The organism is Streptomyces sp. NPDC059989 (assembly GCF_042736975.1).
In the GTDB taxonomy this organism is placed as follows: Bacteria; Actinomycetota; Actinomycetes; order Streptomycetales; family Streptomycetaceae; genus Streptomyces.
This window is the reverse complement of sequence record NZ_JBHWUO010000023.1, coordinates 88,328-134,812: the sequence shown is the minus strand read 5'-3', so window position 1 is coordinate 134,812 and position 46,485 is coordinate 88,328. Positions and strand designations below refer to the sequence as shown.

Annotated in this window: 47 protein-coding genes and 7 tRNA genes; 19 read left to right on the top strand and 35 right to left on the bottom strand. The window is 72.8% G+C overall.

Annotated elements, in window-relative coordinates:
• Positions 1-43: 43 nt before the first annotated feature.
• The 6 genes from ruvA to ACFWBN_RS21940 form a co-directional block, all read right to left on the bottom strand.
• Positions 44-676: a Holliday junction branch migration protein RuvA gene (gene ruvA / locus ACFWBN_RS21965; RefSeq protein WP_385178567.1), complete on the bottom strand. Its 633-nt coding sequence runs from the start codon at positions 674-676 to the stop codon at positions 44-46.
• The gene (gene ruvC / locus ACFWBN_RS21960) at positions 673-1,209 is read right to left on the bottom strand and encodes a crossover junction endodeoxyribonuclease RuvC (RefSeq protein ID WP_385178566.1); all 537 of its coding nucleotides are present in this window, start codon (positions 1,207-1,209) and stop codon (positions 673-675) included. The genes ruvA and ruvC overlap by 4 nt, the downstream gene beginning before the upstream one ends.
• A 135-nt stretch (positions 1,210-1,344) precedes the next feature.
• Positions 1,345-2,097, bottom strand: coding sequence for a YebC/PmpR family DNA-binding transcriptional regulator (locus tag ACFWBN_RS21955; RefSeq protein WP_008740481.1), 753 nt, complete (start codon positions 2,095-2,097; stop codon positions 1,345-1,347).
• Positions 2,098-2,154: 57 nt separating this feature from the next.
• Entirely contained in the window at positions 2,155-2,748 is a 594-nt protein-coding gene (gene pdxT, locus ACFWBN_RS21950) for a pyridoxal 5'-phosphate synthase glutaminase subunit PdxT (protein WP_385178565.1), read from the bottom strand.
• Positions 2,749-2,756: 8 nt separating this feature from the next.
• The gene (pdxS, locus tag ACFWBN_RS21945) at positions 2,757-3,674 is read right to left on the bottom strand and encodes a pyridoxal 5'-phosphate synthase lyase subunit PdxS (RefSeq protein ID WP_215018835.1); all 918 of its coding nucleotides are present in this window, start codon (positions 3,672-3,674) and stop codon (positions 2,757-2,759) included.
• A 171-nt stretch (positions 3,675-3,845) separates the two neighbouring features.
• Entirely contained in the window at positions 3,846-4,388 is a 543-nt protein-coding gene (locus ACFWBN_RS21940) for a hypothetical protein (protein WP_385178564.1), read from the bottom strand.
• A 109-nt stretch (positions 4,389-4,497) separates the two neighbouring features.
• Here ACFWBN_RS21940 and ACFWBN_RS21935 point away from each other — a divergent pair, with 109 nt between their 5' ends.
• A complete protein-coding gene (locus ACFWBN_RS21935) occupies positions 4,498-4,866 on the top strand; it encodes a hypothetical protein (protein WP_385178563.1) in 369 nt (122 codons plus the stop codon).
• Positions 4,863-5,084 (top strand): hypothetical protein, encoded by a 222-nt coding sequence (locus tag ACFWBN_RS21930; RefSeq protein WP_385178562.1) that lies wholly within the window; start codon positions 4,863-4,865, stop codon positions 5,082-5,084. The genes ACFWBN_RS21935 and ACFWBN_RS21930 overlap by 4 nt, the downstream gene beginning before the upstream one ends.
• A gap of 10 nt (positions 5,085-5,094) precedes the next feature.
• On the opposite strand, the gene ACFWBN_RS21925 is transcribed toward ACFWBN_RS21930, so the two are convergent.
• From ACFWBN_RS21925 to pgsA, 3 genes are read right to left on the bottom strand one after another with little or no spacing between them, the layout of a single operon-like run.
• Positions 5,095-6,264, bottom strand: coding sequence for a glycosyltransferase family 4 protein (locus tag ACFWBN_RS21925; RefSeq protein WP_385178561.1), 1,170 nt, complete (start codon positions 6,262-6,264; stop codon positions 5,095-5,097).
• Positions 6,264-7,181, bottom strand: a complete 918-nt coding sequence (locus ACFWBN_RS21920) for a phosphatidylinositol mannoside acyltransferase (RefSeq protein WP_385178560.1) — start codon at positions 7,179-7,181, stop codon at positions 6,264-6,266. The genes ACFWBN_RS21925 and ACFWBN_RS21920 overlap by 1 nt, the downstream gene beginning before the upstream one ends.
• Entirely contained in the window at positions 7,181-7,846 is a 666-nt protein-coding gene (gene pgsA, locus ACFWBN_RS21915) for a phosphatidylinositol phosphate synthase (RefSeq protein ID WP_385178559.1), read from the bottom strand. Before pgsA ends, ACFWBN_RS21920 begins: the two co-directional genes overlap by 1 nt.
• A gap of 250 nt (positions 7,847-8,096) precedes the next feature.
• On the opposite strand from pgsA, the gene ACFWBN_RS21910 reads away from it, so the two are divergent.
• From ACFWBN_RS21910 to ACFWBN_RS21900, 3 genes are all read left to right on the top strand, one after another.
• Entirely contained in the window at positions 8,097-10,292 is a 2,196-nt protein-coding gene (locus ACFWBN_RS21910; RefSeq protein WP_385178558.1) for an elongation factor G-like protein EF-G2, read from the top strand.
• A gap of 151 nt (positions 10,293-10,443) precedes the next feature.
• Entirely contained in the window at positions 10,444-12,111 is a 1,668-nt protein-coding gene (locus ACFWBN_RS21905) for a hypothetical protein (RefSeq protein WP_385178557.1), read from the top strand.
• Positions 12,112-12,154: 43 nt separating this feature from the next.
• Positions 12,155-12,556 carry a DUF1992 domain-containing protein gene (locus ACFWBN_RS21900; RefSeq protein ID WP_385178556.1) on the top strand — a complete coding sequence of 134 codons (402 nt, stop codon included), beginning with the start codon at positions 12,155-12,157 and terminating at the stop codon, positions 12,554-12,556.
• A gap of 74 nt (positions 12,557-12,630) precedes the next feature.
• Here ACFWBN_RS21900 and ACFWBN_RS21895 read toward each other — a convergent pair whose 3' ends face one another.
• Positions 12,631-13,191 (bottom strand): HIT family protein, encoded by a 561-nt coding sequence (locus ACFWBN_RS21895; protein ID WP_385178555.1) that lies wholly within the window; start codon positions 13,189-13,191, stop codon positions 12,631-12,633.
• Positions 13,192-13,262: 71 nt separating this feature from the next.
• Complete coding sequence (gene thrS / locus ACFWBN_RS21890) at positions 13,263-15,239, bottom strand: threonine--tRNA ligase (RefSeq protein WP_385178554.1); 1,977 nt, start codon at positions 15,237-15,239, stop codon at positions 13,263-13,265.
• 474 nt (positions 15,240-15,713) lie between these two features.
• Between thrS and ACFWBN_RS21885 the strand changes: the two genes are divergently transcribed.
• Positions 15,714-16,208, top strand: coding sequence for a GNAT family N-acetyltransferase (locus tag ACFWBN_RS21885; RefSeq protein WP_385178553.1), 495 nt, complete (start codon positions 15,714-15,716; stop codon positions 16,206-16,208).
• 267 nt (positions 16,209-16,475) lie between these two features.
• Here ACFWBN_RS21885 and ACFWBN_RS21880 read toward each other — a convergent pair whose 3' ends face one another.
• Both ACFWBN_RS21880 and ACFWBN_RS21875 read right to left on the bottom strand, forming a co-directional pair.
• On the bottom strand, positions 16,476-17,681 hold the full coding sequence (locus ACFWBN_RS21880) for a hypothetical protein (RefSeq protein ID WP_385178552.1): 1,206 nt from the start codon (positions 17,679-17,681) through the stop codon (positions 16,476-16,478).
• Positions 17,681-18,259, bottom strand: a complete 579-nt coding sequence (locus ACFWBN_RS21875; RefSeq protein WP_385178551.1) for a DUF4365 domain-containing protein — start codon at positions 18,257-18,259, stop codon at positions 17,681-17,683. The genes ACFWBN_RS21880 and ACFWBN_RS21875 overlap by 1 nt, the downstream gene beginning before the upstream one ends.
• A gap of 222 nt (positions 18,260-18,481) precedes the next feature.
• Here ACFWBN_RS21875 and ACFWBN_RS21870 point away from each other — a divergent pair, with 222 nt between their 5' ends.
• Positions 18,482-19,210, top strand: coding sequence for a 3'-5' exonuclease (locus ACFWBN_RS21870; protein ID WP_385178550.1), 729 nt, complete (start codon positions 18,482-18,484; stop codon positions 19,208-19,210).
• Between the two features lie 70 nt (positions 19,211-19,280).
• Here the strand turns inward: ACFWBN_RS21870 and ACFWBN_RS21865 are convergent.
• Both ACFWBN_RS21865 and ACFWBN_RS21860 read right to left on the bottom strand, forming a co-directional pair.
• Positions 19,281-19,352, bottom strand: a tRNA-Val gene (locus tag ACFWBN_RS21865).
• A 38-nt stretch (positions 19,353-19,390) separates the two neighbouring features.
• Entirely contained in the window at positions 19,391-19,897 is a 507-nt protein-coding gene (locus ACFWBN_RS21860) for an SRPBCC family protein (RefSeq protein WP_385178549.1), read from the bottom strand.
• Positions 19,898-20,020: 123 nt separating this feature from the next.
• On the opposite strand from ACFWBN_RS21860, the gene ACFWBN_RS21855 reads away from it, so the two are divergent.
• Positions 20,021-22,357, top strand: a complete 2,337-nt coding sequence (locus ACFWBN_RS21855) for an SCO7613 C-terminal domain-containing membrane protein (protein WP_385178548.1) — start codon at positions 20,021-20,023, stop codon at positions 22,355-22,357.
• 75 nt (positions 22,358-22,432) lie between these two features.
• On the opposite strand, the gene ACFWBN_RS21850 is transcribed toward ACFWBN_RS21855, so the two are convergent.
• Together ACFWBN_RS21850 and ACFWBN_RS21845 are read right to left on the bottom strand one after the other, a co-directional pair.
• A tRNA-Val gene (locus tag ACFWBN_RS21850) sits at positions 22,433-22,504 on the bottom strand.
• A gap of 46 nt (positions 22,505-22,550) precedes the next feature.
• Positions 22,551-22,997 (bottom strand): TIGR02611 family protein, encoded by a 447-nt coding sequence (locus ACFWBN_RS21845; RefSeq protein WP_385178547.1) that lies wholly within the window; start codon positions 22,995-22,997, stop codon positions 22,551-22,553.
• Positions 22,998-23,174: 177 nt separating this feature from the next.
• On the opposite strand from ACFWBN_RS21845, the gene ACFWBN_RS21840 reads away from it, so the two are divergent.
• Both ACFWBN_RS21840 and ACFWBN_RS21835 read left to right on the top strand, forming a co-directional pair.
• Positions 23,175-23,588 (top strand): SsgA family sporulation/cell division regulator, encoded by a 414-nt coding sequence (locus ACFWBN_RS21840; RefSeq protein WP_030011909.1) that lies wholly within the window; start codon positions 23,175-23,177, stop codon positions 23,586-23,588.
• 222 nt (positions 23,589-23,810) lie between these two features.
• Positions 23,811-24,413 carry a CGNR zinc finger domain-containing protein gene (locus ACFWBN_RS21835; protein ID WP_385178546.1) on the top strand — a complete coding sequence of 201 codons (603 nt, stop codon included), beginning with the start codon at positions 23,811-23,813 and terminating at the stop codon, positions 24,411-24,413.
• Here ACFWBN_RS21835 and ACFWBN_RS21830 read toward each other — a convergent pair.
• Together ACFWBN_RS21830 and ACFWBN_RS21825 are read right to left on the bottom strand one after the other, a co-directional pair.
• Positions 24,354-24,533 carry a hypothetical protein gene (locus ACFWBN_RS21830; RefSeq protein WP_385178545.1) on the bottom strand — a complete coding sequence of 60 codons (180 nt, stop codon included), beginning with the start codon at positions 24,531-24,533 and terminating at the stop codon, positions 24,354-24,356. The genes ACFWBN_RS21835 and ACFWBN_RS21830 overlap by 60 nt on opposite strands.
• A gap of 109 nt (positions 24,534-24,642) precedes the next feature.
• On the bottom strand, positions 24,643-25,080 hold the full coding sequence (locus ACFWBN_RS21825) for a hypothetical protein (protein WP_385178544.1): 438 nt from the start codon (positions 25,078-25,080) through the stop codon (positions 24,643-24,645).
• A gap of 166 nt (positions 25,081-25,246) precedes the next feature.
• Between ACFWBN_RS21825 and ACFWBN_RS21820 the strand changes: the two genes are divergently transcribed.
• Positions 25,247-25,741 carry a DsbA family protein gene (locus ACFWBN_RS21820; protein ID WP_385178543.1) on the top strand — a complete coding sequence of 165 codons (495 nt, stop codon included), beginning with the start codon at positions 25,247-25,249 and terminating at the stop codon, positions 25,739-25,741.
• Here ACFWBN_RS21820 and ACFWBN_RS21815 read toward each other — a convergent pair.
• The 3 genes from ACFWBN_RS21815 to ACFWBN_RS21805 are packed head-to-tail and all read right to left on the bottom strand — an operon-like array spanning position 25,738 to position 28,509.
• Positions 25,738-26,562, bottom strand: coding sequence for a GNAT family N-acetyltransferase (locus ACFWBN_RS21815; protein ID WP_385178542.1), 825 nt, complete (start codon positions 26,560-26,562; stop codon positions 25,738-25,740). The two genes, ACFWBN_RS21820 and ACFWBN_RS21815, sit on opposite strands and share 4 nt — an antisense overlap.
• Before the next feature lie 40 nt (positions 26,563-26,602).
• On the bottom strand, positions 26,603-27,424 hold the full coding sequence (locus ACFWBN_RS21810; RefSeq protein WP_385178541.1) for an aminotransferase class IV: 822 nt from the start codon (positions 27,422-27,424) through the stop codon (positions 26,603-26,605).
• On the bottom strand, positions 27,421-28,509 hold the full coding sequence (locus tag ACFWBN_RS21805) for a chorismate-binding protein (RefSeq protein WP_385178540.1): 1,089 nt from the start codon (positions 28,507-28,509) through the stop codon (positions 27,421-27,423). The genes ACFWBN_RS21810 and ACFWBN_RS21805 overlap by 4 nt, the downstream gene beginning before the upstream one ends.
• A gap of 180 nt (positions 28,510-28,689) precedes the next feature.
• On the opposite strand from ACFWBN_RS21805, the gene ACFWBN_RS21800 reads away from it, so the two are divergent.
• The 5 genes from ACFWBN_RS21800 (at position 28,690) to ACFWBN_RS21780 (ending at position 29,167) form a co-directional block, all read left to right on the top strand.
• A tRNA-Gly gene (locus ACFWBN_RS21800) sits at positions 28,690-28,762 on the top strand.
• Between the two features lie 42 nt (positions 28,763-28,804).
• Positions 28,805-28,878: transfer RNA gene (locus ACFWBN_RS21795), tRNA-Cys, on the top strand.
• Position 28,879: 1 nt separating this feature from the next.
• Positions 28,880-28,951, top strand: a tRNA-Val gene (locus tag ACFWBN_RS21790).
• Between the two features lie 19 nt (positions 28,952-28,970).
• A tRNA-Val gene (locus ACFWBN_RS21785) sits at positions 28,971-29,042 on the top strand.
• A gap of 50 nt (positions 29,043-29,092) precedes the next feature.
• Positions 29,093-29,167, top strand: a tRNA-Val gene (locus tag ACFWBN_RS21780).
• 56 nt (positions 29,168-29,223) lie between these two features.
• Here ACFWBN_RS21780 and ACFWBN_RS21775 read toward each other — a convergent pair.
• The 3 genes from ACFWBN_RS21775 to ACFWBN_RS21765 all read right to left on the bottom strand — a co-directional run bounded on the left by ACFWBN_RS21775 (position 29,224) and on the right by ACFWBN_RS21765 (position 31,025).
• The gene (locus ACFWBN_RS21775; protein WP_385178539.1) at positions 29,224-29,529 is read right to left on the bottom strand and encodes a zf-TFIIB domain-containing protein; all 306 of its coding nucleotides are present in this window, start codon (positions 29,527-29,529) and stop codon (positions 29,224-29,226) included.
• Between the two features lie 64 nt (positions 29,530-29,593).
• Entirely contained in the window at positions 29,594-30,613 is a 1,020-nt protein-coding gene (locus ACFWBN_RS21770; RefSeq protein WP_385178538.1) for a phosphotransferase family protein, read from the bottom strand.
• A 226-nt stretch (positions 30,614-30,839) separates the two neighbouring features.
• Entirely contained in the window at positions 30,840-31,025 is a 186-nt protein-coding gene (locus ACFWBN_RS21765; protein ID WP_385178537.1) for a hypothetical protein, read from the bottom strand.
• A gap of 550 nt (positions 31,026-31,575) precedes the next feature.
• Between ACFWBN_RS21765 and ACFWBN_RS21760 the strand changes: the two genes are divergently transcribed.
• Positions 31,576-32,763 (top strand): protein kinase, encoded by a 1,188-nt coding sequence (locus ACFWBN_RS21760; protein WP_385178536.1) that lies wholly within the window; start codon positions 31,576-31,578, stop codon positions 32,761-32,763.
• Between the two features lie 9 nt (positions 32,764-32,772).
• Here the strand turns inward: ACFWBN_RS21760 and ACFWBN_RS21755 are convergent, their stop codons facing one another.
• From ACFWBN_RS21755 to ACFWBN_RS21720, 8 genes are all read right to left on the bottom strand, one after another.
• Positions 32,773-33,591: a TrmH family RNA methyltransferase gene (locus ACFWBN_RS21755; RefSeq protein ID WP_382647971.1), complete on the bottom strand. Its 819-nt coding sequence runs from the start codon at positions 33,589-33,591 to the stop codon at positions 32,773-32,775.
• A gap of 42 nt (positions 33,592-33,633) precedes the next feature.
• On the bottom strand, positions 33,634-34,857 hold the full coding sequence (gene cobA / locus ACFWBN_RS21750; protein WP_385178535.1) for a uroporphyrinogen-III C-methyltransferase: 1,224 nt from the start codon (positions 34,855-34,857) through the stop codon (positions 33,634-33,636).
• Between the two features lie 710 nt (positions 34,858-35,567).
• Positions 35,568-38,735 carry a nicotinate-nucleotide--dimethylbenzimidazole phosphoribosyltransferase gene (cobT, locus tag ACFWBN_RS21745; protein WP_385178534.1) on the bottom strand — a complete coding sequence of 1,056 codons (3,168 nt, stop codon included), beginning with the start codon at positions 38,733-38,735 and terminating at the stop codon, positions 35,568-35,570.
• Positions 38,736-39,010: 275 nt separating this feature from the next.
• Positions 39,011-40,222 (bottom strand): precorrin-6y C5,15-methyltransferase (decarboxylating) subunit CbiE, encoded by a 1,212-nt coding sequence (gene cbiE, locus ACFWBN_RS21740; protein ID WP_385178533.1) that lies wholly within the window; start codon positions 40,220-40,222, stop codon positions 39,011-39,013.
• Between the two features lie 79 nt (positions 40,223-40,301).
• Positions 40,302-40,982: a GNAT family N-acetyltransferase gene (locus tag ACFWBN_RS21735; RefSeq protein ID WP_385178532.1), complete on the bottom strand. Its 681-nt coding sequence runs from the start codon at positions 40,980-40,982 to the stop codon at positions 40,302-40,304.
• A 225-nt stretch (positions 40,983-41,207) separates the two neighbouring features.
• Positions 41,208-42,071: a MetQ/NlpA family ABC transporter substrate-binding protein gene (locus tag ACFWBN_RS21730; protein ID WP_385178531.1), complete on the bottom strand. Its 864-nt coding sequence runs from the start codon at positions 42,069-42,071 to the stop codon at positions 41,208-41,210.
• Positions 42,072-42,163: 92 nt separating this feature from the next.
• Complete coding sequence (locus tag ACFWBN_RS21725; protein ID WP_385178530.1) at positions 42,164-42,832, bottom strand: methionine ABC transporter permease; 669 nt, start codon at positions 42,830-42,832, stop codon at positions 42,164-42,166.
• Positions 42,829-43,893 (bottom strand): methionine ABC transporter ATP-binding protein, encoded by a 1,065-nt coding sequence (locus ACFWBN_RS21720; RefSeq protein ID WP_385178529.1) that lies wholly within the window; start codon positions 43,891-43,893, stop codon positions 42,829-42,831. The genes ACFWBN_RS21725 and ACFWBN_RS21720 overlap by 4 nt, the downstream gene beginning before the upstream one ends.
• A gap of 590 nt (positions 43,894-44,483) precedes the next feature.
• Between ACFWBN_RS21720 and ACFWBN_RS21715 the strand changes: the two genes are divergently transcribed.
• Positions 44,484-44,852, top strand: coding sequence for a hypothetical protein (locus ACFWBN_RS21715; protein WP_385178528.1), 369 nt, complete (start codon positions 44,484-44,486; stop codon positions 44,850-44,852).
• Complete coding sequence (locus ACFWBN_RS21710; protein WP_385178527.1) at positions 44,845-45,261, top strand: hypothetical protein; 417 nt, start codon at positions 44,845-44,847, stop codon at positions 45,259-45,261. The genes ACFWBN_RS21715 and ACFWBN_RS21710 overlap by 8 nt, the downstream gene beginning before the upstream one ends.
• Positions 45,262-45,279: 18 nt before the next feature.
• Here ACFWBN_RS21710 and ACFWBN_RS21705 read toward each other — a convergent pair whose 3' ends face one another.
• Entirely contained in the window at positions 45,280-45,786 is a 507-nt protein-coding gene (locus ACFWBN_RS21705; RefSeq protein ID WP_385178526.1) for a GNAT family N-acetyltransferase, read from the bottom strand.
• A gap of 37 nt (positions 45,787-45,823) precedes the next feature.
• Positions 45,824-46,345, bottom strand: a complete 522-nt coding sequence (locus tag ACFWBN_RS21700; protein WP_385178525.1) for an RNA polymerase sigma factor — start codon at positions 46,343-46,345, stop codon at positions 45,824-45,826.
• Positions 46,346-46,485 lie beyond the last annotated feature (140 nt).

The window sequence follows — 46,485 nt, the reverse complement described above, 5'->3', positions numbered from 1 at the left end:
GTCCGGGGGCGGAGCCCCCGGCGGCGGCGCCGCAGGGGCATCGTCAGCGGGCACGGTTCAGGGACTGGAGGGCGGCCCTGAGGAGCTGCGGGACCGGGGCCGAGCCGCCGGCGGCGATGGCGGCTTCGGCCTGCGGTGTCACCGCCGAGACGGCCTCGTCGGCTTCCCTGGCCGCGTAGCCCAGGCCGATCAGGGCCGCGGCGAGCTGCTCGGTCCACGGGGCCGGCCCGGACGCGGCGGCCCGCTGCGCCCCCACCAGTCCGCTGGACCCCAGCGGAGCGCCCAGCTTGTCCTTCAGCTCCAGCAGCAGCTTCTGCGCGCCCTTCTTCCCGATCCCCGGGACCGCCATCAGCGCCTTCTCGTCGCCCGTGGACACGGCCACGCGAAGCGCGTCCGGGCTGTGGACGCCGAGCATCGCCTGCGCCAGCCTCGGCCCGACCCCGCTCGCCGTCTGGAGCAGTTCAAAGACCTGCCGCTCGTCGTCGTCGGCGAAGCCGTACAGCGTGAGCGAGTCCTCCCGTACGACCAGGGAGGTGGCCAGCCGGGCCTGCTCCCCCATCCGCAGGCCGGCGATGGTGTTCGGCGTGCAGTGCACGGCCATGCCCACTCCCCCGACCTCGATCACGGCCAGGGTGGGGGCGAGCGCGGCGACGGGGCCGCTGACGAAGGCGATCATCGGGTACGGCCTTTCGAGCCAGAGGCGTGCAGGGCGACCGCCTGCTGGAGGCGGTTCTGGGCGGGGGCCCGCCAGATGTGGCAGATGGCGAGGGCGAGCGCGTCGGCCGCGTCGGCCGGCTTCGGCGGTGCGTCCAGCCGGAGCAGCCGGGTCACCATGGCGCCGACCTGGGCCTTGTCGGCCCGGCCGCTGCCGGTGACGGCGGCCTTGACCTCGCTCGGGGTGTGCAGGGCGACCGGTATGCCGCGCCGGGCCGCGCACAGCATGGCGACGGCGCTGGCCTGCGCGGTGCCCATCACGGTGCTGACGTTGTGCTGGCTGAACACCCGCTCCACGGCGACGACTTCGGGCCGGTGCTCATCGAGCCATTCCTCGATGCCCTGCTCGATGGCGACGAGCCGGTGGCCCAACTCGGCATCCGCGGGCGTCCGTACGACCCCCACCCCGAGCATGGTCAGGGGACGCCCGGCAACACCCTCGACGACGCCGACACCACACCGCGTCAGCCCCGGGTCCACACCGAGTACGCGCACCGCCCGCCCCCTGCCGTTCGACTGCTTGTCCGTGCAGGCTATCCGCCCCCACTGACATCGGCGCAAAGCGACGGCGGGCCGCCGGGGTGTGTCCCCGTCGGCCCGCCGTTCGAAAGGTGAGCGGTCAAGCGCCTGTTAGGCGTCGACCTTCTCCATGACCTCGTCCGAGACGTCGAAGTTGGCGAAGACGTTCTGCACGTCGTCGCTGTCCTCCAGCGCGTCGATCAGCTTGAAGATCTTGCGCGCGCCCTCTTCGTCCAGCTCGACCTGCATGGTCGGCAGGAAGTTGGAGTCGGCCGAGTCGTAGTCGATGCCCGCCTCCTGGAGCGCGGTGCGGACCGCGACCATGTCGGTGGCCTCGCTGATGATCTCGAAGCTCTCGCCGAGGTCGTTGACCTCTTCGGCACCCGCCTCGAGCACCGTCTCCAGGACGTCGTCCTCGGAAAGCTCGCCCTTGGGCAGGAGGACGACACCCTTGCGGTTGAACAGGTACGAGACCGAGCCCGGGTCGGCCATGGAGCCGCCGTTGCGGGTCATGGCGACGCGGACGTCGGAGGCGGCGCGGTTGCGGTTGTCGGTGAGGCACTCGATGAGCACCGCGACGCCGTTCGGGCCGTAGCCCTCGTACATGATCGTCTCGTAGTCGGCGCCGCCGGCCTCGAGGCCGCCGCCGCGCTTGACCGCGGAGTCGATGTTCTTGTTCGGGACCGAGCTCTTCTTCGCCTTCTGGATGGCGTCGAAGAGGGTCGGGTTGCCATCGATGTCGGCGCCGCCCATACGGGCCGCGACCTCGATGTTCTTGATCAGCTTCGCGAAGAGCTTGCCGCGCTTGGCGTCAACCACGGCCTTCTTGTGCTTCGTCGTAGCCCATTTAGAGTGGCCGGACATCTGCCTGTCTCCTTCGCGTCACCAACAATGTTCGCCTCAGATCCTACCGGGACGGCGTTACAGCCCCGCGCGCACCATGTCGACGAAGTACGCGTGGACCCGGTCGTCACCCGTCAGCTCGGGGTGGAACGAGGTGGCGAGAACGTTGCCCTGGCGCACGGCGACCGTGTGGCCGTCGTACGTGGCGAGCACCTCGGCGGAGGCGCCGACCGATTCGACCCAGGGGGCGCGGATGAAGACGCCCTCGACGGGCCCGCCCGCTATGCCCGCGAAGTCGATCTTCGCCTCGAAGGATTCGTTCTGCCGGCCGAAGGCGTTGCGGCGCACGATCATGTCGATGCCGCCCAGGGTCTCCTGGTCCTCACGGCCGTCCAGGAGCTTGTCGGCGAGCATGATCATGCCGGCGCAGGTGCCGTAGACGGGCATGCCGGCGCGCACGCGCTCGCGCAGCGGCTCCAGCATGCCGAACAGCACGGCGAGCTTCGACATCGTCGTGGACTCGCCGCCGGGGATCACCAGGGCGTCGACCTCGGCGAGCTCCTCGGGACGCCGGACCGGCCTGGCCACGGCGTCCGCCGCGGCCAGGGCGATCAGGTGCTCCCGTACGTCGCCCTGGAGGGCCAGGACACCGATCACGGGGGTGGTGGTCATGGTGGTGACTACCAGCCGCGGTTGGCGTAGCGCTCGGCCTCGGGGAGGGTGTCGCAGTTGATGCCGACCATGGCCTCGCCCAGGTTGCGGGAGGCGTCCGCGATGATCTTCGGGTCGTCGTAGAAGGTGGTGGCCTTCACGATGGCGGCGGCGCGCTTGGCCGGGTCGCCCGACTTGAAGATGCCGGAGCCGACGAAGACGCCCTCGGCGCCGAGCTGGCGCATCAGGGCGGCGTCGGCCGGGGTGGCGACGCCACCGGCGGAGAACAGCACGACCGGGAGCTTGCCGAGCTCGGCAACTTCCTTGACGAGCTCGTACGGGGCGCGCAGCTCCTTGGCGGCGGCGTACAGCTCGTTGTTGTCGAAGCCGCGCAGCTTGGCGATCTCGTTCTTGATCTGGCGCAGGTGGCGGACGGCCTCGACGACGTTGCCGGTGCCGGCCTCACCCTTGGAGCGGATCATGGCCGCGCCCTCGGCGATGCGGCGCAGGGCCTCGCCCAGGTTGGTGGCACCACAGACGAAGGGGGTGGTGAACGCCCACTTGTCGGAGTGGTTGACCTCGTCGGCCGGGGTCAGGACCTCGGACTCGTCGATGTAGTCGACGCCGAGGGACTGGAGGACCTGGGCCTCGACGAAGTGGCCGATGCGGGACTTGGCCATGACCGGGATCGAGACGGCCTCGATGATCTCTTCGATCATGTTCGGGTCCGACATGCGCGCCACGCCGCCGTCCTTGCGGATGTCGGCGGGGACCCGCTCCAGGGCCATGACGGCCACGGCGCCGGCGTCCTCGGCGATCTTCGCCTGCTCGGCGTTGACCACGTCCATGATCACGCCGCCCTTGAGCTGCTCGGCCATGCCGCGCTTGACGCGCGAGGTGCCGATGGCCGACTCAGCGGACTGGGGGGAGGTGGGAAGCGTGCTCACGGATTGACCTCACTCGAAAGGAAGACGGGTACTACCTGGCTGAGGAAACCCCACGGACCAGTCCACTACAAGGGCCAATGTGGAGCCGGTGGCCTCTTCATTTGTCCCCTGCGGCCCTAGGCAGACTCCAGCCGGGCTCCGGACGGGCCCTGTACGCCCCCTATACGGGCCCTATACGGGCCGATCCGCGAGATCCGCCGGGGGCTCGTCGTCCATCTCGAACGCCAGCGGGAAGGGTGCGTGACCGGCCAGCCGGAACCAGCGGACCTTGCGGTGCCGGCGCAGGGCCCTGGCGGCCCGTACGGCGTCGTTGTGGAACCGGCGCGCCATCGGCACCCGCCGCACCGCCGCCGCCAGCTCCTCCGTGGCCTGCGCCCCGCCCGGAGCGGCCTTGAGCACCTCGACCTGGTCCGCGTCGGCGAACACCGCCCGCAGCGCCTGGCTCAGCTCGCTCTCCGCCACCTCGCGCTGCTCCTCCTCGGCCTGCCGGGCGGCGTGCGCGGCCTCGTACAGCACGAGGGAGGACGCGGGGTCGAGCACCCCGGAGGTGGCCACCTCCAGCACGACGGAGGCCCGCCGCACCAGCTGCGCGTCGAGCGCGGCCCGAGCCGCGTCCATCCGCGAGTGCAGCCGGTCCAGCCGGCCGGCGGTCCAACTGAGGTAGACCCCGATGACACCGAGCGCGAGGGCAATCCAGACAAGGGTTTCGATCACGGGCGGCGACACTACCGCTCCGCGCGCCACCGGCGCCCATCACCCCTCGCCGGACCGCGGCCGGAGCCCTAAGGTGCGTGATCACACCTACCCCGGGGGGATCCGCAGGATGGCGCCGTACCGCAGACCACTGTCACTCGCCCTGCTCGCGGGGGCCGTCGCCCTCGTGGCCGCGGCCCTGGCCGCCCGCCGGTGGGGCGGTCCGCACGGCGGGCTCGTCCTGGCGCACCGGGTGGCCGAGCACACCGTCGTCATCGGCTGGCTCTCGCTGATCGCGCTGGGCGCGGCGATCCTCCTGGGGCTGCGTACGGTGGCGCCGCGCGTCGCCCTCGGCACCCCGCTGCTCGTCCTCGGCGCCCCCCTCATGCTCCTGTACACGGTGCTGGCCTACTGGACGGCGGACAGCAGGAGACCGAGAGCCACCCGGCCCCCGGCCGCGAGGACCGGCGCATGGTGGTGGAACGGGGTCACGCCATGATCGACCCGCTGTGGTACGTCTACGTCCACGAGGACGGCCGGCTCGGTGAGCGCCGCTGGGCCGTCGGGTACTTCAACGGCGACGACCCCGACAACGAGCTCCGCGAGGCCGTCTGGACGGGCCCCGACCGGATCCGCATGACGACGGCCGGCGGCGCGGTCCTCGAGGTGACCGTCGCCCCCGGCGGGCGGCCGGACCGCACCGTCTCCGCCGGGTGACCGGCTGCCGTCAGGAGGCGGAGTCCCGGGAGAAGCCCAGGCGGGTGCGGAGCGGAATGCGTTCGTCCTCGGCGACCGCGGCCGCGCCGTCCGTGACCGTTTCGTAGACCGCCAGGATGTCCGCGCCGACCGTGGACCAGTCGAAGCGGCGGACGTGTGCCGAGCCGCGGGCGCTGAGCTCCGCGCGGCGGGCCGGGTCGCGCAGCAGGGCGATCGCGCCGGCCGCCAGCGCGTCCGCGTTCTCGTTGGTGAAGAGGTCGCCCGCGCCGCCCTGGTCCAGGACCTGCGCGAAGGCGTCCAGGTCGGAGGCGAGCACCGCGGCGCCAGCCGAGAGGGCCTCGACGAGGATGATGCCGAAGCTCTCGCCGCCCGTGTTCGGGGCCACGTAGACGTCGACGCTGCGCAGCAGCCGTGCCTTGTCCTCGTCCGAGACCATGCCGAGGAATTCCACCCGGGAGCGCAGGTCCGCCGGCAGGGCGGCCACCGCCTCCTCCTCGTCGCCGCGGCCCGCCACGAGGAGGCGTACGTCCGGGCAGGCCTCCACGATCTGCGGGAAGGCCGCCATCAGCACCGGCAGGCCCTTGCGCGGCTCGTCGATGCGGCCGATGAAGCCCAGGGTCTGTCCGGACCAGGCGGGGTTCGGCTCGGCCTTGGCGAAGAAGTCCACGTCGACGCCGTTGGGGATGACGACCGCGTCCCCGCCCAGGTGCTCGACCAGCGTGCGCCGGGCGTACTCGCTCACCGCGATCCGCGCGCTGATCTTCTCCAGCGCCGGCTGGAGGATCGGGTACGCGGCGATCATCGCCCGCGACCGCGGGTTCGAGGTGTGGAAGGTCGCCACGATCGGTCCCTGCGCCGCCCAGCAGGACAGCAGCCCCAGCGAGGGCGAGGCCGGCTCGTGGATGTGGATCACGTCGAAGGTGCCGTCGTGGAGCCAGCGCCGGACCCGGGCCGCGGACAGGAAGCCGAAGTTCAGGCGGGCCACCGACCCGTTGTACGGCACCGGTACCGCGCGCCCCGCCGAGACCACGTACGGCGGCAGCGGGGTCTCGTCGTCCGCCGGGGCCAGGACCGACACCTCGTGGCCGAGGCGGATCAGGTGGTCCGCCAGGTCCCGGATGTGGAACTGGACGCCGCCGGGCACGTCCCACGAGTACGGGCACACGATGCCGATCTTCACTAGGCGCGCTCCTCCAGGTCGTCCAGCCACAGTCGCTGCAGCATGTGCCAGTCCTCCGGGTGCTCCGCGATCCCCCACGCGAAGGCGTCGGCCACCGCCTGGGTCATGGCGGCGGTCTTCTCGGTCCGGGTCCCGGTCTTCGGCACCTCCACCTCGGGGTGGATCCGGCCGTACATCTTGGGCGAGTCCCCGTAGTACAGGGTCACCGGGAGCAGTACCGCCCCCGTCTGCTGCGCCAGCAGCGCCGGCCCCGCCGGCATGCGCGCCGCCGAGCCGAAGAAGTCCACTTCGACCCCGGAGGCCGACAGGTCCCGGTCCGCGACCAGGCAGATCAGGCCACCGGAGCGCAGCCGGCGGGCGAGGGTCCCGAAGGAGGAGCCGCCGTTGTGCGGCAGGACCTCCATGCCCAGGCTCTCCCGGTAGGCCACGAAGCGGTCGTAGAGGGACTCGGGCTTGAGCCGCTCGGCGACCGTGGTGAACGGGATGCCCAAGTGGCCGGTGACCCAGGCCCCGGCGAGGTCCCAGTTCGCGAGGTGCGGCAGCGCCGCGATGACGCCCCGCCCGGAGGCGATGGCCTCGCGCAGGATGTGGTCGTCCTTGAGCAGGACGTCCTCGCCGAACCGCTTGGTGTCCATCGCGGGCAGCCGGAAGGATTCCATCCAGTAGCGCATGTACGAGCGCATGCCCGCATGCGACAGCTCGCGCAGCCGCTCCGGGGTGGCGTCCGGCACCACCCTGGCGAGGTTGGACTCCAGCCGCAGCACGCTCTTGCCGCGGCGCTTCCACGCCACGTCGGCGATCTTGCGGCCCAGGGCCACCGCGGCCGGCTCCGGGAGCTTCTTCACTCCCGCCCAGCCGAGCCCGTACAGCCCGTCGACCAGCTTGTCCTTCGCGGTCGTCCCGCCCCCCTCGGCCATCAGGCCGCGCCCCCCTCGGCGGTCGCGGCCGCGGCGTCGGCCTCGGCGGATTCACGGCGTACGGTGACCACCCGCTGGATCAGCGTGACGAGCGAGCCCGCCGCCACGATCCACAGCGCGATCGGCAGCAGCACCCCGATCCAGGACGGCACCCCGAAGGTCTGCAGCCCGGACAGACCGGCCGCGACCAGCGAGATCACCAGCCGCTCGGCGCGTTCGATGAGTCCGTTGACGGCCACCGGCAGGCCGATCGATTCGCCGCGCGCCTTCGTGTACGAGACCACCTGGCCGCTGGCCAGGCAGAAGATCGCCACCGCGCAGAGTGCGTTGTCGTTCCCGGAGCCCGCGTACCAGAGCGCGAGCCCGCCGAAGATCGCCGCGTCCGCCACCCGGTCGAGGGTGGAGTCGAGGAACGCGCCCCACCGGCTGGAGACGCCGGCCTGGCGGGCCATGTTCCCGTCCACCAGGTCGGAGAAGACGAAGAGGGTGATGGTGATCGTGCCCCAGAAGAACTCGCCCCGGGGGAAGAAGACCAGCGCTCCCACCACCACTCCGGCCGTGCCGATCAGGGTGACCGCGTCCGGGCTCACCCCCCGCCGGAGCAGAAAAGCGGCGAATGGCGTGAGAACACGCGTGAAGAATGCACGCGCGTACTTGTTCAGCATGGCCTTCCCGGAGGGTCGCTGGGCCGCACGGCCACCACGGCCACCGGCTGGCCCATCGTAGCCAGCGCGCCGCCCCCCGGATGCCGCGCACCCACCGGTTCGCGCCACGTAAGACGCACTTCACGCCGTGGACCACCTCCGGTACCCCCGGAGTACCCCCCTGGTACGACGTATGGACGCCGTGTGACAGCAGTGCAAAGCTCGAAGAGCCCCGTTTCTTCCTCCGTCACCACCGGGAGGCACGAGCACCATGGGAGCCACATCACACCAATCCGGAGCCGCCGGCAGGGCACTGGCGGCCGACCGCCCGGCATCCGTACGGAATGTCGTGCTGGTCGGCCACAGCGGATCCGGCAAGACCACGCTGGTCGAAGCCCTGGCCCTGACCGCGGGAGCGGTCAATCGGGCCGGCCGGGTCGAGGACGGCGGGACCGTCTCCGACTACGACGAGATCGAACACCGGCAGGAAAGGTCCATCCAGCTCTCCCTCGTCCCCGTCGAATGGGGCGGAATCAAGATCAACATCCTGGACACCCCCGGATACGCCGACTTCGTCGGAGAACTCAGGGCCGGTCTGCGCGCCGCGGACGCGGCCCTTTTCGTCGTCTCGGCCTCGGACGGGATCGACGGCGCCACCCGCATGGTCTGGGACGAGTGCGAGGCCGTCGGCATGCCCCGCGCCATCGTCGTCACCCACCTGGAGGCCGCCCGCGCCGACTACACGCAGATGGCCAACATCTGCGGCGAGATCTTCGGCGCCGAGGACCCCGACGCCGTCATCCCGCTCTACCTCCCCCTGCACGGCCCCGCCGGTCCCGACGGGCACGCCCCCGTCACCGGCCTGCTCGGCCTGCTGTCCCGGCGCGTCTACGAGTACGCCTCCGGCGAGCGCGTGGCGCGCGACCCGGACGACGCCGAGCTCGCCCTCATCACCGACGCCCGCTCCCGCCTCATCGAGGGGATCATCGCGGAGAGCGAGGACGAGAGCCTCATGGACCGCTACCTCAGCGGCGAGGAGATCGACTACAAGACCCTCGTCGACGACCTGGAGCGGGCCGTGGCCCGGGGCACCTTCCACCCCGTCCTGATGGCCGCCCCCGCGGCCGACGGCGGCAAGCAGGGCCTGGGCACCGTCGAACTCCTCGAACTGATCACCGGCGGCTTCCCCACCCCCCTGGAACGCCCCGACCTCACCGTCACCGCCCCCGACGGCTCCGCCCGCCCGGCCGTCACCTGCGATCCCGAAGGCCCGCTCGTCGCCGAGGTCGTCAAGACCTCCTCCGACCCCTACGTCGGCCGCGTCTCGCTGGTCCGCGTCTTCTCCGGCACCCTGCGCCCCGAGCAGACCGTCCACGTCTCCGGCCACGGTCTGGCCGACCGCGGGCACGAGGACCACGACGTCGACGAGCGGATCGGCACCCTCACCGCGCCGTTCGGCAAACAGCAGCGCAGCCTGGAGAGGTGCATCGCCGGGGACCTGGCCTGCGTGGCCAAACTCACCCGGGCGGAGACCGGCGACACCCTCTCCGCCAAGGAGAACCCGCTCCTTATGGCCCCGTGGGCCATGCCCGACCCGCTGCTCCCGCTCGCCATCGAGGCCCACAGCAAGGCCGACGAGGACAAGCTCTCCCAGGGCCTGTCCCGCCTCGTCGCCGAGGACCCCACCATGCGGCTGGAGCAGAACCAGCACACCCACCAGGTCGTCCTGTGGTGCCTCGGCGAGGCCCACCAGGACGTCGCCCTGGAGCGGCTGCGCACCCGCTACGGCGTCCAGGTCGACCCCGTCCCCCACAAGGTGAGCCTGCGGGAGACCTTCGGCGCGAAGGCCGCGGGCCGCGGCCGGCACGTCAAACAGTCCGGCGGCCACGGGCAGTTCGCCATCTGCGAGATCGAGGTCGAGCCGCTCCCGCCCGGCAGCGGCATCGAGTTCGTCGACAAGGTCGTCGGCGGCGCCGTGCCCCGCCAGTTCATCCCGTCCGTGGAGAAGGGCGTACGGACCCAGGCGGCCCGCGGGGTGTCCGCCGGATATCCGCTGGTCGACGTCCGCATCACCCTCCTCGACGGCAAGGCGCACTCGGTGGACTCCTCCGACGCCGCCTTCCAGACCGCGGGCGCCCTGGCCCTGCGCGAGGCCGCCGCCGAGGCCCGCATCCACCTCCTCGAACCGGTCGCCGAGCTCGCCGTCCTCATCCCCGACGAGTACGTCGGACCGGTCATGAGCGACCTCGCCGGCCGCCGCGGCCGTGTCGTCGGCACCGAACAGGCCGGTCCGGGGCGCACCCGGGTGCGCGCCGAGATCCCCGAGATCGAGATCGGCCGCTACGCCGTCGAGCTGCGCTCCGTCTCGCACGGCACCGGGCGCTTCGCCCGGGCCTACGCCCGGCACGAGCCCATGCCACCACAGATCGCGGACAAGGTGCGAGAACAGGCCGAGAAGGGAAGCTAGTTGACATAGCGCCGACCAGGCGCGGGACCGGCCGCCCATCCAACCCGCTTGCGATGGGCGGCATTTCCCTGTCCCATGACCATGGGGCGAGATCCGCCGATAGGCTCATCGGCGCACCAAAGAGCACGAACGCACAGCGATGGGGGCAGCGGTGGCGGACGACGGATTCGACTTCAGGCCCGGAGCGCAGATTCCCCTCCAGGGCGGCGGGGGACAGACGGCGGCGACCAACGCCCTGGCCTCCGCGGCGTACCGCGACGGCGGCAAGGACACCAAGCTCGCCGCGATACTCGACGCCAACAGCGACAACCACGCCGCCACGGTCAAGCCGCCGAAGATATCCCTCTTCGAGCCGAGCCTCGGCGAGGCCTTCTGCCGCGCCGTCGAGGCCCGCACCCTCGGCCCCGGCCGCAAGCCGCTCATCCAGTCCTTCGGCGCCGACCCGCAGACCGTCGTCGAGCACTGCCTGGCCGCCTCCCGCCTGCGCAAGGAGCGCGACCGCAAGCTGCGCCTGATCATGCTGGTCTGCGGTGTGCTGTTCCTGCCCGGGCTGCTGCTGTGGCTGGGCCTGTTCCAGCTCCGCAAGACCCTGTCCGCCGGCGACGGCAAGCGGTCGTCCTGGATCGGCACCGCGGTCCTGGTCGGCGTCGCCGTCGTGGCGGCGGTGCTGATGTTCCGGCTGCCCTTCACCGGCTTCCTCGGCCTCTACCTGCGCGGCATGATCATCGCCCCGGCCCTGGGCTGGCTGCTGGCCCGCCGGCTCTGCGAGTCGACCGCCGCCGACCTGCGCTCCCGCTGGGACGGGCTGCTGGACGGCGACGGGATCGGCGCCAAGATCCCGGAGGCCGTGCCCGGCAACCCCGACGAGAAGGCCCGGGAGGACCTGCGCCACCAGCTGGCCAAACTGACCGCGGAGGACCGTAGCAACCAGGTCTTCTACGCGGGCCCCAAGGGCATACTCGGCATGGGCACCCGCTGGGGCAGCTGGCAGATGGCGGAGGAGCTCGCCCCCAAGACCGAGGGGATGGAGATCCACCCCTTCCGCAGCTGGGACGTCATACGCGCGATCGACACGCAGCTGCGCAAGCTGGAGCGCGGCCCCCTGCACACCGGCGGCTTCCCGCCCGCCGCCATCCAGCACTGGATCGTCACCCCCGTCGGGGAGGGCGCCGCCGAGGTGGCCCGCCCCACCGGCGAGAACGTGGACACCTTCCTGATCAAGCCGCACGAGATCACCCGGATCTGCAACGAGCAGCAGTTCAGCGCCGGCAACCGGCACTACCTCGGCATCCAGTACCCGCTCTGGGACGGCCAGCTCGTCATCACCATGCTGGTCACGGTGACCGTGCTCTACAAGACGCTGCGCGTGGACGTCACCGCGCACGCCCTGGGCCCCGTCCACGGACTGTTCACCACGAAGTCCAAGGCCCCGGTGGTGGAGGTGCCCAAGAGCGTCCGGTTCTGGGAGACCGTGGAGCGCCCGCTGCCGCTGGTGGACGCCAACGAGGTCGTACGCCTCGCCGTGCGCGCCCCGCTGACCTGGTTCCCGCCGATCCTGGACTTCTTCGGCGGCAAGCTGGTCCTGCCGGAGCCCTTCGGGGTGCGGCACGTGTGGGCGGGCTCGATGTGGCGCCACCGGTTCATGGCCGACGACGCCCTGCGCACCGTCGCCCCGGTCCTGAGGTCGGTGCACACCGCCACCTTCAAGGTGCTGGAGGAGAACGGCGTGGACACCGAGCGCTTCACGAACCGCTCCTCGATCATGAGCGGCCTCATCCAGGAGCCGGCGCCGCGCAAGGCGGACGTGTACGACGCGTAGTCAGGGCGCCTGGGTAGGCTGAAGTGAGCCCCGAGGAGGGAAAATGACCGAGCGCAAACCGCCTGGCGTCGACATCGAATCCTGGGTGGACCGGCAGATCCGGGAGTCGGCCGACCGCGGCGAGTTCGAGAACCTGCCGGGCTTCGGCAAGCCGCTGGCCTCCCTCGACGCCCCGTACGACGAGATGTGGTGGATCAAGGGGAAGATGCACCGCGAGGGCTTCTCCTCGCTGCCGCCGGCGCTCGCGCTGCGCAAGGAGGCCGAGGACGCCCTGGAGGCGGCCCTCGCGGCGCGTTCCGAGCGCCAGGTGCGGGAAGTCCTCACGGAGGTCAACGAGAAGATCCGCGCGGCGCTGCGCATGCCGCCGCCGGGACCGCCGCTGAACCTCGCCGAGTTCGACGTCGAGGACGTACTGCGGACCTGGCGCGAGAACCGCGCGCGCTGACGGTGCGATGACGGTGCGACGGCAAAAGGACCGCCCCGGGCGCAGTGCCCGGGGCGGTCCTTTCGTTCACAACCTCAGCCGACGGGCCAGGCGTCGGCCAGCATCTGCCGGGTGTCCGCGAGCAGTTGCGGCAGCACCTTGGTGTGGCCGACGACCGGCATGAAGTTCGTGTCCCCGCCCCAGCGGGGCACGATGTGCTGGTGCAGGTGCGCGGCGATGCCCGCCCCGGCGGCCGCGCCCTGGTTCATGCCGATGTTGAAGCCGTGCGCCCCGGAGGCCTTGCGCAGCGCGACCATGGCCCGCTTGGTGAGGTCGGCGAGCTCCGCCGTCTCCGGGCCGTCCAGCTCGGTGTAGTCGGCGACGTGCCGGTACGGGACGACCATGAGGTGGCCGCCGTTGTACGGGTAGAGGTTCAGCACGGCGTAGACGTGCTTGCCCCGGGCCACGATCAGGCCGTCCTGGTCGGACATCTCCGGAATACCGCAGAAGGGACAGCCGTCCCCGGCCTCGGGGCCGGTCGGCTTGTTCTCGCCCTGGATGTAGGCCATCCGGTGGGGCGTCCACAGACGCTGGAACGCGTCCTGCGTGCCCACACCGATCTGCTGCTCCGGCTCAGTCGTCATGGCGGCAAGCATATGACCTTGCCTTCGCGGACGAGGAAGGCCCCCGGAAAGTGATCACTTCCCGGAGGCCTTCCCCTGCCGGATCAGACCTGGACGCGGTCCGCGACGACCTTGGCCAGCTTGGCCAGCGCCTCGTCCTTGGCGATGCCGTTCTCCTGCGAACCGTCGCGGTAGCGGAAGGAGACGGTGCCCGCGGCCATGTCCTCGTCACCGACGATGATCATGAACGGGACCTTGAGCTTCTGGTGGTTGCGGATCTTCTTCTGCATGCGGTCGGAGGAGGCGTCCACCTCGACCCGCAGGCCCTGCTTCTTCGCCTCGGCGGCGAACTCCTGCAGGTACTCGACGTGCCCGTCGCCGATCGGGATGCCGACCGCCTGGACCGGGGCCAGCCACGGCGGCATGGCGCCCGCGTAGTGCTCCAGGAGCACGGCGAAGAACCGCTCGATGGAACCGAACAGCGCGCGGTGGATCATGACCGGGCGCTGGCGGGAGCCGTCCGGGGCGGTGTACTCCAGGTTGAAGCGCTCCGGCAGGTTGAAGTCGAGCTGCACGGTCGACATCTGCCAGGTGCGGCCGATGGCGTCGCGCGCCTGCACGGAGATCTTCGGGCCGTAGAAGGCGGCGCCGCCCGGGTCGGGGGTCAGCGGGAGCCCCTGCTTCTCGGCGACCTGCTGCAGGACGGCGGTCGCCTCCTCCCACACCTCGTCCGAGCCGACGAACTTCTCCGGGTCCTTGGTGGACAGCTCCAGGTAGAAGTCGGTCAGACCGTAGTCGCGCAGCAGGTTCAGCACGAAGGTGAGCGTGCGGTCGAGCTCCTCCGCCATCTGCTCACGGGTGCAGTAGATGTGCGCGTCGTCCTGGGTGAAGCCGCGGGCGCGGGTCAGGCCGTGCACGACGCCCGACTTCTCGTACCGGTACACGGTGCCGAACTCGAAGAGGCGCAGCGGCAGTTCACGGTAGGAGCGACCGCGCGCGTCGAAGATCAGGTTGTGCATCGGGCAGTTCATGGGCTTGAGGTAGTAGTCGGTACCGCCGTCGAGCTGCATGGGGGGGTACATGCCCTCCGCGTACCAGTCCAGGTGGCCGCTCTTCTCGAAGAGGGCGCCCTTGGTGGCGTGCGGGGAGTAGACGAACTCGTAACCCTCCTCCTCGTGCCGGCGGCGCGAGTAGTCCTCCATGGTCCGGCGGATGATGCCGCCGCGCGGGTGGAAGACGGCGAGGCCGGAGCCGATCTCGTCCGGGATGGAGAAGAGGTCCAGCTCGTTGCCGAGCTTGCGGTGGTCGCGCTTCTCGGCCTCGGCGAGGAAGTCGAGGTGCGCCTTCAGCTCCTCCTTCGAGGGCCACGCGGTGCCGTAGATGCGCTGGAGCATCGGGTTCTTCTCGCTGCCGCGCCAGTAGGCGGCGGCGTTGCGCATGAGCTTGAAGGCCGGGATGTTGCGGGTGGTGGGCAGGTGCGGACCGCGGCACAGGTCCTTCCAGCACAGCTCGCCGGTCTTGGCGTCGAGGTTGTCGTAGATGGTCAGCTCGCCGCCGCCCACCTCGACGTTCGCACCGTCGTCGGTGGACGCGGAGCCCTTGATGCCGATGAGCTCCAGCTTGTACGGCTCGTCCGCGAGCTCCTCGCGGGCCGCCTCGTCGGAGACCACGCGGCGGGCGAACTTCTGCCCGCGCTTCTGGATCTCCTGCATCTTCTTCTCGATGGTCTTCAGATCATCGGGGGTGAAGGGCTTCGCGACGTCGAAGTCGTAGTAGAACCCGTCCCGGACCGGCGGGCCGATGCCCAGCTTGGCCTCGGGGAACAGCTCCTGCACGGCCTGCGCCATGACGTGCGCGGTCGAGTGGCGCAGGATGTTGAGGCCGTCCTCGGAGGAGATCTCCACCGGCTCGACGGTCTCGCCGTCCTTCACTTCGTACGCGAGGTCCTTGAGCTCCCCGGCAATGCGCGCGGCGACGATGGTGCGCTCGCCGGCGAAGAGCTCCGCCGCCGTAGTGCCCGTGGCCACCACGCGCTCGTCCCGCTCGGAATCGCGTTGGATGATCACACGGACGTCTGACACCGGTCTCTCCTGACTCAGGGGGTGCGCGAGCGAACACTGCGCGCCTGAATCGTACCGAGCGGAGTGGCTGCGCCGCTAAACGGTTCTTTCCGGGCCCGCCCAGCCCCCTCTCCCCCGCCGGGCTCCGCCCGCACCCCGACGCGGCCCTGTGCGGTGCGGCCCTGTGCGGTGTGGCCCTGTGGGATGCGGCCGGCCGGGCCCGGGTGGCCCGGCAGCGGCGCGGCCGGAGCACGCAGGGATGCGTGGTCCGGGGCGGCCGGGGCTCGTGGGGGCAGGCGGGCCGTGGGGCGGGGCCCCTCCGGGGCGTCTCCTCGGCTCGCGAACCCTGAGCCGGACCGGCCAGGACCCGGCGGTGGGTTCGCTCGGCCTGCGGGGACGCCCCGGAGTGTCCCCGCCCCACCCCTGAGACCCGGTACCGGCGGCGCCCGCGGGTAGCGTGGAGCCCGCCAGCCGTCTTCCCCGGAGGGACCCCGTATGCCGAGCACGCAGATCCGCTCGCTGGACCTGGCCGACGAGGCCACCGCGGACGCCGTGTACCGGCTCGGGCGGGCCGCCTACGCCGTGGAGGCGGAGCTGATCGGCTTCGACGGCATACCCGCGTTGGCGGAGAGCCTCGCCGAGATGCGCGCGCATGCCCTGAACTGGGTGGGCGCCGTCTCCGACGGTGGGGACCTGGCCGGTTTCCTCGCCTGGGAGGAGGCGGCCGGCGGTGCTGTCTGCATCGACCGCCTCTGCGTGTCCCCGGCCTGGTTCCGGCGGGGCGTCGCCTCCCTCCTGCTGCGCCACGCACTGGCCGAGCTCTTCCCGGGCCGCCGGGTCGAGGTCACCACGGGCGCCGCCAACGCCCCCGCGGTGTCCCTCTACGAACGCCTGGGCTTCACCCGCGGCCCGGACTTCTCCCCCACCCCGGGCCTGCTCATGGCCGCCTTCACCCATCAGGCCGCCATCCCAGCCCCTCCGACGATTTGAGGAGCAGGGCCCGGAGCAGAGCCCCGATCCTTAAGCCGCGCGAGCCCACCGGGCCGCACCCCAACCCAGCCCTTCCGGCGATTGAGGAGCGGGGCCCGGGGCAGAGCCCCAATCTTTAAGCCGCGCGAGCCAGCCGGGCCGCACCCCAACCCCAGCCCCTCCGGCGATTGAGGAGCGGGGTCCGGGGCGGAGCCCCGGTCTTTGAGCCGCGCGGGGCCGCCGGGCCGCAGGCCCATTCAGCCTCGCCGGCGATTGAGGCGGCGGGGCCTAGTCGACGTCCGGCAGGACATCGGTCGGGTCGAACGCCTCGTCCAGCGACTTCATCAGCCGGTCCCTCTCGACCTCGTCCAGCGGGACCGGGGTCACATCCGTCGCGTCCGCCAAGCGGCGGAAGCCGCCCCGCCGCTGCAACCGCCCGCTGACCCGGATCGGCAGTCCCGCCAGGTGCGCGTGGACCGCCACCCGGTACGCCTCCTCGCCGAGCGCCGCCCGGACGTACGGGACCTCCGCCCCGGCCAGGACCCGCACCCGGACAGTGCCCCCGCCGCCCGCCGCCGAGCGCCGCATCCGGACCACCGCCCCCGCGATCCGGACCGGAACGGCCGGCTCGTCCCGGGTGTAGCGGGCGGCGGCCTCCCGCAGCACCGGGAGGTCGCCCGGCGAGAACTCCACCGGCTCCGGCCGGGCCGCGCACCCCGCCGGCACCCCCGCCGCCGGCGCCCACGCGAGGGCGATGCTGGCCCCCTCCGAGCCCCGCACCAGTGCGATCAGGGCATCGGCGAGCTCCCGGCTGACCCCCGCCTGCACGGCGGCGTCGAAGGCCTCCATGCCTCCCGTGGCCCGCTGGTAGTCCACGGCCTCGCGGGCGGCGTGCAGCGCCTGGTGCAGCCGCGTCACGGTCCCCCGCCCGCCGTCCACCGGCACGAACGCCGTCAGCCGCCGCCCGCCCGGGGCCGGCCCCACCAGCACCCCGTCCAGCGCCCGTTCGGCCTGGGCCCGGTGCCGGGCCCCGTAGTAGCCGGCCCTGGCCCGGTCGGCGAGGGCCCCGGCCAGCAGCAGCTGCCGGGCGGCCGAGCGCAGCTGTTCCTGCACCGTCCACGCCGCGTCGCCCCGCAGCCCGTACGGTCCCCGCGGGATCTCCCGTTCCCAGCGGATCTCGTCGCTCGGCACGCTCAGCCCGTAGAGCACCTCCCGCGCGGACGGCAGCGCGCTGCGCGAGAGCGCGGTGAGCGCCTCCTCCAGCAGATCGGCGCAGTCGGGGAAGCCGCGGCTCTCGGGGACGAGCAGGCTGGTCCCGGCGTGGCTCGGCGGGGTCCAGCGCCCGTACCGCCCGGCCGCGCCGCCGCGCCGGAGCCACCCGTGCCGGTGCAGCAGCGCCCCCAGCACCCGTGGATCGACATGCGCGGGATCGGGCGTGCCCGGTGTGAACTCCGGGGACGAGAGCGGTTCGAGGTGCTGCGGGTGCCAGTTCATCAGGGTGTCCCTCCCGACCCGACCCGGGTCATGATCTCGCACAGCGCGCGGTCGTCGAAGATCCGCGCGGTCGGGATCCGTACGGTGGTCCGGCGCCGGCCGGTCACAGGGGTTCCGGCGAGATTGGTCCAGTAGCAGCAGTGCCGCAGGTCGAGCCGGTCGTGCCCGGCGGCGAGCCACTCGTCGCGCTCGCGCGGGACGAGCATCACGACGAGGATCTTGTGGACGGCGACCGGGGTGCGGGCCAGTTTCACCAGGTGCTCGTTGTCGAGGGTGAAGCCGAAGGTGGGCCCGGCTGGTCTCGGCGGTATCTGGTAGGTCGCCTTCAGCTGCACCTTGATGGTCACCTCGTCGTCGACGACGTGCTCGGGGGCGCCGTGGCTGACGTGCCAGTCGATGCCGTTGTCGGGAAAGGGCTGGGAGAGCGAGCAGCCGGCCGCGGCGGCGACGGCGTGCAGGTATCCCACCTGGAGGGTTTCCATACAGGCGGTGGTGGCGAGTGTGCCGCGCAGCGGTCCGGTCCCCGGATCGGTCCGCCCCTGCAACACCCCGCCCGGTTCGGGCTGCGCGAGCGCCATGGCCGGCTCCCCATGCCTTCCGGGCTCTGCCTTCGGTGGTGGGTGGGGTGACGACCGGTCATGTGCACGGCCCCCCATGGATGTTGTCTCCGCACCCGGCTCGCCGCAAACGGCGTACGGGGCAAACAGCACGGGTATCACCGATGCGGGCAACGGTGGCACGTTCCGAGGCAGCACGGCCCGGTGCGCCCCCATCTGCCGACCGGGGACGAGGAGTTCGCCATGACACGCTGGTACGAGGGCCCGCTGGCCGCATTCGACACGGAGACCACCGGGGTGGACGTCGAGCAGGACCGGATCGTGTCCGCCGCGCTCATCGTGCAGGAGTGTGCGGGCGGCCGGGTCCGCACCACGCGCTGGCTGGTCAATCCCGGCATCCCGGTGCCCCCGGGTGCCACGGAAGTGCACGGCCTCACCGACGAGCACCTGCAGCGCCACGGACGCTGGCCGGCGCCGGTGGTGGAGGAGATAGCCCGCTCGCTCGGGGAGCAGCAGGTGGCGGGCCGGCCGGTGGTGGTGATGAACGCGCCGTTCGATCTGACGCTGCTGGACCGGGAGTTGCGCCGGCACCGGGCGTCCTCGCTCACGCGGTACCTGGACAACCGGCCGCTGACGGTGCTGGATCCGCGGGTGCTGGACAAGCACCTGGACCGGTACCGCAAGGGCCGTCGCACGCTGACCGACCTGTGCGCGCACTACGGGATCGAGCTGGAGGGCGCGCACGACGCGGCGGCGGACGCGCTGGCCTCGCTGGAGCTCGTACGGGCGGTGGGGCGCCGGTTCGCGGCGCGGCTGGAGCGGCTGACGCCGGCCGAACTGCACACGCTGCAGGCGGTGTGGCACGCGGCGCAGGCGCGGGGGCTGCAGGCGTGGTTCGCCCGCCAGGGGACGCCGGAGCCGGTGGATCCGCACTGGCCGCTGCGGCCGGGAGACCTGTCGACGGCGGCCTAGTACCGTGGCCGGGAACGGCCCCGTACATGCGGAAGGCCGGTCCGTCAGCAGACGGACCGGCCTGTCCCGGTGGGCGATACTGGGATCGAACCAGTGACCCCTTCGGTGTGAACGAAGTGCTCTCCCGCTGAGCTAATCGCCCGGGAACGGACTGAACAATACAGAAGGCTCGGGGCTGGTTCAAACCGCTTCCGGGCGGGCGGCCAGCCGGGCCGCGAGACCGCGCCGTCCGGCCCGCATCATCAGGGTGTGGTTGAGCCGGAACACCGGCCGTCCCGGCAGCGCGAGCCACCGCATCAGGGGCAGGCGCACCTCGACCTCCTGCTCGTACAGCGCGCGGGTCCGGGCGGCTCCGGTGCCGGGCCGCGGCCGGACGGTCCACCGCGCCCAGCCGTCGAGATCGCCGCCCAGGGAGACTTCCAGGACCCCGTGGGCGGGGTCGCGCAGGAGCTCGGTGGCGGTGATGCGGAGCGCGTACGGAAGGACGGAGCGGACGGTGGCGGTGCCGCTGCGGTCGCCGACGGGTTCGCCGCGGCGGATCTGGGGCCACCAGTGCGCGTACTCCCCAGCCTGCTCCAGCACGGCGAAGACGCGGGCGGGCGGGGCGTCGAGGTCCCACACGCTGCGGAAGCGGTAGCGGCTCCACCGGTCCCAGGGGTCGTGGCGCTCCGAGCGGCTGCGGTCCATGGTTCCAGTCTGGCCCGACCGGGGCCCCCGTATGCCCAGTTCACCCGGACCGTGCGTACTCACGGCACATCTGAGTACGCGCACCCATGTCCCGACCGCGTGACGGCCGCCACACTCCGCAGTATGAACACGCCTCTGCCGCCGGCCGAAGAGCTGGCGCTCATCGACCGTGAGCTGGCCCAACTCAATGCCCGGCGGCTGTACTTGCTGGGCCGCCGGGACTGGCTGCTGCGCCTGCCGGTCCCTCCCGTCTGGGCACCTCCCGGGCCCGCCGCACCGAACGCGTCCGCGCAGGAGGCCTCGGCCCCGAGCGCGCAGAACGTGCTGCTCACCCTGGGCGCGGTGCTGCTCGCGGTGGCCGCGCTGGCCTTCACGCTGCTGAGCTGGGGCTCCCTGGGGATCGCCGGGCGCTCGGCGGTGCTCGCCGCGGTGACGGCGGCGGCGCTGGCCGCCCCGGCGGTGCTGCTGCGCCGCGGTCTGCGGTCGACGGCGGAGTCGGTGGCGGCGGTCGGTCTGCTGCTGACGGTGCTGGACGCGTACGCGCTCTACGCGGTCGGGATGCCGGACACGGACGCCACCGCGTACGCCTCGGGGGCGGCGGCGGTGTTGGCGGCGGCGTGGGCGGCGTACGGCGCCGGGCTGCGGAAGCTGCGGATCCCGTTGCCGGCCGCGGTGCTGGCGGCGCAGTTCCCGCTGCCGCTGGCCGCGCTGGCGGCGCAGGCGGGGCCGCTGGAGATCGGCTGGGCGCTGCTGGCGACGGCGGCGCTGGACGCGGCCCTCACGCTGCGGATCCGGGTGGCGGCCGTCCCGGCGGCGGTGCTGGGCGCGGGGGCGCTGCTGACCGGCGTGACCGAGTCCTGGTCGGCGGGGTCGGCGGGCGGGGCACTGGCCCCGGCGGCGCTGCTGCTGGCGGGCGCCGCGCTCGGTACGGCGGCGGCCCGGCGGGAGCCGCGCGCCTGGGCGGCCGCGCTGGCGGGCGGCCTCGCGGCGGTGGTGGCCGTCGGCGGGGTGGCACGGCAGGGTCTGGATCCGGCCTGGACGGTGGTGGTGCACCTGCTGGTGGCGCTGCCGCTGCTGGCGGCCGTACGGGTCCCCGCGCTCCCGGCGCCGGTGCGGCGCGGGCTGGCCTGGGCGGGTGCGGTGGTGGCCGCCCTGGCGGCGCTGGCGGGCGCCTCGGCGGTGGCGCCCACCTTGCTGGCCCGGATCCGGGTGCTGAACGAGGTGTGGGCGGGGACCACCCCGGCCGCGGACCCGTACTGGCCGGGCGCGGCGGTCCCGGTGATCCTGCTGGTCACGGCGGGAGCCGCCGGGTGGCTGTCGAGGGCGCTGGCGCGGCCGGAGCCCGCGGGGGCGGCGGGGGTCCTGGCCTGGGCGGGGCTGTTCACGGCGCCCGAGCTGCTCGGGTTCCCGGTGGCGGCGGTGTTCGCGGCGCAGCTCGCGGTGACGGGGGCGGCGGGGGTCCTCGCCCTGCGCGCCACGGCACGCGGGGCCGGGATCGTGGCGGCCGGATGCGCGCTGGTCGGCGCCGCGAACGTGTCCCTGGGCGCGCTGGACGGCCGGGCGGCCACCTTCGCGGTGTGGGGCGTGCTGGGGGCGTGCTGCGCGGCGGGGGCGGCGTACGGGACCGCCGCGCGCCCGATCCGGTCCGGGGCGGCCGTGTGCGCCGTCGGGTACGCCACGGCGCTCCTGGCCGCGTCGGGGGCGGCGGCGGACCTGGCGGTGGTCTGGTGGGCGCTGCCGGTGCTGGCGGTCCCGGCGGCGGTGGCCGCGCTCGGGCCGCGGCTGGGCGGTGTGCGGGTGCCCGCCGAGATCGCGGCGGCCGTGTCCGGGCTGCTGGCGCTGGCCCTGTCGGCGGGCCGGACGGGGACCCTGGCGCTGGTCCTGGCGCTGGCCGGGGTGATCTGTGCGGGGGCGGCGGTGCGCGAGGACCGGCGGGTTCCGGCCGGCTGGGCGGCGGGCGCGCTGTTCGTGGCGGCGACCTGGGTCCGGCTGGCCGACTCCGGGGTCACGACCCCGGAGGCGTACACACTGCCGGTGACGGTGCCCGCCCTCGCGGTGGGGCTCCTGCGGCGGCGCCGGGACCCGCGGGCCTCGTCGTGGACGGCATACGGACCGGGCCTGGCCGCGACCCTGCTGCCGAGCCTGCTGGCGGTCCTGGGCGGCTCTCCGGCCGGGATCGGGCACTGGCTGCGCCCGCTGCTGCTGGGTCTGGCCGCGCTGGCGGTGACCCTGGCGGGCGCCCGGCGGCGGCTCCAGGCTCCGCTCGTGCTGGGCGGGGCGGTGCTGGCGGCGGTGGCGCTGCACGAGCTGGCCCCGTACGTGGTGCAGGTCGCGGGCGCGCTCCCGCGCTGGGTGCCGCCGGCCCTGGCCGGCCTGCTGCTGCTCGCGGTGGGGGCGACGTACGAGAAGCGGCTGCGCGACGCCCGGCGCCTGCGGGACGCCCTCGGCCGCCTCCGCTGACGCCGCCGAGCCCCTGAGGGTGCGGAAACGCCAGAGGCCCGGAGACTGTGAAAGTCTCCGGGCCTCTGGTCCGGGTGGGCGATACTGGGTTCGAACCAGTGACCCCTTCGGTGTGAACGAAGTGCTCTCCCACTGAGCTAATCGCCCGGACGCACCGCAAACATTACCGCATGTCAGCGGTGCTCCGTGACCATCACTGGTCCTTGAGGTTCCAGGGCAGGACGAGCCCGTACTTCCACAGGTAGAAGCCGATCAGCGCGCCCGCGATGACGAGGCCGACGCTGGTCAGGATGATGTTGCGGCGGCGGACCTTCGGGTCGAGCGCCTTCTGCGCGGCCTCGGTGACCTTGCGCTTGGTCCAGCGCAGCACGAGGTGCGCCCACGCGAACTCGGTCGCCCAGATCGCCAGGCCCGCGAAGATCGCGACCCAGCCGGGGCCGGGCAGCACGAGCATCGCGACGCCGGCGGCGATGACGGCCAGGCCGACGACGAAGACGCCGACCTGCCAGCTCAGGTGCAGGCTCCGGCGCGCCTTGATGAAGGCCGGCGCCTTGGATACGTGCGGCGCCGGTTCCACGGCTTCGCTGGTGGATTCGTCGGCTGTGGACTCGTCGGCCCCGCGGTCACTCCCCGTATTCATGGGGTCGAATCTACCGGAGCCGGAAGCACACGTGAATGGTGGTTTGGATCCGCCGTACGAGGGACCCAGAGGTCCGCAAAACGGTCAGAGGGGTTTACAACGGCACCGTAGGTGGCATGTCGATTTCGCCGACGTGCGAATCCCCGAGCGCACACTGAGCGAAAGGCCCTGGCGCTTATGAACACCACGGTCAGCTGCGAGCTGCACCTGCGCCTCGTTGTGTCGAGCGAGTCCTCACTGCCTGTTCCCGCGGGCCTGCGGTATGACACGGCCGACCCCTACGCCGTGCACGCCACCTTCCACACCGGCGCCGAGGAGACGGTCGAATGGGTATTCGCCCGCGACCTCCTCGCGGAGGGCCTCCACCGGCCCACCGGTACCGGCGACGTCCGCGTCTGGCCGTCCCGCAGCCACGGTCAGGGCGTCGTCTGCATCGCCCTGAGCTCACCGGAGGGAGAAGCACTGCTCGAAGCACCCGCCCGAGCACTCGAGTCGTTCCTCAAGCGGACGGACGCCGCGGTCCCACCCGGGACCGAACACCGGCACTTCGACCTCGACAAGGAGCTCTCCCACATCCTGGCCGAAAGCTGAGCCAGCCCCAACGAGTGACTGACCGCCCGGCACCGTCCGACTCGGGGCGACGGTGTGGGCCGGACAACCACATACGGCACGGCCGGCGCTGTTCTCGCGGGAGCCACCCGCGTGGACGGCGCCGGTGTGCGTGGGCACCCCCCTTTGGAGGGACCCGCTAGAGTCGGCCCCCAGCGACGGCACAGGACCGTCGTCGCAGGCCCGGCCCCTGAGGGAGACCCCGTGCAGATCCCCCACGACACCCGTCGCGCGCTCGACGTCGTCGTCGCGCTGGTGAACACCGCGGCCGAGACGGACCAGCCCGACGGACTTTCGGACATCAGCGCGCTGCGCGGCTTCGTCCACGAGTACTCGATCAGCGACGTCGGCGAGCTCGGCGCCCGCGACCTGGCCGGCGTACGGACCGTGCGCGGCAAGTTCGCCCAGGTCTTCGCCGCGCCGAACTCCCGTGCGGCGGCCGTACTGATCAACGAGCTGGTGGCGACGGCCGGCACCACTCCGCAGCTGACCGACCACGACGGCTACGACTGGCACGTCCACTACTTCGCGCCCGGCGCCTCGGTCGGCGACCACCTGGCGGCCGACGGCGGCATGGCGCTGGCCTTCATCGTGGTCTCCGGCGAGACGGAACGGCTGCGCCGCTGCGAGGCCCCGGACTGCCGGCGCGCCTTCGTGGACCTTTCCCGGAACCGCTCGCGCCGCTACTGCGACAGCCGGACCTGCGGGAACCGGCTGCACGTGGCGGCGTACCGGGCCCGGCGCAAGTCAGAGCAGGAAGAGGTCGTGCACGGCGGCGAGCAGCAGCAGGGTGCCGATCACCGCTAGGAAGATCATCAGGGGTGGCTGGGAGAGCGCGAAGAGACAGCCTCTCGGCTCCTCGGGGACGGGCGTCGGGACCGGCGTCGGAACGGGCACCGACGGCTCACTCTGCGATGTGTCGAGCATGTCGGGCCGATGATGGCGCAGCGCACCGCCATCCGTGTCCCAACACGCCAAGATCGGGGCGGTAGTTCGCCCGATCTTGTGGACCTGGCGCTCCCCGGGTCGGTCGCGGTCAGATGCCGTGCTTCTTGAGGATGGCCTCGATGTCGGAGAAGTCCTCCCCGCCGTCGGCGGCCTGCGGCTTCCGGCGCGCGGCGGGCTGGGGGCGGGACCCGGCGCCGGCACCGAGGGACGGCGCGGACGCGGCCGGGGCGACGGCCTCCTGCGCCGGGCCGGCCTGGACCGCCTTGCCGCGGCCGCGGCGCTCGATGGCCCGGGTGGTGACGAAGAGCAGCCAGGCCAGCGCCAGCAGTCCGAAGCCGGCCCAGACGGTCGGCTTGAAGACCATCCCGGACACCCACTCCACGACGCCCGTCATCACGAGGCCGACGGGCACCAGCGCGTACGCGGCGATCCGCGCGGCGGTCAGGAAGCGCTTGCGGTAGGCGGTCAGCGCGGCGATGCCCAGGCCCGCCGCGGACACCGCGGAGAAGATGGTCTCGGCGAGCATGCGGTCCTCCAGGAGTGGGCGGTCTGTCCCTATCCATCCTGCACCGGCCCCCGCCGCGGCGGCCAGGTCCACGGGCTCCCTCAAGCCGATCTCCGGGACATCTCCGGGTCCGCCTCCTCCCCAGGTCCCGGTCGGCCACGGGTTCGGGGGCTGGGAGACTGTCCGCATGACCGATTCCGTGATCCTCGACGTCTGGTGCGAACTGCAGTGCCCGGACTGCCACAGCGCCCTGGACGACGTACGCGCCCTGCGGGCCCGCTACGGCGACCGGCTGGACATCCGGCTGCGCCACTTCCCCCTGGAGAAGCACAAGCACTCCTTCGCCGCGGCCCAGGCCGCCGAGGAGGCCGTGGAGCAGGGTCAGGGCTGGCCCTACGCGGAAGCCGTGCTGGCGCGCACCGCGGAGCTGGCCGAGCGCGGCGAGCCGGTGCTGCTGGACGTGGCGCGTGAACTGGGCCTCGACGTCGAGGAGTTCGACACCGCCCTGATCGACGGACGGCACATCCTGATCGTCGACGCCGACCAGGCCGAGGGCAAGGCCATCGGCGTGACCGGCACCCCGACGTACGTGATCGACGGCGAGCGCCTGGACGGCGGCAAGAGCCAGGACGGGCTGCGCGCCCGCATCGAGGAGATCGCCGACCGCCTGCTGGCCTCCTAGATCAGCTCCTTCGCGTAGTTGAAACCGGTCGGCCGGTAGCCGAGGGACTCGTAGAGCCTGAGGGCCGGGGTATTGCCGGTGAAGACGTGGAGGCCCAGCACGCGGTGTCCCTCGGCGAGGGCCGTGCGTTCGGCGAGGAGCATCAGGTGGCGGCCGTGGCCCCGGCCCCGGTGCTCGGCATCGACCAGGACGTCGAAGACGTACGCGTCCCCGCCGAGCGGCGCGAGCCAGAGGGTGCCGACCGGGGTGCCGGCCGCCTCCAGGACGCGGAGGGCGACTCCGGGGGTGGCCGGGCCCTGCGGCAACTGGCTGTCGTGGTCGGCCGCCGACTTGGCGTGGGCGGCTTCCGCCGACAGGCCGCGGCTGATCCAGCTCTCGGCGTAGGCCTCCTTCGCCCGGGCGAGCCAGACCTCGTACTCGACGCCGGTCATCGGGCGGCCGACGACCCCCTCGGGCAGTACGGGCGGCTCGGCCGGCAGGTCCTTGGCCATGTTGCGGCTGTACTCGGCGTACCCGAGGGCCTCGGCCATGCGCAGCCCGCCCGGCGAGTCGGCCGGGACGGAGACCCGGACCCGGCGGCAGCCCCACCCGCGCAGGACCTCCTCGGCGGCCAGCGCCCCGACGGTCGCACGGCCGCGCCGCCGGTCGGGCTCGTCGACGGCCAGATCGCGGATCTCCCCGACCGTCGGCCCGAAGGGGGTGTCGGAGGCCAGCAGCAGCGCGCCGACGCGCCTGCTGTTGACGCGGATCTCGTACGGGCGCGTCCGCGCCCCGTCGCTGCTCTGCTGAAGCGGACCGCTCGGCCGCAGGGTGGTGGTCATCAGTCGAGTTCTACCCGCCCCACAGCCCGAACGACAGGGGTCAGGGGTCGATGCCCTCGGCGGAGCGGGCGTCGAAGAGCCGCATCGCCTCGGCCGTGACCGGCCCGGGGGCGGTGGCGAGCTCGCGCCCGTCGATCCGTACGACCGCCTGGACGTCGCGCAGCGAGGAGGTCAGGAAGACCTCCTCGGCCTGTGCCAGCACGTCGAACGGCAGGTCGGTCTCCTTGGCTCCGGACCACTCGACGACGAGGGCCCGGGTGATGCCGGCGAGGCAGCCGGAGGCCAGAGGCGGGGTGTGCAGCTCCCCGTCGAGCACGACGAACACGTTGGAGCCGGTGCCCTCGCAGAGCCGCCCGACGGTGTTGGCGAGGAGCGCCTCGGAGGCCCCGGCCCGGTGGGCGGCGGCGAGCGCGACGACGTTCTCGGCGTACGAGGTGGTCTTCAGGCCGGCGACGGCGGAGCGCTCGTTGCGGACCCAGTCCACCGTGACGACGGCGGTGGTGTCGGGGCGGCGGGGGGTCTCCGCGACGGCGGCGATCAGCGTGGGCCCGGATTCGCCGCGGTCGGAGCCGAGCGGGGAGACGCCTCCGGTGTAGGTGACGCGCAGCCGGCCGCGCTCCATCGGGTTGGCCTCCAGGACGGCCGCGCAGGCCCGGCGCACCTCGTCGAGGTCGGGGTCCGGCAGGCCGAGGCCGCGGGCCGAGCGGGTCAGCCGCTCCAGGTGGCGGGTGAGGGCGAAGGTCCGGCCGTGCTCCGCCTTGAGCGTCTCGAACACGCCGTCACCCACGGTCAGCCCGTGGTCGAAGACGGACACCTTCGCCCCGTCGACGTCCCGCAGTGCTCCGTCGAGCCAGATTCTCACCGTACGGTCCCTCCGCTCATCCCGTTCGTCCCCTGGGTGCCGGTGACCTCAGGGGTGGTGCCCGACGCTACCCGCAGCAGGCGGGCGGCCTTCAGCTCGGTCTCCGCCCACTCGCGATCGGGGTCGGAGCCCCAGGTGATCCCGGCGCCGGTGCCGAAGAGCAGGCGGGGGCCGCCGGGGGCCTCGCGGTCGATCCAGAAGGTGCGGATGCCGACGGCGAGCTCGGCGGTGCCCTGGTCGGCGTCGACCCAGCCGATGCCCCCGCAGTAGGGCCCGCGCGGGGCGGTCTCCAGGGCCTCGATGATCCGCAGGGCGGAGGATTTGGGCGCGCCCGTGACGGAGCCGGGCGGGAAGGTGGCGGCGAGCAGCTCGGGCCAGCCTGCGCCGTCGGCGAGCTGTCCGCTGACGGTGGAGACGAGGTGGACCAGGCCCGGGTGCTCCTCGACGGCGCACAGCTCGGGGACGGTGACGGAGCCGGTGGCGCAGACCCGGCCGAGGTCGTTGCGCACGAGGTCCACGATCATCACGTTCTCGGCGTGGTCCTTGGGCAGCAGGTCGGCGACGGTGCGGCCGGTGCCCTTGATGGGGCCGGAGTCGATGCGGCGGCCGGTGCGGCGCAGGAACAGCTCCGGGGAGGCGGTGGCGATCTCCACGCCGTGGGCGGGCAGCCGAATCGTTCCTGCATAGGGCGCCGGGTTGCCGCGCGCGAGCAGTGCGGTCAGGGCGTCGACATCGGCGCCGTCCGGGTCGGGCAGGGGCGCGGACAGCACGCGGCAGAGATTGGCCTGGTACACCTCGCCCGCGGCGATGTACTCGCGGACGCGGCGGACACCGGCGACGTACTCGGCCCGGTCGAGCGAGGAGGTCCACTGGTCGGCATCGGGGCCGCGCCAGGCGCCGGGGACGGGCGCCGGCACGGGGTCGGGGCGTATGTCCCCGAAGCGCGCGCAGACGAGCCGGCCTTCGAAGTCGGCGGCCACCGCCCAGAAGCCGGTGGAGTCGAGGGCACCAGGGTCGCTGGTGACGTCTCGGAGGTCGGTCGCGAGGAGGCCGCCGAAGCGGGCCATGGGAGGCAGGTCGTGCACGGCTGCGAGTCTATGACCGGTGACGCGGCGGCGCCGGTGAGGTGACCGGCGGGTGACCGGTGGTGATCGAGCGGCAGCACGCTGCGGAAACGCGTTTTTGAGCTGGCCCGGGAATCCGCTAGAGTTCAACACGTCGCCAGGGAGCGAAGGGGCAAAACCCCGGAGCGAACACGGTGACCTGCGGACGTAGCTCAGTTGGTAGAGCACCACCTTGCCAAGGTGGATGTCGCGAGTTCGAGTCTCGTCGTCCGCTCGAAGTGGGGGATCTCTTCCCGATGACCCCCCGCAGCTCCATGGTGGAGTGGCCGAGAGGCGAGGCAACGGCCTGCAAAGCCGTCTACACGGGTTCAAATCCCGTCTCCACCTCCAAGGACGATTAGCTCAGCGGGAGAGCGCTTCCCTGACACGGAAGAGGTCACTGGTTCAATCCCAGTATCGTCCACTGGTCCGCAAGGATCCCCGCGCGATTAGCTCAGCGGGAGAGCGCTTCCCTGACACGGAAGAGGTCACTGGTTCAATCCCAGTATCGCGCACGCAGTATCATGCACCACCTGCTTGACCTGCGGTTACGCACCGTAGTCCCGCGCGATTAGCTCAGCGGGAGAGCGCTTCCCTGACACGGAAGAGGTCACTGGTTCAATCCCAGTATCGCGCACCACCCGGAAGCCCCGGCCGTCTCGACGGCCGGGGCTTCCGTCGTTCCTCGGGCCGGGCTCAGGAGGAGAAGAGCATCCGGCCGAAGCCGCCGCGGTGGTGGTGGCCGTGACCGTGGCCGTGACCGCCGTGGTGCGGGGCGCCCCAGGCGGGGGCCGGGGCCGCGTGCTGGGCCGGGTAGGGCGCCGGGGGCGCGGCGGGCGGGGGCACCTGGCCGTACTGGGCGGTGTACTGGGACTCCAGGCGGGTCAGCGCCTCCAGCTCGCCGTAGTCGAGGAAGATGCCGCGACAGCCGCTGCACTGCTCGATCTGGACACCGTTGCGGTTGTAGGTGTGCATCATGGCGTGACACTTCGGACACTGCATGCCGGTTCAACTCCTCGCCGTCGACGTAGCCACCGGATGCATGCCCGGCGGCGGGAAACTCACCCTACGACGGAGGCCCGGACTCCAAGTCGGCCGGGAGCCCGGCTATTCGGACACAGGCGTCCACCATCAGCCGCTCCACGTCGTCGAGTCGGCGGCCCGACCCGGCGGCCTTGGCCAGGGCCAGGGCGGCCGTCTGTACGGTGAGCGCGCGGGCGGCGAGGTCGAGTTCCGGCCAGGGGTCGGAGCCGGGCGGACCGGCGGCCGGGCCGCCGACGGCGCGGTAGGCGTCGAGGAAGCGCAGCCAGGTGCCGGTGTCGAGCAGCCCCGCGGCGTACCAGGCGGCGGGGCGGGCGAGGTCCCAGGCGGGGGTGCCGAGGCCGAGGTCGTCGACGTCGATGAGGAGCCAGGGCCCCGCCGGGGCGGGATGCCGGACCAGCTGCCCGAGGTGCAGGTCCCCGTGGCACAGCGCCCCGCCGGCGGGCGCCTCGGCTTCCCCGCGCGCCCAGGCGGGCAGCGTGCGGGCGGCGGCGCGTACGGCACGGGCGTCGGCGCGTGTGGCGGCGCCTTCGACTCGTTCCACGAGTTCGACGCCTTCGGGGACTTCGGGGACTTCGGGGACTTCGCCGGTGGTGTCCGGCAGCGCCCGCGCGAGGCGGCGCAGGGCGCGGGCGACCTTGGCCGGGCCGCGCATCGGCGGGACCGGGCCCGGGAGTCCGTCGAGCGGTGTCCGGTGCAGGGCCGCGAGCAGCCGGGCGGCCTCCTCCCAGGGCGCGTCCTCGGGGCGTTCCGGGTCCACGGGGGTCCCGTACGGCCAGAGGGAGACGGGCCGCCCGTGGACGGAGCCGCAGCCGGCCCGCAGCGGTGGCAGCAGCACACCTGCCAGCGCCCGGTCCCCGGCGATCCGCACCCGTACGGCGAGGCCCTCGCGGTCGGCGTCCTCGGCGTGCGCCTTGGCCACGGCCGGCCCGCAGCGCACCACGGTCCCGTCGTCCCGGTCGGCGAGGACCGCATACGGCTCCCCCGCTCCCGGGCCGCCCGCGGCGGCGTACGCGGCGAGGGCGGCGGGCAACGGCACGGTCATGGGAACCCCCGGGTCGGACGGGCCGGTCCGGCCCCGGAGCACATGCAAGCACGGGTGGGCCCGTACGGGGAAAGGAGGGAACGAACAAAAAGGGTGCTGCCCGTGCGACTCCCCAGTCGCACGGGCAGCACCCTTCACCTGCCGTCCGTTGTCGCTCCCCCGTCCCCACGGGGTTCGACAGGCCGATGTCCCGGCCCGGGCCGCTCTCCCGGACCTGGGGCGCCGCTCAGCGCCCCAGCATCATGCCCACGGACGACGCCTGTGCCGCGACCTGCTCGAAGCCTCCGAAGAGGAAGAGCAGGAGGGCGGCCAGGGGGAGCACCATCGCCGCGGCCACCAGCGGGTGGCGCGTACCGGACTCATGGCCGTTGAACGCGAATGCCTTGCGTCCCTGCCGTGCGATGTCCGCCATGGTCCTCTCCCTGTCGTTTGGCAGCGGCGGGCTTGTGACCTCGGGGACGAGTGCGCCACCCGCCGCTTGTCTTCAACACTAGGCGGGCGGAAGGCCCCTGGCCTCATGCCCTCGTACCCCTTGCCGGGCCTCCAGGAGGATGACGGCATCCACCCCGCGTACTCCCCTGGGTGGAGACCGCTCGCCCGTTGTAGGGGTCTTCCCGGAGGGGGTCACCGGAGCGTAGTGACTTCGCTCACTTCCGTCACTCCCTGTTCCTGCGTGTCCGCGGGCAGGCTGTCGGCAAGATCGACTCGGGTGTGGGGCGTGCGCGGGCGCACGCGACCGGGCCGGGGGCCCGGTAGCTGCACCAATCCCCTTTCCGGGAGGGCTGGTTGGCCGCCCGCGAGAGGGGTTCGCCGGCACCCTGCGGCAGTGCTGAAAGACCCTCAAGTGTGCTGTGCCGCACTGACAATCGAATCTCCCGGCGAGGGCGCGGCCTCTGAGCGCGCATGCCGGATCGTCCGTAAGCTGTGCCACGTCAACAGGACGACCGGTCAGCGGGGTGGACATGGCGATGATGCGGCTCCGGCGCGAGGACCCGCGTGTCGTCGGCTCGTTCAGACTGCACCGACGGCTCGGCGCCGGCGGCATGGGTGTGGTCTACCTGGGATCCGACCGGCGCGGGCAGCGCGTCGCGCTCAAGGTCATCCGGCCGGATCTGGCCGAGGACCAGGAGTTCCGCTCCCGGTTCGCCCGCGAGGTGTCCGCCGCCCGGCGGATCCGGGGCGGGTGCACCGCGCGCCTGGTGGCGGCGGACCTGGAGGCCGAGCGGCCGTGGTTCGCCACGCAGTACGTGCCCGGGCCCTCCCTGCACGACAAGGTGGCCGAGGAAGGCCCCCTCACGGCCGCGCAGATCGCCGCGATCGGCGCCGCGCTCTCCGAGGGCCTCGTCGCCGTGCACGAGGCGGGCGTCGTCCACCGCGACCTCAAGCCCTCGAACATTCTTCTCTCCCCCAAGGGCCCGCGGATCATCGACTTCGGGATCGCCTGGGCCACCGGGGCGAGCACCCTCACCCACGTGGGAACGGCCGTCGGCTCCCCCGGCTTCCTGGCGCCCGAACAGGTGCGCGGCGCCGCCGTCACCCCCGCCACGGACGTCTTCGCCCTCGGTGCCACCCTCGCCTACGCGGCGACCGCGGACTCGCCCTTCGGGCACGGCAGTTCCGAGGTCATGCTGTACCGGGTGGTCCACGAGGAGCCGCACCTGCAGGGGGTTCCGGACGCGCTCGCGCCCCTCGTACGGGCCTGCCTGGCCAAGGACCCCGAGGACCGGCCCAGCACGCTCCAGCTGTCGATGCGGCTCAAGGAGATCGCGGCCCGCGAGGCGCAGGGGCTGCCCGAGGGGCGCCCGCCGGCGCAGCGCGCCCGCACCGAGCGGCCTGCGGGTCGGCCGGCGGAGGACTCCGCCACGTACGCCGACCAGCGCACGGAGCGCCGTACGCGCGGCGACACCACTCCGCGGGCCCAGGGCGGGCCGCCCTCGCGGCCCTCGTCCTCCCGCACCCCGCGCACCCCCGGGGGGCCCTCCTCCCGGCCGACCGCGGGGCGTACGGGCGGCCGCCCGGCCCCCCGGACGACGGGGACGGGGCGGCGCCCTTCGCGGCCGGACCCGAAGCTGATGCGGCAGCGGCTGATCGTGTTCGTCGTGGTGACGCTGATCGTGGCGCTGGGCATCGCGGCGGCCCAGAAGTTCTGACGGGGGGAACTACGCGGTCTCGCGGCCCTGGGCCACCGCGTAGAAGGCGACGGCCGCGGCCGCGCCCACGTTCAGGGAGTCCACGCCGTGCGCCATGGGGATGCGCACCCATTCGTCGGCGGCGACCAGCGCCTGCGTGGACAGTCCGTCGCCCTCGGCGCCGAGCATCAGCGCGACCCGCTCCAGGGACTGGGGCGCGGCCACGTCGATCGGCGAGGCCTTCTGGTGCGGGGTCAGGGCGAGCAGCTTGAAGCCGGCCTCCCGGACCGAGTCCAGGCCCTTGGGCCAGGCGTCCAGACGGGCGTAGGGGACGGAGAAGACCGCGCCCATGGAGACCTTCACCGAGCGGCGGTACAGCGGGTCCGCGCAGTCGGGCGACAGCAGCACCGCGTCCATGCCGAGGGCGGCGGCGCTGCGGAAGATGGCCCCGATGTTGGTGTGGTCGTTGACCGCTTCCATGATGACCACGCGGCGGGTCGTGGCGAGGAGCTCCTCGGCCGTCGGCAGCGGCTTGCGCTGCATGGAGGCGAGGGCGCCGCGGTGCACGTGGTAGCCGGTGACGCGCTCGGCGAGCTCGGGGCTGACCGCGTAGACCGGGGCCGGGAGCTCGTCGATGACGTCGCGCATGACGTCGACCCACTTGGCGGAGAGCAGCATCGAGCGCATCTCGTACCCGGCGTCCTTGGCACGTCTGATGACCTTCTCGCCCTCGGCGATGAAAAGGCCTTCCGCGGGCTCGCGCCTGCGCCGGAGTTCGACGTCGGTCAGGCCCGTGTAGTCGCGCAGGCGCGGGTCGTCGGGGTCTTCGACGGTGATGAGATCAGCCACAGGGTGATACTGCCTTGTCCTGGGTGTGAAGCCAACGGCCTGTCAGGCGCTGGTGGTGGGGGGAGTTCCGTTGACCGCGACGACGTCACCGATGACGATGACCGCGGGCGGCCGGACCTCCTGTGCCCGGACCGTCTCGCCGACCGTGGCGAGCGTGGCGTCCACGCGGCGCTGGGTGGCGGTGGTGCCCTCCTGGATGACCGCGACGGGGGTCTCGGCGGAGCGGCCGTGGCGCACGAGCGCCTCGGCGATCAGGCCGATCTTGTCGACGCCCATCAGGATCACCAGGGTGCCGGTGAGCTTGGCGAGGGAGGCCCAGTCCACCAGGGAGCGCGGATCGTCGGGTCCGACGTGGCCGCTGACCACCGTGAACTCGTGCGCCACGCCGCGGTGGGTGACGGGGATGCCGACGGCGCCGGGCACCGAGATGGAGCTGGAGATGCCGGGCACGACGGTGCAGGGGATTCCCTCCTGCGCGAGCGCCTGGAGCTCCTCCATGCCGCGGCCGAAGACGTACGGGTCCCCGCCCTTGAGCCGGACCACGGCCTTGCCGGCCTTGGCGTGCTCGATCAGCGCGTTGTTGATGGCCTCCTGGGCCATGAACCGGCCGTACGGGATCTTCGCGGCGTCGATGACCTCGACGTGCGGCGGGAGCTCGTCGAGCAGGTCGCGGGGGCCGAGCCGGTCGGCGATGACGACGTCGGCCTCGGCGAGCAGGCGGCGGCCGCGCACGGTGATGAGGTCGGGGTCTCCGGGACCGCCGCCGACGAGGGAGACGCCGGGCGTGTGGGCGCGGGCGGCCGTGAGGGTGCCGTTGCGCAGCCCCTCGACGACCGCGTCCCGGACGGCGGCGGAGCGGCGGGGGTCGTTGCCGCTCAGCACGGCGACGGTCACGCCCTCCACTCGGCCGGTGGCCGGGGTCCAGGCGGTGGCGGCCTCGGCGTCGTCGGCACGGACGCACCAGACCCGCTCGCGCTCGGCTTCGGCGGAGGCGCGGTCGTTGGCCTCGCGGTCCCGGGTGGCGATGAGGGCGTACCAGGCGCCGACCAGGTCGCCGTCCTCGTAGCGGCGGCGCTCCCAGCGGATCTCGCCGGTCTCGGCCATGGCGTCCACGGAGGGGGTGGCGGAGGGGGAGACGAGCAGGACGTCGGCGCCGGCCGCGACGAGCGCGGGGAGGCGGCGCTGGGCGACCTGTCCGCCGCCGATGACGACGACGCGGCGGCCGGCGAGTCGAAGTCCTACGGGGTAGGCGGGGGTGTCGGCCATGGCGGTTGCGGCTCCCTGGTGCGGCGGTGGATCTGCGGGGCCGCTGCGGCGCTGGAGCGGCTGGTTGACGTGGGGTTTTCCGGTGTCCGGCTCCACGATACGACCCGGGGGGTCGGGGGTGCGGGTCGGGGCTTGGCTGTCGCCCGGCCTCCTGGGGCTCCGCCCCAGACCCCGCGCCTCAAACGCCGGCGGGGCTGGGTTTGTCCCCCCGGGCGGGGTCGGCCGTGCGGGCTGGTTTTCGCCGGGGCTGGGTTTGTCACCCTGGTCGGGGTCGGCCAGGTGGGTTTGTTCCGCCGGGGCGGGGTCTTGACCGTTCGGGCCGGTCCGCGGGGTCCCTCCGGGACGACTCCTCGTCCTCGCGCACTATGCCTCGTCACTGGCGTGCTGCTTTGGTTGCGCGCTCGTCCTGCGGGGACGTCCCTGCGCGCCCCCGCTCCCCCCGCAGGCCCAGGGGCCCGGTGCACGGGGAGTCGATTCGAAGCCCGCACCCGGGCGGGGCCGGAGTGGGGGTTGGGGTGGGGGCCCGCAGGAGGGTCCCCGCAGGACGAGCGCGCAACCGGGGCTTACGCCACGAAGGGGTGGCTTCGTGCGCGAGGACGAGGAGACACTCCGGAGGGGCACCGCCCCAACCCCCACTCCGGCCCCGCCCGCGGGGCACAAACCCAGCCCCGCCGGCGATTGAGGCGAACCACCGGCCGAAGCCCCGGCGGCTACTTTTCGGTGACGCCCGCCGAGTCGAACGTGGCGACCTCGTGCATCGCGCGGGCCGCGCTCTGGACCAGCGGGAGGGCCAGCAGGGCGCCCGTGCCCTCGCCGAGGCGGAGGTCCAGGTCGACCAGCGGGCGCAGGCCGAGCTTGTTCAGGGCCGCGACGTGGCCCGGCTCCGCGCTGCGGTGGCCCGCGATGCACGCGGACAGGGCCTCGGGGGCGATGGCGCGGGCCACCAGGGCGGCCGCGCCGGCGCTGACGCCGTCCAGGATCACCGGGGTCCGCAGGGAGGCTCCGCCGAGCAGGAGGCCGACGATCGCCGCGTGCTCCAGACCGCCGATGGCGGCGAGGACGCCGATCGGGTCGGCCGGGTCGGGCTGGTGGAGCTCCAGGGCGCGGCGGACGACCTCGACCTTGCGCGCGTGGGTCTCGTCGTTGATGCCCGTGCCGCGGCCGGTGACCTCCGCCGGGTCGACCCCGGTGAAGACCGAGATGAGGGCCGCGGAAACCGTGGTGTTCGCGATGCCCATCTCGCCCGTGAGCAGGGCCTTGTTGCCCGCCGCGACCAGGTCGCGGGCCGTCTCGATGCCGACCTCGATCGCGGCCACGGCCTCTTCGCGGGTCATCGCCGGGCCCACGGAGAGGTCGGCGGTGCCCGGGCGGACCTTCCGGGGAAGGAGGCCGGGGGTGGCGGGCAGGTCGCCCGCGACGCCGACGTCGATCACGCAGACCTCGGCACCGACCTGGTTGGCGAAGGCGTTGCAGACCGCCCCGCCGCCCAGGAAGTTGGCCACCATCTGCGTGGTGACCTCCTGGGGCCAGGGGGTCACGCCCTGGGCGTGCACGCCGTGGTCACCCGCGAAGATCGCGACCGCGGCCGGCTCCGGGATCGGCGGCGGGCAGACCCGCGAGAGGCCGGAGAGCTGCGCCGAGATGATTTCGAGCATGCCCAGGGCCCCTGCGGGCTTCGTCATGCGCTTCTGGCGTTCCCATGCCTCGCCCAGCGCCTTCGCGTCGAGCGGGCGGATGCTGGCGACCGTCTCCGAGAGCAGGTCGTGCGGCTCCTCGCCGGGCAGCGCGCGGCGCCCGTACGTCTCCTCGTGGACGACCCAGGAGAGGGGTCGGCGCTGGGACCAGCCCGCTTGGGCCAGCTCCGGCTCCTCCGGGAACTCGTCGACGTAGCCGACGCACAGGTACGCGACGACCTCCAGGTGCTCCGGCAGGCCGAGCGCGCGGACCATCTCGCGCTCGTCGAAGAAGCTGACCCAGCCGACGCCGAGGCCTTCGGCGCGCGCGGCGAGCCAGAGGTTCTCGACGGCGAGGGCCGAGGAGTACGGGGCCATCTGCGGCTGGGTGTGCCGGCCGAGGGTGTGGCGGCCGCCGCGGGTGGGGTCGGCGGTGACGACGATGTTCACCGGGGTGTCGAGGATGGCCTCGATCTTGAGTTCCTTGAACTGCTTGGCCCGGGCCTTGGGCAGCGAGTTCGCGTAGGCCTCGCGCTGCCGCTGGGCGAGCTCGTGCATCGTCCGGCGAGTTTCGGCGGAGCGGATGACGACGAAGTCCCAGGGCTGGGAGTGGCCGACGCTGGGCGCGGTGTGGGCCGCCTCCAGGACGCGCAGCAGCACCTCGTGCGGGATCGGGTCGGTACGGAAGCCCTTGCGGATGTCGCGGCGTTCGCGCATGACGCGCAGGACGGCCTCGCGCTCGGCGTCGTCGTACGCGGGCGCCGGCTCGCCCGCGGCGGGCTCGGCGTACAGGGTCTCGGCTTCGGCCGGGGCGGGCTCCGCCGGGGTCTCGGGCTCGGCCGCTGCGAGCGGCTCCGCCGCAACGGGCTCCGCGTGTACGGGCTCTGCCGGTGCGGCGGCGTCCGGGGCGGCCGGGGACTCGACGGGCTCTGCGAGCACCTCGGGAGAGGCCGGCTCCGCGAGTGCGGCGGCCTCCGGCTCGGCCGGGATCCGAACGGGCTCGGCGAGCGCCTCGGGAGAGGCCGGCTCCGCCGGTACCTCCGGGACGGGCTGGTCCGCCGGCACGGCGGCTTCCGGTGCGGCCGGGGCCGGGACGGGCTCCGCGGGTGCCTCCGCCGCAGGGGCGTCGGCGGGCTGCACCACCGTTTCTGCGGGTGCGGGCACCGCGACCGGCTCGGGGGCCGGGACGGGCTCCACCGGGGCGGCCTCGGCGGCGAGGGGCTCCTGCGCCACGGGCTCGGCAGCGGGAACGACCGGCTCGGCGGCCGCGGCGGGCTCCGGGGCGGCCTCCGCGATCGGGGCATGGTCCGGGACGGGCTCGGCGGCCGGCACGGGCTCGGGGGCCGGGGCGGCCTGCGCGACCGGCTCGGGGGCGGAGAACGCGGCGACCTCCGGGACCGGCTCGGGAGCCGGGGCGGCATCCGCCGGCGGCTCGGCGGCCTGGGCCTGGGCGGCCTCCGCCGCCGGCTCCGGGGCCGGGACGGGCTCGGCGACCGGGGCGGCGACCGGGGCGGCGACCGGGGCCTGGGCCGGCTCCATGGCCCACGGCGCACCCGCCTGCGGCGGGATCTCGCTCAGCTGCGGTACGGGCGCCGCCAGGGCATCGGCACGCGGGACGTCCAGGTATTCGGGCCCGGTGGTCGGCGGACCGGCCTGGCGGACCGGCATCGGCGCCGCGGCAGGACCCCGGTCCGCGAGGGAGCGTACGAGTCCACCGGTGGCCTCGGGCACGGGCGGGCCCATGTGCAGCGGCCGCCGGACCGGCGCGGCCTGCGCGACGGGAACCGCGGGCGGAGGAACGACGAGCCCGCCGAGGTCGAGCGCGCCGGAGTCACGGCCGCCCGTCTCGTGCGCGCCCGCGCCGTAGGAGGGGAACTCGGGGTACGGGGCCGGTTCTGCGTAGGCCGCCGGAGCCTCGGGGTACGAGGGCTCGGTGCCGTACGGCGCGTCCGCGTAGGCCTGCGGCTCGACGGGGAAGGCGGGAGCCGGCGGGACGACCTGCGGGTCGCTCCACGAGCCCTGGCCGCTCGGCATGAGCAGCAGTTCCTCGTCCTCCGGCTCGGCCGGGTTGTCCACGAGGTCGTGGAAGGCGTAGCCGGGGGGCAGCGGCGGGGGCATCTGGAGCGGAGCGGGCATGCCCTGCTGATCCACCATGCCCGCGTTGTCCGGGTGACCCTCGCCCGGGACCTGGCCGGTGTCAGTCATGCGTACCCCTCGCCCATCGGTGTTGCCTCTTCGATCGCCCGGTCGCCCACAGGGCCCGCCGCGCGGAGTTGCCGTGCGGGTCTGCCGTGCGACGCGTTCGCCTCACCTGCGCCTGCGCGACAACCACTAAGCATTGTCGCGCCCGTTAGCCACCGTGGCGGCCATAACCGCCACGGTCCACTGTGGACTGCGCCACGTCGCGCGTCCCGCGGTGCCGTGATGCCCGAATCGTCCAGGGCAGTACGACGATCGGCCAGCCTACCCCGGCCCTCGGCTCAGCGGGTCACTGGGCGTTCAGCGGACAGGAGGAACACGACGGAACGGTCCTGTTCGGTCCAGGTGCGGGTGTCCAGGCCCACGGACTGGAGCAGCGCGCACTCGACGGCGTACCCGTGTTCGGTGAGTGCCCGGCCGATGGCTTCCGCCTCGTCGCGGGTGGAGGCGTGGCTGACGATCCGTTCGGGGCGGCGGTCGGCGACGGCGGCGACGACGGCCGCTCCTCCGCCGCCGACGCGGACGACGTCGGGTTCGGGCAGGTCCTCCAGTACGTGCGGTGCGCGCCCGGCGACGACCTGGAGCTGCACTCCTCGCTTGCGGGCGGCGGCAGTTACGCGTTCGCAGGCGTGCGGGTCGCTGTCGACGGCGATGACGGCGGCGCCGAGAGCGGCGGCGTCCACGGCGACGCCGCCGGAGCCTGCGCCGATGTCCCAGACGAGGTCGCCGGTGCGGGGGCCGAGCCGGGCGAGCTGTGCGGCCCGCAGTTGCGCGGACTCGCCCTCCCCCGTGTCGGCCTGGGGCCTGGCCCAGCCGCGGCCGGCGGGTCCGGGGGACTGGGCGGCGCTCTGGCCGAGCAGCCAGCCCGGGTCGGCGGCGGAGACCTGTCCCCCGCCGCCGATGACGATGACGACGTTGGGGTCGCGCCAGGTGTGGTCGGCGGCCTTGTCGGAGGTGAGGACGCTCACCTGTTCCTTGTCGGTGCCGAGTTCCTCGCAGACGACGAAGGTGCGGTGGACTCCTTCGAGGAGCAGGGCGAGTTCGGCGGGGCCGGCGCCGGGCGAGGTGAGGACGGCGACCTTGGCGTGGGCGCGGCAGACGTTGACGGCGCGGCGCAGGGTGCGCGGGTGGGCGACGACGACCTGGGCGTCGTCCCAGGGCATGCCGGCGCGGGCGAAGGCGGCGGCGACGGCGGAGACGGCCGGGACGACCTCGACCTCCAGGCCGTGCTCCGGGGCGCGCAGGGTGCGTACGACGCCGAAGAAGCCGGGGTCCCCGTCGGCGAAGACGACGGCGGTGCCGCGGTGGCCGGCGATGCGGCGCGCGGCGAGGCCCAGGCTGCCGAGGCGGATGCGTTCGGCGGTGGGCGGGACCTCGGGGAGCGCGAGGTGGTGGGCGGCGCCCGCCACGAGGGTGGCGGCGGAGAGCGCGGACCGGGCGGCCGCGGTCAGGGGCGAGCCGTCCCAGCCGATCACCGTGACCCGGTCTGCCATCGTCGTCGGTCTCCTGGGGTGGGGGCAGGCGAAGTTTTCGTCGGGGGGTCCGGCACGGTGAGACTACCTGGTCATCGGGTCAGTTCCAGTCGGCGCCGACGCGGTGGCCGTTCGCGTCGGCCCGCTGCTCGTAGCCGGTGTAGGCGTCGTAGCCGTCGTAGTCCCCGTAGCCTTCCGCGTCGTCGAGGTCCTCGGGGACGAGGCTCCAGACGATGAGGTCGGTGCGGGTGTCGGTCCAGGTGCCGTCGGCCGTCTGAGTGCGCACTATCCACGCGTTGCGCAGGACGCCTTCGCTGATGCAGCCGATCTTCTGGGCCACCTGCTGGGATGCGGTGTTGTCTGCGGCGGTGCGCAGTTCGAGGCGTTCGAAGGCCTGGTCGCGGAAGAGCCATTGGGCGACGGCGAGCACGGACTCGCTGGCGTAGCCCTCGCCACGGGCCCACGGGGCGGTGACGTAGCCGACCTCGGTGGCGCGGGTCCGCCAGTTGGTGTTCTGGAGGTGGACGATGCCGACGAGGCGCTGGGTGAGGAACTCGGTGACGGCGAAGACGATGCCGCGGCCCTCGGTTCGTTCGGCGTGCGAGGCCTCGGTGGCCCAGGCTCGGGCATCGGCGTGGGTGTAGGGGTGCGGTACGGAGGTCCAGGCGGTGACGTGCTCGTCGTTCATCATCTCGGTGAGCGCGGTGACGTCCTCTTCCTCGAAGGGGCGCAGCACCAGCCGGTCCGTGCTGATGGTGACGTCCGGGAAGGTGGTAGTCATGCGCAGCTCCATGCCTGAGACCGTGGTGCGACCGTGGTGCGATGCGACCGTGGTGCGGGACCGTTCCGTACGGGACCGTTTGTGCGGGTCGTAGGCCACAGCATGCAGCATCGGCCGGGGGATGTGCAGGGCCGGGTTGCCCGGAAGCGGGCAGACCTCGGCCCCGCACACCGACAGGGGTGTGCGGGGCCGTAGGGCCTGGCCGGACGGTGCGGGCCGGGTGGGTCAGGAGGCCGGGGTGCCGAAGGCCGGGATGACCGAGCCCTGGTACTTCTCCTCGATGAACTTCTTGACCTCGTCGGAGTTCAGGAGCTTGGCGAGCTTCTGGATCCGCGGGTCGTTCTGGTTGCCGTCCTTGACCGCGAGGAAGTTGGCGTACGGGTTGCCCTCGGCCTTCTCCAGGATCAGCGCGTCCTTGGCGGGCGAGAGGTTGGCCTCGATGGCGTAGTTGCCGTTGATGACGGCGGCGTCCACGTCGTTCAGGGCGCGCGGGACCGTGGCGGCCTCCAGCTCCTTGAACTCCAGGCCCTTCTTGTCGGTGATGTCGGACAGCTTGGCGGTGGTGCCGACACCCTCCTTGAGGGTGATGAGGTTGTTCGCGGCGAGCAGCTGGAGCGCGCGGCCCTCGTTGGTGGTGTCGTTGGGGACGGCGATGGTCTGGCCGGCCTTGATGTCCGTGAGGGCCTTGACCTTCTTGGAGTAGAGGCCGAGGGGCTCCAGGTGCACGTTCACGACGGGCACGATGTGCGTCTTGTTCTTCTTGTTGAAGTCGTCGAGGTACGGCTTGTGCTGGAAGTAGTTGCCGTCGACCTGGCCCTGCTCGGTGGCGGTGTTCGGCAGGACGTAGTCCGTGAACTCCTTGACCTCGAGCTTGAGGCCCTCCTTCGCCGCGAGCTTGTCCTTGACGAAGTTCAGGACGTCGGCGTGGGGGCTCGGGGAGGCCGCGATGACGAGCGGCTTGCTCTCGTCGGTCTTGCCGCCGTCGGCCTTGGTGGAGGACGGGTCCGAGGAGCTGCCGCAGGCGGTGAGGCCGAGGGCGAGCGCGGTGGCGGTGGCGGCGAGGGCGGTGAGCTTGATGTTCTTACGCACGAAGAGTGCCTTTCTTGCATTTACGGGGTGGTGGCCCAAGCACGACAAGTGCGGGCTTTCTGGTGGGAAAAGTCTTGTCAGCCCGGGGGCTGTCAGGCTGTCCGGCCGCGGCGGGCCAGGAGTCGAACCACGCCGTCGCCGATCAGCTGGATCACCGTGACGATGGCGACCAGGACGATGACGGTGGCGACCATGAAGCCGGTCTCGAAGCGCTGGAAGCCGTAGGTGATGGCCTTGGAGCCGAGCCCTTCGCCGCCGACGGCGCCGGCCATGGCGGAGTAGCCGACCAGGGTGATCACGGTCGTGGTGACACCGGCGATCAGGGAGGGCAGGGCCTGCGGCAGGAGCACCTTGCCGACCAGGGTGGGGATGCCGCCGCCCATGGACTCGACGGCCTCGATCAGGCCGTGGTCCACCTCGCGGACGGCGGTCTCGACGAGCCGGGCGAAGAAGGGGATGGCGCCGATGGCGAGCGGGACGATCATGGCGGTGGGGCCGATGAAGGTGCCGACGACCGCGGTGGTGACCGGGATGAGGAAGATCAGCAGGATGATGAACGGCAGCGAGCGGCCTATGTTCACGATCACGCCGAGGACCTTGTTGAGCGGCCGGTTCTGGAGGAGGCCGCCCTTGTCGGTGAGGACCAGCAGGATGCCGATGGGCAGTCCGCCCAGGACGGTCACCAGGGTGGACCACAGCACCATGTAGAGGGTGTCGTAGGTGCCCTGGGTGAGCAGGGGCTGCATCTCGGACCAGGTCACTTCGCACCATCCTTGACCAGCGCGGCCAGTTCGTTGTCGATCCCGTCGGCTTCGTCGGCCTCGTCGATGACGTCGACCTGGAGGCCCTGCTCGCGCAGGAAGCCCACGGGTACGACGTTGTCCTCGAAGCGGCCCGGCAGCTCGATGCGCATGCGGCCGATCTGGCGCCCTGCGACGGTGTCCATCGCGGCGCCGAGGATCGAGATGTCGATGTTGTACGTCCGCGAGAGCTGCGAGATGACCGGCTGGGCCGCCGCCTCACCGTGGAAGGTGACGTCGACGACGGTCCGGTCGGGGCCGGTGGCGGCGCCGGTGACCGGGAAGAGTTCGCCGGCGAGCTCGGAGCCGGGGGTCGCGAGCAGTTCGGCGACGGTGCCGGACTCGATGATCCGGCCCCGCTTCATCAGGGCGGCCGAGTCGCAGACGGACTTGACCACGTCCATCTCGTGCGTGATCAGCAGCACGGTGAGGCCGAGCTGCTGGTTGAGGTCGCGCAGCAGCCGGAGGATGGAGCGGGTGGTCTCGGGGTCCAGGGCGCTGGTGGCCTCGTCGGACAGGAGCACCTTGGGGTCGCCGGCCAGGGCGCGGGCGATGCCGACGCGCTGCTTCTGGCCGCCGGAGAGCTGGGTGGGGTAGGCCTTGGCCTTGTCGGCGAGGCCGACCAGGTCGAGGAGTTCCAGGGCCTTGCGGGAGCGCTCGCGGCCGGAGACGCCGAGGATCTCCAGGGGCAGCTCGATGTTGGCCTGGACGGTGCGCGAGGACAGCAGGTTGAAGTGCTGGAAGACCATGCCGATGCGGCTGCGGGCCTCGCGGAGCTCCTTGCCGGCGCGGCGGCCGCGGCCGGCCAGCGCGGTGAGGTCGACTCCGTCGACCGTCACGGTGCCGGTGGTGGGGCGCTCCAGCAGGTTCACGCAGCGGATCAGGGAGGACTTGCCGGCGCCGCTCTGGCCGATGACTCCGTAGACCTCGCCCTCGCGGACGTGGAGGTCCACGCCGTCCAGGGCGGTGACCTCGCGGCCACGGGACTGGTAGACCTTCGTGAGGCCCGATGTGGTGATCACAGGATTTCCGTCGCTGTCGAGTGCTCGGCGCAGCGGGTGCCGGGCACGGGGCAAACATCTGGGGACGCGATACGGGTCGAACCGTCATGAAACGCCGACGATGACGCGTGCGCGGGGCAGGAGCGGTCCAGCGGTCCGTGTTGTTCAACAGCGGGCGTCGGAGCGGCTCGGCCGGTCTCGCTTCGGGGCGCGAGACTGCAGGAAGGGGCCCTCAGAAGGCGCACATTCGACACATACAACGAGCACCGGGCGTCATCGTCGCCTCGGTCGCAAGGGTGCGGCTGCTCGTCGTGGTCATGGGCCCAAGTAAAGCAGACGCATCCCTTCACCGATCAATGATGTCCGGATAGCGGACGGAATCCGGCCGTATACCGGACACCCCCGGTCGGTGCCGGCCGCCCGTCCCCGGGGTCGGACCGTCCTCGCTGACCTGCGCCGACACGGCCGGAAGATCCCGCACGACCCCGTCCGCGCCGAGCTCGTACGCGGTGTGCGCTGTGGTCAAGACCACGGTCCTCGTGCCGGCCGCGCGCGAGCGCGGGGCCAGGGGTGCGCGCATCGGGTCTTTCGGCCCGTAATACCCTCGCTGCATGCTCGACGCCCTGACGGTCGCCATCGGCGTGGCCGCACTCGCCCTCGCCGCCTGGTGCGGTCACGCCGCCTGGCGGGACCAGCCGACCAAGGACTGGCACTTCATCGGCATGGCCGTGGTGACCGTGCTGGTCCTGGCCCAGCTGGCGATCGGCCTGGTCCAGCTCGGCCGCGGCGAGAAGCCGGGGCAGGGCACGGTGCTGTTCGTCGCCTACCTGCTGGGCGCCTTCGCGGCGGTGCCGGCGGCGGGGATGCTCTCGCTGAGCGAGCGCACGAAGTGGGGTTCGGTGACGGTGGCCGCGGGCGCGGTCGTCCTCGCCGTCCTCGAAGTACGGCTCTACGACATCTGGGGAACCACCGGTGCCTGACACGACGACCGCCACTCCCGCCGGGCGCAAGCGGCTGGTTTCCGGGCCCGGGCTGCTCCTGGTGTGGCTGTACGGGGTGATGGTGGTCGGCGCGGTCTCGCGGTCGGCGTACCAGATCTCGACCGAGTTCGACCGGGCGCCGCTGGCGTACTCGCTGTCCGCCGCGGCCGCCCTGGCCTATGCCTTCATCACGTACTCGCTGGTGCGCGGCGGGGAGACGGCCCGCAAGGCGGCGCTGGCGTGCTGCGCCGTCGAGCTGGCGGGCGTACTGGCCGTGGGCACGTGGACGCTGGTGCGTCCCTCGTCCTTCCCCGACGCGACCGTGTGGTCGCAGTTCGGGATGGGCTACCTGTTCATCCCGGTGATCCTGCCGATCACCGGGATGATCTGGCTCCGCGCCAAGCGCTAGACGGCCTCGCTGCGGGCGCTACGCGCTGACGGCGAATTCGGTGGCGTCCTTGGCGTCCTTCTCCAGGATCACCAGCTGGACGCCGTCGGAGGCCGTGCGGCCGCCGACCTTGGTGTAGCCCGCGTTGCGGTAGAGCCGCAGGTTGGACTCGCTCTTGTGCCCGGTGTGCAGGCGGAACCGGGTCGTGCCGCCGCCGCCCGCGAGGGCTTCCTCGACGGCGCGCAGCAGGCGCGCGCCGAGGCCGTGGCCCTGGAGGCGGGGGTGCACGCAGAGCTTGGCGATCTTTCCGGTGCCGTCCTCGTCGACGCTGCCGCGCACGGTGCCGACGACCTCGTCACCGAGCCGGGCCACCAGTACGGTGTCCGCCGCCAGCTCCCCCTTGAGGGAGTCCAGGGACTGGGTGAGCGGCTGGATCAGGTAGTTGCCGTACAGCTCGGCCTCGCGCTGGAAGGCCAGGTACTGCAGTTTGAAGATCTGCTCAGCGTCCTCGGCAGCCGCCGCCGAAATGGTCACGCTCATGCCCATGTGCGCATGCCTCCCGCTCACCTGGTAGCCCGATGGTCTACCGCTCCTTTCCCCACAGGCCAGGAGCCGCAACCTCTGCAGCCAGCATTCTGCGCAGACATCCCAGGCAACGGGAACGGACGGGCCCCAAACTTCCTTGTGAGATACCCAACTCTCCTGCGATTTCACGGTAGGTGAGGTCTCTGGGCGAAAGAAGTGCCTTCATCAGCTCGGGACAGCGTCCGGGCAATCGGGCGACCGCCGATCGGAGGGCGCGGGTCTCCTCGCCGTGCAGCAGGGCGTCTTCCGGTGCGCCGCCCGTCTCGGCCGGCGTCACGCCGTAGGGGATCTCGCGCCGCGCGCGGCGCCGGGCGCGCCGGGCCTCCGCGCGCACCGCCCGGCGCAGCCAGCGGGCGCGGCCGGTGGGGTCCGGGTCGCGCGGGCCGCTCTCCAGCAGCCTGACCCAGACGGCTTGTTCCAGGTCGGCCGCCTCGACTCCGGTGCCCGGGGCCTCCGCGGCCGCCTCGGCCGAGAGCAGCGGGCCGAGCTTCTCAAAGAGGTCAGCCTTCAGCAGGTCCATGCCGGGCGGGACGAGTGGGGGGGCGGCGGGGGGGGGGGGCCCCGGGGCGGGCCGGGCTGCTCACCACCCCCCGGGGGGCCGGGCCGGCCGCCGCCACCCCGGACCCGGGTGACCTGTTACCCGGGCGCGGCGATCAGCAG

Excerpts from the sequence above, each read along its gene's own strand:
- ruvA (WP_385178567.1), bottom strand. The coding sequence starts at position 676 with ATGATCGCCTTCGTCAGCGGCCCCGTCGCCGCGCTCGCCCCCACCCTG.
- ACFWBN_RS21955 (WP_008740481.1), bottom strand. The coding sequence starts at position 2,097 with ATGTCCGGCCACTCTAAATGGGCTACGACGAAGCACAAGAAGGCCGTG.
- pdxT (WP_385178565.1), bottom strand. The coding sequence starts at position 2,748 with ATGACCACCACCCCCGTGATCGGTGTCCTGGCCCTCCAGGGCGACGTA.
- ACFWBN_RS21935 (WP_385178563.1), top strand. The coding sequence starts at position 4,498 with ATGGCGCCGTACCGCAGACCACTGTCACTCGCCCTGCTCGCGGGGGCC.
- ACFWBN_RS21930 (WP_385178562.1), top strand. The coding sequence starts at position 4,863 with ATGATCGACCCGCTGTGGTACGTCTACGTCCACGAGGACGGCCGGCTC.
- ACFWBN_RS21920 (WP_385178560.1), bottom strand. The coding sequence starts at position 7,181 with ATGGCCGAGGGGGGCGGGACGACCGCGAAGGACAAGCTGGTCGACGGG.
- pgsA (WP_385178559.1), bottom strand. The coding sequence starts at position 7,846 with ATGCTGAACAAGTACGCGCGTGCATTCTTCACGCGTGTTCTCACGCCA.
- ACFWBN_RS21910 (WP_385178558.1), top strand. The coding sequence starts at position 8,097 with ATGGGAGCCACATCACACCAATCCGGAGCCGCCGGCAGGGCACTGGCG.
- ACFWBN_RS21900 (WP_385178556.1), top strand. The coding sequence starts at position 12,155 with ATGACCGAGCGCAAACCGCCTGGCGTCGACATCGAATCCTGGGTGGAC.
- ACFWBN_RS21895 (WP_385178555.1), bottom strand. The coding sequence starts at position 13,191 with ATGCTTGCCGCCATGACGACTGAGCCGGAGCAGCAGATCGGTGTGGGC.
- ACFWBN_RS21885 (WP_385178553.1), top strand. The coding sequence starts at position 15,714 with ATGCCGAGCACGCAGATCCGCTCGCTGGACCTGGCCGACGAGGCCACC.
- ACFWBN_RS21880 (WP_385178552.1), bottom strand. The coding sequence starts at position 17,681 with ATGAACTGGCACCCGCAGCACCTCGAACCGCTCTCGTCCCCGGAGTTC.
- ACFWBN_RS21875 (WP_385178551.1), bottom strand. The coding sequence starts at position 18,259 with ATGGCGCTCGCGCAGCCCGAACCGGGCGGGGTGTTGCAGGGGCGGACC.
- ACFWBN_RS21870 (WP_385178550.1), top strand. The coding sequence starts at position 18,482 with ATGACACGCTGGTACGAGGGCCCGCTGGCCGCATTCGACACGGAGACC.
- ACFWBN_RS21860 (WP_385178549.1), bottom strand. The coding sequence starts at position 19,897 with ATGGACCGCAGCCGCTCGGAGCGCCACGACCCCTGGGACCGGTGGAGC.
- ACFWBN_RS21855 (WP_385178548.1), top strand. The coding sequence starts at position 20,021 with ATGAACACGCCTCTGCCGCCGGCCGAAGAGCTGGCGCTCATCGACCGT.
- ACFWBN_RS21845 (WP_385178547.1), bottom strand. The coding sequence starts at position 22,997 with ATGAATACGGGGAGTGACCGCGGGGCCGACGAGTCCACAGCCGACGAA.
- ACFWBN_RS21840 (WP_030011909.1), top strand. The coding sequence starts at position 23,175 with ATGAACACCACGGTCAGCTGCGAGCTGCACCTGCGCCTCGTTGTGTCG.
- ACFWBN_RS21830 (WP_385178545.1), bottom strand. The coding sequence starts at position 24,533 with ATGCTCGACACATCGCAGAGTGAGCCGTCGGTGCCCGTTCCGACGCCG.
- ACFWBN_RS21825 (WP_385178544.1), bottom strand. The coding sequence starts at position 25,080 with ATGCTCGCCGAGACCATCTTCTCCGCGGTGTCCGCGGCGGGCCTGGGC.
- ACFWBN_RS21820 (WP_385178543.1), top strand. The coding sequence starts at position 25,247 with ATGACCGATTCCGTGATCCTCGACGTCTGGTGCGAACTGCAGTGCCCG.
- ACFWBN_RS21815 (WP_385178542.1), bottom strand. The coding sequence starts at position 26,562 with ATGACCACCACCCTGCGGCCGAGCGGTCCGCTTCAGCAGAGCAGCGAC.
- ACFWBN_RS21775 (WP_385178539.1), bottom strand. The coding sequence starts at position 29,529 with ATGCAGTGTCCGAAGTGTCACGCCATGATGCACACCTACAACCGCAAC.
- ACFWBN_RS21770 (WP_385178538.1), bottom strand. The coding sequence starts at position 30,613 with ATGACCGTGCCGTTGCCCGCCGCCCTCGCCGCGTACGCCGCCGCGGGC.
- ACFWBN_RS21765 (WP_385178537.1), bottom strand. The coding sequence starts at position 31,025 with ATGGCGGACATCGCACGGCAGGGACGCAAGGCATTCGCGTTCAACGGC.
- ACFWBN_RS21760 (WP_385178536.1), top strand. The coding sequence starts at position 31,576 with ATGGCGATGATGCGGCTCCGGCGCGAGGACCCGCGTGTCGTCGGCTCG.
- cobA (WP_385178535.1), bottom strand. The coding sequence starts at position 34,857 with ATGGCCGACACCCCCGCCTACCCCGTAGGACTTCGACTCGCCGGCCGC.
- cobT (WP_385178534.1), bottom strand. The coding sequence starts at position 38,735 with ATGACTGACACCGGCCAGGTCCCGGGCGAGGGTCACCCGGACAACGCG.
- cbiE (WP_385178533.1), bottom strand. The coding sequence starts at position 40,222 with ATGGCAGACCGGGTCACGGTGATCGGCTGGGACGGCTCGCCCCTGACC.
- ACFWBN_RS21735 (WP_385178532.1), bottom strand. The coding sequence starts at position 40,982 with ATGACTACCACCTTCCCGGACGTCACCATCAGCACGGACCGGCTGGTG.
- ACFWBN_RS21715 (WP_385178528.1), top strand. The coding sequence starts at position 44,484 with ATGCTCGACGCCCTGACGGTCGCCATCGGCGTGGCCGCACTCGCCCTC.
- ACFWBN_RS21705 (WP_385178526.1), bottom strand. The coding sequence starts at position 45,786 with ATGGGCATGAGCGTGACCATTTCGGCGGCGGCTGCCGAGGACGCTGAG.
- ACFWBN_RS21700 (WP_385178525.1), bottom strand. The coding sequence starts at position 46,345 with ATGGACCTGCTGAAGGCTGACCTCTTTGAGAAGCTCGGCCCGCTGCTC.